This window comes from Sedimenticola sp., assembly GCF_050289425.1.
Taxonomy (GTDB): domain Bacteria; phylum Pseudomonadota; class Gammaproteobacteria; order Chromatiales; family Chromatiaceae; genus Sedimenticola.
This window is the reverse complement of sequence record NZ_JBNKFS010000019.1, coordinates 1-55,946: the sequence shown is the minus strand read 5'-3', so window position 1 is coordinate 55,946 and position 55,946 is coordinate 1. Positions and strand designations below refer to the sequence as shown.

Here is a 55,946-nt window from a genome sequence, read left to right as displayed (position 1 = left end):
TTTCCTGGTTAATCAAAGACTGCGATCAGATAACGATCTGATCGGAGCATAGCATTAACCCTTACTGCGGACCAAGTAGGGGCAGACCCCCGTGTCCGCTCAAAGGTAGTCTGGCAATTGCTCCAAAATAGCCGCCCATTTCTCTGATCGTATTTACGGTGCCTTTTGGGAATCTGTTGTGTCACACGCTCCCTGATAAGGGGGATCGGTGGGTTCTGTGCGGCTGTCGTTCAGGGTTTGTCCGGCGCTGTCTCAGGATAGGCCGGGCCGGTGGGTTTGATTTTATCCAGTAGACGGGAAAAGAACCCCGAAGGCTTATCTTGCTCGCTTGGCGAAGCAGCCGGATTTGGGGTACTAGGGCTGGGTTGTGTTTTCGACCTGTTGTTTTGACTGTCTGTGGACGGGGTGGTGGTGGGTTCATTCTCGGCGGTATCTGACTTGTTTTGCTCCAGTGCCTGACTGGTGCCCTCTGGGTTGTTACCTGTTTTTGGGGTCAGAACCGGATCGTCCCAACTGCCGGTTGCCATATATTCCAGGCGGGTAACCCGGTCGATGGAATCGCCTACCAACTGCTGAGCGAGAAACAGGGCGGCCCCTACGGCAGGCCCGCCAGCGATGGCGCCGGCCAATGGTATGCTGGAAGAGATTTTGGGCGTGATGGTGACCAGTGCGTCGAAATCTTCATCACCCAGGCCGATGCGGCCGGAGAGTTCGATGTTGGCCGACGGTCCCTTCATGCGGAAGTCGTTGGTGAAGGCATCCCCAGTATCCAGTATGAAGTTGCCCGCGATACTGTCATAGGTGAAACCTTTTTTGAAGATATCACTGAAATCGAGCGTCAGGCGACGACGCAGTGCTCCCAGGTTGAACAGGCCAAATAGTCGTCCCACACCCGGATCGACCTTCAGAAAGCGTCCCTTGCCGATCTGCATGCTTAACTGGCCGCTGAGTAGACGCGTGCTAAAATCAATGGGTGATCCTTGCCAGTTCAATCGGCTGTCGATCTCAACCGGTGCACCATCAATATTATTCGACAATTTAAGATCGCTGAGTACGCTGCCCAATTCACGGCTGGAGAGAGAGATGTCCAGTTGCGATTGGGATGACAGCGCTGTGTCGGCTTGCCAATTGCCGGTAGCGGAGAGCTGCAGGCGTTCCGAGTTGAGTGAAAGGGTCTGCAGTGCCAGTGAGTTACCGCGATGCTGGGTGATCAACTGCAGTGTACCGAACGGTTTGCCGTTGATGATGACTTCCTTTGCCTCGGCTTCAAGGGCCGGTATTCGGTTCGGATCGAGCGGTTCATGCGGTTGAGCCGGCGAGCGCTGTGGGTGACTGAACAGGCTGTCGTCCAGACTCAGATCCAGGCGGTTTAAAGTCAGCTTGATCGGCGCTTGCGGTAGCTGTTGCGGAATGGTGATCTCCCCATCAAACCGACTGCTGCTGAAGCGGCCCTGCCAGCTTTGGTTCTGTTGTGCCAGGTCCAGATTGAATGCATCGACCGATGCCTGCTTGAAGCTCAACTGGTCAGCGGTCAGGATCAGGCGCTCCAGGGGTACTGTATCTGTAGCGGTTGTGTGGTTACCCAGCAGTTCCAGCCAGGGGTCCAGACGTAGCTTCTTCAGTTTGGCGCTGACTACGCCGGGCGGGGAAATCTTGACGGGGATGCGAACCGCTCCATCCGCCCAGTCGCTGACCAGGTTCCCTTCCCAGTGGGTGTCTCCCCGATCCAGGTCAAGGCTTACCTGATCGGTTTTTTGTTCACCGATTTCCAGTTGGTCAATCGTCAGTGATACGTGGTTAAGCGGGGGCAGTGTGATGTCGCCGGACTGCGTCTGGAGGCGGTCAACCCAAGGCTTGAGTTGCAGTCTCTTTAGTCGGCCGGTCAGTTCAATGCCCGGCTTTTGCGGAAGTGTGGCCCGCTCTCCACCGAGCACGATGCCCCCCCGAGTCAGCCGCGGTTGTTCGGGGTGGCTGCGATCGACAGCCAGGGCCATATCCAGTTGCTCGTCATAGCGGATATGCAGCTGTTGTACCGGTTTGTTGTCAATCCGGGTCTCCAGCAGCAGGGGGCGTACGGCCTGCGGTTTCTTGCCGAACGGTGCGGGTTGATCGATGCGAACGCCGACCAAGTCCGAATGGGCGCGCAGCGGCACCGGCGCGTTGGGTCCGGCGGCGATATGGGGGATATCCAGATCCAGTGTCCAGCGACTACTGCCAGTGACGAAGGCGGCTTGCTCTAAGGCCGGGAACTGCTTTTGCAACGTGCTCACCGGCACATTGCCGGTGGCGCTGATGCGGGTGGCATGGCTATTGGTTTTTGGGGTTGAGACATCGACCTTGATCGGCAGATCAAACGCTTTCCCGCTGATGCCGGTGGCATAGATATGGTCCTGGTCGAACTGCAGATCACCACGGATATCGTTGAGAGATATCTGCCAGGGTGCCAGGTGCAGGGTGGAGTCCATAAATTGGAGTCGCCCATCCAGTTTGAACGGGGAACCGTCATCAACCGGCAGCTTGAATGCGATCTCCAACTGCGATTCACCCTCGCCCTCAAGGCCTTTGACCAGTGAGGCAAAATCGTGCTTCAGCGGTGATTCTCTCAACAGCCGCAACGTGTCGTTGAACGGCCCCTCCACACTTCCGTTCAGTTCAAGCGGTGAAGTGCGGGCCAGCTCATCAATCCGGGCATGGGCGGCGGTAAGGCGGCTATCCAGAATTTCGCCGCCGCTGACCCAGGTATCGAAGCTGTTGTTCAGGAAGCGTACATCGGCGCGGACCTTATTCAGTGCCGGCCACTCCGGCCAATAATCGAGATGGAGGTCCTCTACATTGAAAAATACTTCAAAGCGTCCGCTCGGTCGTTTTTCGAAGGGAAAATCGGACAGTGGACCTCTCACCAGTACGCTCCCCTCGGTGACATGGCCAGTGCCGATGCTGCGGTCCAGCCAAGCGACCACGTCCTTACTCATAATGCCGGTTGGCAGGTATTTATGTGTGGTGGTGGCGTCGCCATCCCAGAAGTCGCTTTGCAGATCCAGAAACAGCGGTTCCTGATCCGACTTGGGGAGGGTCATGCGCAGGCGGCTTAGTGAATGAATATCGTCATTTTCCGCCAACAGGCGCTCGCTGGCGATAGCCAGGTCACCATTTTGTTGGCGTTGCCAGCTTAGATCGCCCTGCACCCGCTTGAGTATCAGCGGGTCCCGGAATAGGTCGGCGAAGGTTACGGAGACCTCGTCCCCATCAACGGAGAGGGTGCCATGCCGATCATCCATCCAGAAGGCCAGTGGCAGATTATGCACCCCAGGCAAGCCTTGCCAAGGCTTGGAGGTGAAGTCGGTTATTTCGCCGCTGGCTGACCAATTGGTACCGTCTTCGGTTTGGCGCATGTCGATGCGTAGATTGTTCAGGCTGCCATTTGCCTCCACCCGCTTTAACATCTGCTCTATATTGCGGTCCGGAAGCGGGAACAGGGTGCTGATGGCATGGATATCTTCCAGCCTCAGTCGGCTGCTTCCGCCACGCAGACGCCAGTGACCTTGCGGGTCCCGTTGGGCGATGAGGCCAATCTGTGATTGGGGCCAGTTTTGGCCGTTGCGTTGGACTAGCAGGTTGACCAAATCCAGTTGCCAACCGGCCGGTTGTCGTTGTATCCGGAGAGTGCCCGAGGCCCGATCCAGTCCCAAGGTGTTGCTTCCTTGTTCCTGATTCGCTGTCTGCCGGGTGATGGCGACCTGTTCCCACTCCGTGGTCCCTTCCAGATTGATCAAACCATCGTGATCCCACTCGCCCCACAGCTCGATATCCGCCTGGCGGTTGCTAAAGCGGTAGGTGTCTGCCACGCGACGGTTGAGCAAAAAGGCCAGGTCGATGCCACTGCTGCGCATATAGCTGCGGGCGCTCCAGCTATCGACCTGATTCAGTTGTCCGCGCAGGTCGATGGCCAGTTCAAGTTTTCCCGACTGCTCGCCGGGCAGGCTGATACTGCCGTTAAGTTGATGCCGGCTGCCACCGTTGCGCAGATTCAGGTCAACGTCGGTGAGTCTGAGTGGTGGGACGTTGACTGTCTGGTCCTCCCAGATCACCTCGCCCTTTTCCAGGCTGAGATGGGTCGGCAACAGGAACGCTGAGCTTCCGTCGCCTTGATTGAGTTCAGCCAATTCATCCAGATTGCCGATGGTGATGGCACCGTTTGGCCGGCGTATCACCCTGAGCCTGGGGGAGACGAAGGCGACCTTGCGCACCACGGGGTTTAACTGGCGCAAAGAGTCGATCAGCCCGAGGGTGATCCGTACCTCTTTCAAATAGAGTGTGGGTTTATGGCTCCGGGGATCGAATAGCCGCATGTCATAGAGAATCAGCTCGGGACCCAGTCCGCGCCAGTTACCGCGTAGCCGGCCCACTTCAACCGGTTGGCCCAGCAGTTCGCTGGCCCAGTTAGCCACTTCGGTTCGATACTCTTTTGCCAGCGGTGCCAGCAATCGTCCGGAAACGACCAGCAACCCGCCAAGAATGATCAGTAGAATCAGTGATCGCCGGACGGTCCTGACCGAAAAGTGATAGAGACGCTTCAATGCTCAGGTCCTAGATCAACACCACGTCGTAATGTTCCTGGCTATACAGCGACTCTGCCTGCAGCCGTATGGTTTTACCGATAAAGCTGCCCAGCTCCGCCAGGGTGGCGGACTCTTCATCCGTCAGGCGGTCGACCACTTCCTGAGAAGCCAGTACCAACAGCGACTCCACATCGAACTGACGGGCCTCGCGCAGGATTTCGCGGAAGATCTCATAGCAGGTGGTCTCTGCGGTTTTCAGTGAACCGCGACCGCCGCAACAGGGGCAGGGTTCGCAGAGGATATGTTCCAGCGATTCCCGGGTGCGCTTGCGGGTCATCTCCACCAGTCCGAGGCTGGAGACCTCGGTGATGTGGGTTTTGGCATGATCGTGTGCCAGGGATTTCTCCAGCGCCCGCAACACCTGGCGTTTGTGCTCTTCTTCCACCATATCGATAAAGTCGATAATGATAATGCCGCCGAGGTTGCGCAGCCGTAACTGACGACAGATTGCCTGAGCCGCCTCCATGTTGGTCTTGAAAATGGTCTCTTCCTGGTTACGATGCCCGACGAAGGCGCCTGTGTTGACGTCAATGGTGGTCATCGCCTCGGTTTGGTCGATAATCAGGTAGCCGCCGGATTTGAGTACCACTTTCTGTTCCAGGGCCTTCTGGATCTCGTCCTCCACCCCATACAGGTCAAAGATGGGCCGCTCGCCCGGATAGTATTCGATCTTCACGGGACTATCCGGGATTAACTTTTCAGCGAATTGCGTCAGTTTTTTCCAGCTCTCTCGCGAGTCGATACGCAGGCGTTCGACGTCGGCCGTGATCAAGTCGCGCAGTGAGCGCAGGTAGAGCGGAAGGTCTTCGTGGATCATCTGACGCGGTGGCGAAGTTTGCATCCGGTCTTGAATGGCGTGCCAGAGTCGGGTCAGGAAGCGGATATCCGATTTCAGGGTTTCTTCATCCACTCCTTCAGCCGCCGTGCGAATGATGAAGTTGCCGCTGAGTGAGGAGTCGCTAAAGAAGCCGGTGACGATCTCCCGTAGTCGGTTGCGTTCGGTTTCATCCTCGATCTTTTGTGATACGCCAAGGTTGTTCAGCTCCGGCATGAAGACCAGATAGCGCGACGGGATGGAGATATGGGTGGTGAGGCGGGCGCCTTTGGTGCCAAGGGGGTCCTTGACGACTTGGACAATCACTTCCGCGCCCTCGCGCACCAGGGCGTTGATGTTGCTGTCACTGCTGACGGTATCGCCGTTGCTGATGTCCGAGGCATGCAGAAAGGCGGCGCGCTCCAGGCCGATATCGACGAACGCAGCCTGCATGCCGGGCAACACGCGACATACCTTTCCTTTGTAGATATTACCGACCAATCCCCGGCGCTGGGTGCGTTCAATAATGATCTCTTGTACCACGCCGTTTTCAATCACGGCGACCCGGGTTTCGGGAGGGGTAACATTGACCAGTATCTCTTCACTCATGGAAAATCTCTTCATTCATGCAAGGGGGGGATGCCCACCCGCCGTAGCAGATCACCGGTTTCGAACAGGGGCAGCCCCATGACACCGGAGAAACTCCCCTCCAATCTGGTGACGAATAGGGCGCCCTTACCCTGAATAGCATAGCCGCCCGCCTTATCGGCCGGTTCACCGCTCTTCCAGTAGGCGATGGCCTCTTCCTCGCTGATGGCACGAAAATGGACTTGGCTGACACTGAGACGGGTCTCCTCCTTTTGCCCTATCAGGGCGACGCCGGACAATACCTTGTGGCAAGTGTCGGAGAGCTGCATCAACATCTCGATGGCATCTTGCCGATCCCGTGGTTTGCCCAGAATCCGTTGGTTGACCACCACCGCGGTATCGGCGCCCATCACCGGCAGCGGTGTGCGCTGGGAGGTGGCTTGCCGGCCAGCCCGGGCCTTCTCCAGCGCCATGCGGATGACATATTCCGCTGGCGCTTCGTGCGGGCGCGGGGTTTCATCGACGGTGACGCCGATCACAGTGTGGTGGACCCCGATCTGCATCAGGAGTTCACGCCGACGTGGTGAATGAGAGGCAAGGTAGATCGACGGCCGCATGGTTAGCCTGTATTTTCTGCTTCTGGATAAACCGGTTGTAATGCTAACGGTGCACTATTTATTTTTCTCATTCAGGCGAGGATTCTGTAACGACCTGCCTGGAGATCCTTTCGGCCTCAGCCATTAACCCTACACCAGTGTGAAAATGAAAGACAGTAAAGAATGTCCTAGGGATTATCGGGTTGCGAGCGGTGTCGCGTCTGCCGATTAAGTGCCGCCGCCCGAGCGCCCCGCCCCATGTTTCAAGCGCGATGGTAGGGATGGTTGCGTAACAGGCTCCAGGCGCGATAGAGCTGCTCCGCCAGCACCACCCGCACCAGCGGGTGGGGCAGGGTCAGCGGCGACAGGGACCAGCGGCCGTTCGCCTGCGACAGGCAGGCCTCCGCCAGACCCTCCGGACCGCCCACCAACAGGGCGATATCCGGGCCGGCCCCCATCCACTCGCCCAGTTGGTCTGAAAGCTGTTCAGTGTTCCAGCTCCTGCCCTGGACATCGAGTGCAATAATGCGACAACCTTTGGGGATCGCCTTCAGCATCCGCTCGCCCTCTTCCCGGATGGTGCGTTTCACATCGGCGCTTTTGCCCCGGTGGCCCGGTGTGATCTCGATCAAGTTTAGAGCGCACTCGGCAGGCAGGCGCTTGGCGTACTCCCGGTAGCCCTCCTGAACCCAGCGGGGCATCTTGTTGCCAACGGAGATGAGGTGAATGATCATGGGCGGGTGGGTTGTTTCCTGGCGGTGCGGTGATCCCTTGATTAGGTCGTTGTTCCCGGTTGACCGTGAATAGGAATCACCGGTTTGCTGATGGTTCGATACGGCTTCCGTGGTGCCCATCTTAACCCAAACCCCCTGCATGATTCAGTTCCATGTGTCGCCTGTCCGGCAGACTGTGACAACCCAGTCAACACTTATCCGCGAACGGTCTTTGTCACCGATGGCAATGAAAATCTTGAGGAACAGGTGCTCGATGGCCCGACGGACGGGGTCTTGCGCCGGAACAGGTCCAGGGCTGGATGCAGGGCTTATATTGAATTTCTGGGGAGCGCCATGGAATTTGTACTCCCCTTAACCCTGATGGTAACGCCGAAGTCGTGATGCACCCTTCGCTCCAGAATGATTACGTCCCTCAATCCGGATGCGGTGGAGTTTGGAAAAAAGGCCCCGGCAGACGGGGCCTTTCCCAAGTGGGATTTGACTCAGACGGCGCCTACGACAGTGGCCTCCGTTACCTCGATCAGCTTGCCGGACTTGCAGTCGTAGAGATAGCCGTAGATGGGGATCTCGGGCGGCACCAGTGGATGCTTGCGCACGCGGATGACATCTTCTACCACGCTCTTGGCATTGTCCGCGATGGTAAGCCAGTTGATGTAGCCCCCCTCCGGCGAGCCGGGGCCGGTTCCCGTGTCATGCCAGCCGTTGGCATCGACGGTGGCGGTCTCCAGGCTGCTTTTGAGCAGGCCGGTCATGATCTCGTTGGTGAAGGTCTCCATGCCGCAGTCGGTGTGGTGAATGATGAACCACTCCTGCGTGCCCAACAGTTTGTACGAGATCACCAGCGAGCGAATGGCGTCGTCGCTGGCGCGCCCGCCGGCGTTGCGGATCACGTGGGCATCGCCCTCCGCCAGTCCGGCAAATTTGGCCGGGTCCAGGCGCGCATCCATGCAGGTCAGAATGGCAAAACGCCGACCGGGCGGCATGGGAAGGCTCCCTTTGTCACCGAAATCTCCGGCGTAACGGGCGTTGGCGGAAAGCACCTCGTCTTTAACTTGGGACATTGATTTCTCCTCATCATATTGTGGTTATGTAGGCCGGCACAAGGCTGGCCCGTTTCTTGTTGCAATTAAAAGGCCAGCGAGCGACGGCAGAAAAATCAGTGACTTAGCCACTGCGTTCCGTAGGTTGCTGAAACCGGGCTTCAGTTTTATGAAGTGTTTCTTCAAAGAGCTGCTACCTTTTGGGAATATTCGCGAAAACGAGAGTGACCATGTCCGATAGCGCCGCTTTTGCCGACCTCACGCCGGAAGAGTTCCTGCAGACATTCATCAACGAAGCGCGCCGCATTGCGCCCTTTGCCAGTTGCAGCAGCCTGCAATCCTTCATCCAGCAGATCGTCTTCAAGTCCAGTGCCTGTTGGGAGGAGAAGTACCGTGAGGTAGAGCGGCTGACCGGACCACTAACCCCGGATCGGTACGCCGAGCTCATCGTGTCGCTGAAAAACAGCATCGGCGGCGAATTTAAGGTTGTATCCAGTGACCGCGGGCAGGTACAGATCCATGCCGATCGCTGTCCCTTCGGTAGCCTGGTGCATTCGGCCCCCGGACTCTGTCACATGACCTCAAGCATTTTCGGCGGGGTAGCCGCGAGAAATTTCGGTTATGCCAAGGTGGAGCTGCAGCGGCGTATCGCCCTGGGCAGCCAGAGTTGCGATATCTGTATTCACCTTGACCCGGTCAGCGCCGAGACGGTGCTTGGGGATGAGTATTTCAGCGACGGGCATCAGGTCATCGCCGAGGTACGGGCGCCGAATGAGCTGCAGCGGATTATCGAGCAGCGCCTGCATGCGCTCTGGACCCATGACTCGGGAGGACGCGAGCTGGCCCCCGTGTCGGAGCGGCCGCGCCTGGTAGCGGAGAGCCCGTCCATGCGGACCCTGCTGCGGGCGGTCGAGAAGATCGCCGACACCCGCGCCACCGTACTGCTCAGCGGCGAGACGGGCGTGGGCAAGGAGGTACTGGCCAAGTCCATCCATGGTATGTCGTCCCGGCTGCAGAAGCCCTTCGTCGCGGTGAACTGCGGCAGCCTGCCCGCGGATCTGGTGGAAAGCGAACTCTTTGGTCACGAGCAGGGGGCCTTTACCGATGCCAAGTACCAACGCCAGGGGCGCTTCGAGAGGGCCGATGGCGGGACCCTGTTTCTGGACGAAGTGGACTGTTTGTCACCCAAGGCGCAAGTGTCGTTGCTGCGGGCTTTGCAGGAGGGGCGCTTCGAGCGGGTTGGCGGACATCGGACCGTCGCCTGCGATGTAAGGGTGATCGCCGCCAGTAATCGGGATTTGGCGCGGCTGGTCGAGCAGGGTGAGTTCCGCAAGGATCTGTTCTTCAGGTTGAACGTGGTGCCGCTGCACATTCCGCCTCTCCGGGAGCGGCGCGAGGATCTCGCACCGCTGGTAACTATGTATCTGGAACGGTTTTCCGAACGCTATCAGTCACCGGTGAAGGAGGTGTCTCCCGCAGCCATGCGCACGCTGGAGGCGCACCCGTGGCCCGGAAACATCCGTGAGCTGGAGAATGTGCTGGAACGCTCCCTGTTGTTTGCCGGGGACGATGTCATTTGCCATATCCATCTGGATCTTGTGCCTCAGGCGGCGCGCGAGGTTGGCGGTGCTGTCGACCTTCGGGCGTTGAAAAAGAGCGCGGCGGATGAGGTGGAGCGTCGTATCCTGCATGAGCATCTGGAACGCAGCAGCGGTGACGTCCGCGCAGTGGCGGAGGCGCTGGGCATGACGCCCCGGGCGGTATACCAGAAACTTAATTACCATGGATTCGGTAGCGGCCGGGAAGTCAGGCCGGTACAGGAATAGCGCCCGGTCAATCCCCCAACCCGTTGACGCCAAACAGGATCGCCAGGAACCAGAGGATGCGGCGCGGTTGTATGCTGAACCAGCCGACTATCGGCAGCAGGCCAAGCAGGAAGAAGCCGCTGGAGTAGTAGTCACGCGGCAACAACAGCAACGAAATGAGCCAAATGATCAGCCAGAATATAAACAGCAGGCTGAGCAACTGTATCAGTTTTGACAAGTTTTCCCGGGATGACATAGCGGCAATCCATGCGTTGGTCGTCGGGTCCGGGGTTTGGGGACGCGTTAATCAATATTTGTGTGGTGGTCGGTCCCTGCGGCTGCCTGCTGAGGAACCTTGTTCATTATAAAGAACGGGGATCGGTTTGTGTAGCTTATTTTTTCGGGTACAGACGGAGTGCTGCCTGTAATTGATTCCGTACACGCTGGCGCAATGCGTCGGGAGCCAACACCTCGACATCGGGGCCGTATCTGAGGATATCCATAACCAGCTCATCCTCTTTCCCATAAGGAACCTTGAGTTCATAGTGGCCGCTTTCGCTGAAGTGGCCTTGCTGTTGCGGATGCCACATCTCCTTGGCGATCCAGCGAGCGCGTAGCGGCTGAAAACGCAGGTGGGCCGTCTGTTCCGCCTGGCCGGAAAAGATGCCATAGCCAGCTGAAAAATGTTGGTTTAGCTTGGCATCGGCCAACCGTTTGGCCGGCCGGGTCGTGATTCGTGCCGTCTCAATGGCGTCCAGGGCAAATGTGCGTACGCCGTTTCGTAGATGACACCAGGCATCCAAATACCAGTTGTCTCGATAGTAGGTGAGGCGTTGCGCGGAGAGGGTTCTTTCGGTAGTGGTGTCGCTGGCCCGCTGATAGTAGCTGATCTGTAGACGTTTCCCTTGTGCCAGTGCTGTGCTGATGATCTGAAAATGCTCGCCCGCCGGGCGTGAAGCGGCACGCAGGATGCGAATCCGTTGCGACAGGGCTTCGCCGCCCATGTGCTGGGCCTTCAGGAGCAACGCAATGCGGTTCTTCAGCGGTGCCAGTTGTTGTTCCAGCAGTCCGGGCTGAACGTTCTCCAGCAGTTGCTGAACACTCAACAGGGCATGCAGTTCGCTGCTGTTGAACCAGACGCCGGGCAATTCGTACATCCCTTCCTCATCCGGATCGTAATAGTACCCGTTCAGTTCCCGGCTATATTTGATCGGCGCATTGAGATAGAGCCGCATCGCTTCGATGATGCGTTTGGCGGTGGCGCGTGAACACTCCAATTCCTGTTCAATGCGTTGGCGTGATACCGGGTAGCGTGCGGCACTCAGCAGTTTATGCAGATCAAAGATGCGATCAAAGCGGTCCATCGGGCTGGGTCTTGGGGGGTAGGGTTGAGGTCGGTACCGGCGTGTCAGTGCTGATGCGTTTTCTGGACACTGTCTGCCGGGCTGTCCATATCCCACAGCCGCTCCAATTGGTAGAAATCTCTGACCTTGGTTTGCATGATGTGGACCACGATTCCGTTGAGGTCAACCAGCACCCACTCGCCCTCTTTCAATCCTTCGATGCCAAGCGGGTTTTCGCCGGCATCTTTGGCCTTAAAGGCGATGGTCTCTGCGATGGAGGTGACGTGTCGGTTGGAGGTGCCGCTGGCAATGACCATCAGGTCGGTGATGCTGGTCTTGCCTCTGACATCCAGCACTTTAACATCCAGTGCTTTCATGTCGTCGAGTGTGTTTACGATGAGGTCGCGAAGTTTGTCTGTCTGCATATCTCTCTACGCTATGGTTGAAAATAACTACTGCTAATCAATTTTATATTAAAACGGCCAGGGTCACCGGTTTTAGTTCGATTCATAGAGCCGCCGTTGCCGGATCAGCTCGAGAACAGTCTCTGGCAGCAGGTAACGGGGGGACCGGCCTTGTTGCAGCATCTGGCGGATCCGGGTGGCGGAAATCTCGAGCTGGGTAACCGGCAGCGGCAGGATCAGGCCGGACGCCTGTTGGCGGAGTTGTTGCGGATTATGGGTGATGCGTTCGTGGTAGCGGGTCGGTTCCGATTCGCCGGGGCGCTGCATCACGACTAAGTGGGCGAGGTCCAGTATGGTGTCCGGTTGATGCCAAGTGTGGAAGCTGTTAAAGGCATCGCTGCCCAGCAACAGGCAGAGCGTGCGAAGGGGCTGCTCTTGCCGGAGTGATTGTAGGGTATCCAGGGTGTAGGATTTTCCATGCCGCTCCAACTCCCGGGTGTCGATATGAAACAGCGGATTGTCGTCGACGGCGGCATGCAATAGCGCCAGCCGGTCTGCCGGTGAAAGGGCCGGTGCGTTGCGATGCGGCGGATCCCGCAACGGGATGAGTCGGATCTCTTCCAGTTCCAGGGCCTGCTGCACGTCCAATGCGGTGCGTAGATGTCCGTAGTGAACGGGGTCGAAGGTGCCGCCGAGTATGCCAATCATGGTGTGTTTGTTGGCTTCCCCACGGCGGGAAGCCAGCCGTTAGCTGCGAATCTGTCCATCGCCCAGCACGATGAATTTGACCGAGGTGAGTCCCTCCAGTCCCACCGGACCACGGGCGTGGAATTTGTCGGTAGAGATGCCGATTTCCGCCCCCAGGCCGTACTCGAAACCATCGGCAAAGCGGGTGGAGGCGTTGACCATGACCGAGCTGGAATCCACTTCGGTGAGGAAACGGCGGGCCCGGGTATAGTTTTCGGTGATGATAGACTCGGTGTGTCCGGAGCTGTGGGCATTGATATGCTCGATCGCTTCGTCCAAGCCTTTGACAACACGGATCGACAGGATCGGCCCCAGATATTCGGTGTCCCAGTCGGCATCGCTGGCCGGATTACACTCTTCCAGGATCTCTTGGCAACGTTCACAGCCGCGCAGCTCCACCTCATGTTCGGTAAAGGCGGCCGCCAGCATCGGCAGGATATCCTCGGCGATGGCGTCGGCCACCAACAGGGTCTCCATCGTGTTGCAGGTGCCGTAGCGTTGGGTCTTGGCGTTAACCGCGATATCGAAAGCCTTGCCGCTATCAGCCTGGTCGTCGATATAGACATGGCAGATGCCGTCCAGATGTTTGATCACCGGTACCCGGGCATCGTTGGCGATTCGCTCTATCAGGCTCTTGCCGCCGCGTGGGATGATCACGTCAATCGCTTCGGGCATCGTGATCATGGCACCGACCGCGGCCCGGTCGGTGGTGGCGACTACCTGCACGGCGTCACCTGGCAGGCCGGCGCGTTGCAGCCCGCGCTGGATGCTGGCGGCGATCGCCTGGTTGGAGTGGAAAGCCTCGGAGCCGCCGCGCAACACGGTAGCATTACCCGACTTCAGGCACAGGGCGGCGGCGTCTGCTGTCACATTGGGCCGCGACTCGTAGATAATGCCCACCACACCCAGGGGTACCCGCATGCGTCCCACCTGGATGCCGCTGGGGCGGTAGTTCATGTCAAAGATTTCGCCGATCGGATCCGACAGGGCGATGATCTGCTGGATACCCTCGATCATGCTGTCGATACGTGCCGGAGTCAGTTCCAGTCGGTCCAGCAGGGCGCTGTCCAGTCCCTTGGCGGCTCCGGCTTCCATGTCTCGCCGGTTTTCTGCCATGAGGGTTTCGCGGTGTGCTTCAATATCATCGGCAATCGCCTGCAAGGCGGCATTTTTACTGCCGGTAGAGGCGGCGGCGAGGCGCCGTGACGCCGCCCTGGCGCGTTGGCCAAGATCGGTCATGTAGGCGGCGATGTCTATGATTTCGCTGGACATACGGTTCACAATGGTCGGTGTGTGATGGAAACTAGCTGCAGTCTAACAAATTGCACGAGGGTTGGGTGAGCATTTATGTCGCCGGTTATCCGTCCAGCAGCGGAGCCCCAGCCATGCCGGTACAGAGACGTTGCAGCAGCAACCAGGGGTCTTGCCGTTCCTGCCCTTTGATGGCGCGGTCGGTGAGACTGCAGAGTTGCATCAATTGGCGCCACTGGCGGAGATTCAATCTTTGCAATCCCTGGCTCACCAGCGGCTTGCGTTTATCCCAAACTTCGCGAGCGCCGGCGACAACCTGTTGCGGCGAGCGGCCCTGTGCCACCTGTTGGGCGAGGGAGCAGAGGGTGCGTGTTTCCCGCGCCAGTGCCCACAGCACCACCGGCGCGGCGGTGCCTTCCGCTTTCAAACCGTTGAGCATGCGAACGGTACGGCCGACCCGGCCTTCCAGGGCGGCATCCACCAACCCGTAGACATCGTAGCGCGCGCTGTCCGCCACGGACTCCTGCAGGTTTTCCAGCGTAATAACGCCACTGCCGTGCAGCAGTTTAAGTTTGTCGACCTCCTGTGCGGCCGCCAGCAGGTTACCTTCGATGCGCTCGGCTAGCATGGCCACCACTTCGGGGCCGGGGGTGAGACCGGCCTGGCGCAGGCGCTGCTCAATCCAGAGGTGTAGGCGTTGGCCTTCGATCGGCCAAATCTGGATGAATACCCCGCGGGTCTCCAGTGCCTTGAGCCACTTGCTGCTGGCCTGGCCCTTGTCGAGCTTGGGCAGGGTGATCAGTAGCAGGGTGTCTTCAGGGGGGCGCTCGGCATATTCTGCCAGCGCCTTGCCGCCGTCCCGCCCCGGCTTGCCGGAGGGGATACGTAGGTCGATGATCCGTTTTTCGGCAAACAGCGACAGGCTGTTGGCTTCGGCGGTCAACTCATTCCAATCATATTTACTGCCCGCTTCCAGTACATCCCGACCGCTGAATCCCTGGGCCCGGGCGCTGGCGCGGATCGCATCGGCGGTTTCATTCATCTGCAGCGGCTCGTCGCCACTGATCACATAGATCGGTGCCATCCCATTCCGTTGGATGTGGGTTAGTACTTCGTGGGAACGGACTCGCATGGTTTGGCCGGTTACAGCTGTGCCTGCAGGCGACGCATGATCTGGGATGCCAGGTCACGCTGCAGATCGTTGCGCAAGGTACCCTCTTCCTGTTGCTTTCCCAGTACCTGGGTTTCACTGTTCAGGTAAGTGGTGATGGCGCTGACCGACTGTTCCTTGACCAGTTCACGCTTATCGGTGCCTCTCAGGGAGAACTTCGCCCCCTCGTGCAGTTCGTACTCGGCTACATTGCCGTTTCCGTCCACCGATATGACTCGCCGGTCACTGGCGCGGTTGCTGATGGTCAGGATACTGCTGGCCCCTTTGGCATCCTTGGCTACGGGTATATCGCTGAAACTGAGCATTTGAGATAGCTCTCTTCGCAGCAGGTCATATTCACCCAGGCCCTGGATATACACTGGTCCGATATGACTCGGGAGATCCACGCTGCCGCGCAGCTTGAACCCACAGCCCTGCAGCAGGGATAGCGTCCATACGAGTAGCGCTAGGCTGAGAAGTTTTTTGCCGATCATGTTGTTCTCCTGATTCTGCAGACGCGGTCTGCTCTCCTCAATCTTATTTGGCAACGATATTAACCAGTTTATTGGGTACTACGATGATTTTTCGAATCGGAGCATCCCCAATAAACTTGCGTGCGTTGGGGTCGGCCAGGGCCTGCTGTTCGATCGCGGACTGTTCTGCGCCAGCAGGGACTTCGATCTTGGCGCGCACTTTACCGTTCACCTGTACCACATATTGAATGCTGTCCTGGATTAGTGCGCTCTCGTCTGCCTGTGGCCAGGGCGAACTGAGTATCTCTTCGCCAAATTCCAGTTCGCGCCACAGATGATGCGCCATATGGGGCGCAATCGGGCCGAGCAGGCGTAGCACGATGCTGATCCCTTCGCGCAACAGGCGGTCGTCAGCCGGTTCCTCGCCCAGTTTGTACAGGGTGTTGGTGATCTTCATGGCGGCCGACACGACGGTGTTGAACTGCTGCCGGTCGTAGTCAAAACAGGCTTGCTTCAGCGCGGCATGGATTTCACGTCGGGCAGCCTTCTGGTCGTCATTCAGTCCGCTCAGGTCGTCGCCGGCCCCCGTAATTCGCGCCTGCTGATTGTAGGCCAGCGCCCAGAGCCGACGTAGGAAGCGGTTGGCCCCCTCGACGCCTTCGTCGGACCACTCCAGCGACTGGTCCGGCGGTGAAGTGAACATGGTGTAGAGACGTACGGTATCGGCGCCGAAACGGTCAACCAGGGATTGGGGGTCGACACCGTTGTTTTTCGACTTTGACATCTTTTCAATGCCACCGATCTTGACCGGTTGTTCATCTGCCGCCAGTTTGGCGTTGATTACCCGGCCCTTGTCGTCTGTCTCGGTGATCACGTCCGCCGGATTAAACCAGCTTTTTCCGCCATCCTGTTCTTCCCGATAGTAGGTCTCGGCCACCACCATGCCTTGGGTCAGCAGCTTGGTAAAGGGTTCACTGTTGTCGATCAGTCCCACGTCCCGCATCAGTTTGTTGTAGAAGCGGGCGTACAGCAGATGCAGAATGGCGTGTTCGATGCCGCCGATATAGTGGTCCACCGGCAGCCAGTAGCGTGCCCGTTCGTCCAGCATGCGGTCATCGGCGTCCGGGCAGGCATAGCGGGCGAAGTACCAGGACGACTCCATAAAGGTGTCAAAGGTGTCGGTTTCGCGTTCGGCTGCACCGCCGCACTCCGGGCAACTTGTCTGGTACCACTCGGGCATCTTTTTGATCGGCGAACCGCCGGTGGCGTCGAACTCGATATCTTCCGGCAGCACCACCGGCAGTTGCTCTTTGGGGACCGGCACGATGCCGCATTTGTCACAATGGATCATCGGGATCGGTGCGCCCCAGTAGCGCTGGCGAGAAACGCCCCAGTCCCGTAGCCTGTACTGTACCTGTTTCTCGCCCAGTTCCTTTGTATTCAGATCGGCGGCGATGGCATCCACCGCGGCACTGTAATCCAGGCCATCATACTTGCCGGAGTTGACGCAGACGCCGCGCTCCTTGTCGGCATACCACTCCTGCCAGGCGTCGATGGAGAAGGTTTCGCCTTCCACCTGGATCACCGGGCGGATCTCCAGGCCGTAGGTCTGGGCGAAATGGAAGTCGCGTTCGTCATGGGCCGGAACCGCCATGACCGCGCCTTCGCCATAGCCCCACAGCACATAGTTGCCGACCCATACCGGGATCGCTTCGCCGGTGAGGGGGTGGGTGACCGAAATGCCGGTCGGTACGCCTTTTTTCTCCATCGTCGCGAGATCGGCTTCGGCCACGCCGCCCTGGCGGCACGCCTCGATGAAGGCGGCTAATTCCGGGTTGTTGCGGGCCGCGTGTTGGGCCAGCGGATGCTCCGCAGCCACGGCACAGAAGGTGATACCCATGATGGTGTCTACCCGGGTGGTGTAGACCCACAACAGCTCGTCCTGGTCATCCAGGTTGTAGGGGAAGGCAAAGCGTACGCCGTAGCTCTTGCCGATCCAGTTGCGCTGCATGGTACGCACCTGTTCCGGCCAATCCTCCATCTGCTCGAGCTCTTCCAGCAGTTCGTCCGCGTAATCGGTGATCTTGACAAACCATTGGGGGATTTCGCGTCGTTCCACCAGGGCTCCCGAGCGCCAGCCGCGACCGTCGATAACCTGCTCATTGGCCAGTACGGTTTGGTCCACCGGGTCCCAGTTGACGATCGAGTTCTTGCGGTAAACCAGCCCCTTCTTGTACAGCTCGGTAAATAGCCACTGTTCCCACTTGTAGTAGTCCGGTTTGCAGGTGGCCAGCTCGCGGCTCCAGTCGTAGCCGAAGCCCAACTGCTGCAACTGGTTCTTCATATAGTCGATATTGGCATAGGTCCATTTGGCCGGTGCCATCTTGTTTTTGATGGCGGCCCCTTCCGCCGGCAGACCGAAGGCATCCCAGCCCATCGGTTGCAGTACATTTTTCCCCAGCATGCGCTGATAACGGGTGATCACATCGCCGATGGTATAGTTGCGCACGTGCCCCATATGCAGCTTGCCGCTGGGATAGGGGAACATGGAGAGACAGTAGTACTTCTCTTTGGACGGATCTTCGGTGACTTGGAAGCTGCGATTTTCTGTCCAGTGCTGCTGGGCTTCAGCCTCGATGGATGCCGGGGTATAAGTCTCTTTCATTGTCAGGGTGGGGTTGCCAATTAATTTCAGGTTGAAACTAGCAAGGATACCTTACGGCAGGGTAGACATGAAGGTATATCGTTGACTCCCGCCTCCTGAAGAGGCCCCTTTTTATGGAAAAGGACAATTAAAGGTGAATAAACCGCGTCTGCCGCCTTGTGTTCTGTGGAACTTGGTGTACAAAGTAATTAAAGGGATTTGTACAGGGACGAGCGCATAATGCGAAGTACAGGGATGTGCGAGAGCCTGTTCGATTTTACCAATTGCAGTTAGGGATGCGTGATGACCAATAAAGACGAGAAAGATCCTGTTGAACGCATGGTGGATGCCTATGAACGCATGCTGGAGTATGTGGATGATGTCATCGGCAAGGCGGAGAAGAATACACTGCCCACCCTGAAGAAAAGTCTTGAGACGGCCCGTGAAAAGGCGGTTGAGCTGAACGAACTGACCCGTGAGGAGGCGGAGAAAATTGCTGCCTACGTTGAGCGCGACATGAAGGATGCGGCCCATTTTCTGGTCGAGACCGGTGAAGAGTTCAGAGAGTGGTTCCGCTTCGACGTCAAACTGATTGAGGGGCGTCTGATGGAGATGTTTGCGACGGTTGCTGACCGGACCCGGCTGGAACTGGAGCGCTTCGCCAATCAGGCGCGGCAGGCGGCGGTGTATCGTACCGGTGAGATCACCGGCCCCGGCACCCTGGTCTGTGAGGAGTGTGGCAAGGCGTTGCATTTCCACAAGGCGGGGCATATTCCACCCTGTTCCCAGTGTCGGGGTACCACCTACCGGCGCGAATCAGAGGGCGCAAGTTGATTTGTTGTCGAGTGTCAGGTTGGCGGGGCGTCGACCTCGAGAGGCTAGCCATGCCAGGGCAGGTACGTTGATGTAGCATTAAAAAACCCGCCTGCGTCGGCGGGTTTTTTGGTGTCGTGGCAGGTTGCGCGGCAGCGGCGTCAAGGAGCCGGATTATTTAATTTTGGCTTCCTTGTACATTACATGCTTACGGATTTTAGGATCAAACTTCTTGATCTCCATTTTACCAGGCATGTTGCGCTTGTTTTTGGTGGTGGTATAGAAGTGCCCAGTGCCGGCACTGGATACGAGTCTTATTTTATCACGCATGGTCTTGTCTCCTTAGACCTTTTCGCCACGGGCACGTATGTCGGTCAGGACCGCATCGATACCCTTTTTGTCAATGATGCGCATGCCGCTTGCGGAGACGCGCAGACGAACCCAACGATTCTCGCTCTCAACCCAGAAACGGTGCTGATGCAGATTAGGCAAGAAGCGACGACGGGTCTTGTTGTGGGCGTGGGAAACATTGTTCCCTGTCACAGGACGCTTGCCCGTAACCTGACACACTCTGGACATGGTTAAATCCTCGAAAAACCTGTTTTTGCGACCCTGATTTTCAGGGTGCTGTGAAATCTGTGTATACCCCCGTTGGGGTGAAGAGGCGGATTTATAGCAAAAAGGTTTTTCGGTTACAAGTTTTTCTTTGCGAGTTTTTTTACCTGGGAGGATTCTGAGCCATCTTGGGTGATCTTGGAATGCTGTTAATTCAACGTGTTATGTACTGTATTTACCCGATTTCACCCAATTCGGCCATCGAGGTGATTTGATCGCCACCGACAATGATGTGGTCCAGCAGCCGGATATCTATCAACGCCAACGCGGACTGGAGTCGATGGGTGATGGTTTTGTCGGCCTGGCTCGGCTCCGCCACCCCGGAAGGGTGGTTGTGTGCCAGGATCAGGGCGGCCGCGTTGTGGCTGAGGGCACGGCGAATCACCTCCCGGGGATGTACGCTGGCACCGTCGATAGTACCCCGGAACAGCTCCTCATACTCGATCACCCGGTGGCGGTTATCCAGAAACAGGCAGGCAAATACTTCATAGGGGTAGTTGCGCAGACGGGATTGCAGGTAATTACGTGCCTGCTGAGGGCTGGTCAGTACGTCGACCCGGTCGAGTGATTCGCGCAGGTGGCGACGGCTCATCTCCAACACGGCCTGAAGTTGGGCGAATTTGGCATTTCCCAATCCGTGGCTGCGACAAAAGTTCTCCTGATCGGCGGCCAACAGGTTACCCAGTCCCTTGTGCTGGTCGAGTAGTTCCCTGGCCAGGTCTACCGCACTCTTGCCGCGCACCCCGGTACGCAGGAAGATGGCCAGCAGTTCCGCATCGGTCAGGGCGCCTGGACCCCTTTGTAGCAGTTTTTCTCGCGGCCGCTCATCGGCTGGCCAGTCGGTAATTGCCATACGCACCTCCCTGTCGTAGTAGGCAATAAAATCATATCAACATTGCAATGCGGGTTCCAGATGCTCCTTCATTCAGTTAATCTTGACGCTCTAAATACCCACATAAACCAGGTTGAGACCGACACCCTTTATGAATGGACTGGCTGGAAAGCGAATTTTACTTGGGATTACCGGCGGTATCGCCGCCTATAAGGCGATAGAGTTGGTGCGTCTGCTCGGTAAATCGGGTGCCGAAGTACAGGTCGTATTGACCGGTGCGGCCAGTCAGTTCGTGACGCCCATGACTCTGCAAGCCGTATCCGGGCGTCCCGTGCGCCAGGATCAGTTTGACCCGGCCCACGAGGCGGCTATGGGGCATATCGAATTGGCGCGCTGGGCTGATATGGTGCTGGTGGTGCCGGCTAGCGCCGGGTTTATGGCGCGGCTGGCGAGCGGTTTCGCCGATAATCTGCTTGCCACGCTCTGCCTGGCCACTGCGGCGCCGATCGCATTGGCGCCGGCCATGAATCAACAGATGTGGCAAAACGCGGCGACGCAGGACAATGTCATGCGTCTGCAGCAGCGTGGTATCGTCCTCTGGGGTCCGGCATCCGGCGATCAAGCCTGTGGTGAAACCGGGCCAGGCCGTATGCTTGAGCCGGAAGCCTTGCTGTATCGAGTGCAGTCACACTTCTCACCAGGGGCGCTGGACGGTGTTCGGGTTTTACTCACGGCGGGTCCGACCCGCGAACCGCTTGACCCGGTCCGATTTATCGGCAATCGGAGCTCCGGTAAGATGGGATTTTCCCTGGCCACGGCCTTTGTGGCGGCGGGTGCCCGGGTGGAGTTGGTCGCCGGACCGGTGGCGCTGGCCACGCCAGCCGGCGTGGATCGTATCGACGTAGAGACCGCCTGTGAAATGGAGCAGGCGGTGATGGACCGGGTCGGCGGTTGTGATATTTTTGTCGGCTGTGCCGCTGTGGCGGATTACCGTCCCGAGCGCATCGCCAATCAAAAAATTAAAAAACATAACGATGAGATGGAAATCCGGCTGGTCCGTAACCCCGATATACTGGCAAGGGTGGCGGCGCGTCCCGCCGCACCGTTCACGGTCGGTTTTGCGGCCGAGACCCAGGATCCCGAGGGATACGCCGAAAAGAAGCGTATCGCGAAGCGAATCGATATGATTGCGGCCAACTTGGTCGGCGCGCCGGAGGGCGGTTTCGAGCGGGATGAAAACGCCTTGACTCTGCTCTGGGAAGGGGGGCGCGAGCAGTTGCCCATGTCCGACAAAAGGCAGTTGGCAGAGCGGTTGGTCGCGGTGGTCGCAGAGCGTTATCTGGCTGCCCGCCATCCCTCACGATAATCGTAGCTAATTGATAATAATTTATGAAAACAGATATACAACTTAAAATTCTTGATGCGCGTCTGGGGAATGCTTTCCCGTTGCCAGCTTATGCCACCGAGGGATCGGCCGGTATGGATCTACGTGCGATGCTGGAACAACCGCTGGAGATTGCGCCGGGAGAGACACACCTGATTCCCACCGGTATGGCTATCCATGTAGAGGATCCCAAGCTGGCAGCGGTGATCTTGCCTCGTTCAGGGTTGGGCCATAAGCACGGCATTGTGCTGGGCAACCTGGTGGGACTGATCGATTCAGATTATCAGGGACAGTTGTTCGTCTCTTGCTGGAACCGGGGTAGTGAACCTTTTCTGATCGAGGTGGGTGAGCGAATCGCGCAGCTGGTGATTATTCCGGTAGTCAGGGCCGAGTTTGAGATCGTGGAAGAGTTTCAGCAGTCCGATCGGGGCAGTGGTGGTTTTGGCCACTCAGGGAGACACTGATCGCATTCAGGCCGTTTGGAATTGCTTACTGGTGTATCGATGATGTAGTACGGTCGAGCAGTAGTAGACGAATCTGGGGTAGTGCAGTGGTATATACCTGTGGTGGGGGAAGTCAGGGATGTGTTTATGCTAAAACGAAAAAAAAATAGCCCGAAAGGGAGTGACGTTCCAGATAAAAAAACCACGGTGGTAGCCGGTGTGGGCAGTGCCAGCCGCTATTTTAACGTGGCTCTATTATTGTCGTTGGTAATCATTGCGGCCGCCGCCGTTGCCATCCTGTACTTTCAGGTGCAGCGGGATCGAGAGCTCGGTCTGGTGCAGATGCAGCAGGTTGGCGGCGCGCTTGCCGGCCGGATTGCGGAGCGTGAAAAGATCCGCCGTGGCCTGTTGCTCGGTTTGGCAAAAGATGCGGCTGTCCGGGGGGCGTTGCAGAGTGAGGATGTCGCGCAGATAGGTAGTCAGGAGCAGCGTCTACAGCAACTCATGCCCGATGCTTTGCGGGTGCGACTGTTACCGAAAGGCTGGGATCAGCTGGAACCGGATGCCAAACCACCATTCAGCTATGCGTCGCTGGATATCTTGCGTAATGCCGAACGGAGTGGCCAGGCCACACCCGCAGAGGTCCACCTGTTCGGCAAGGCTCAGCAGCACGTTGCCCTGGCAGTCCCTGTAGTAGCGGCTGATGGCGGTCCCGTTGTCGGGGTGTTGCACGTGGCCTATCCTTTCGCTGCTTTAAGGCAGACCCTGGATGGTATGGAGGGCTTGTCTGGCCGAGTTGAACTCCAACAAGTGGTGAAAGGGGCTCCGGTGGTGCTGGCGGCTGTTGGGCCGTCTTCGGCTGAGATGTCTGGAACCCTGGCCATTGCGGGTACTATTTGGCGTGTCGGCTATGTTGCACCTGCCGTGGCATGGGGAGATGGGGCGCAGATTATGCCGTTGGCTGTTCTGTTGGTCGCTGCCTTGTTGATTGCTGTCGTACTGGCGTTCCAGGCGCGGCATTTCAAGCAGGCCTTGCACAGCGATCTGGAATCGATGTTTGGTCTGGTCGAGGCGCTGAAGAGTGGCACGGTGGGACGGATCAACCCTCCCAAGCTGGAAGAGTTTGGTCATGTATTTGGCCTGATTAGGCAAGTCTGGCACCAGGCCAGTAGAAAACCGGCGGCGGAGGAGCCGGCGGTGAGTAAACCTCCGGCCGATTTGGGCATGCCGGAGCTGGAGGTTTTGGACAGTTTGGAGGAGTTGGATACCGGTTCCTATGATGGATCGCTGGATTCGCTGCCGGATTCTATTTTCCGCGCCTATGACATCCGCGGCGTGGTGGGTGAAACCCTGACCGAGCAGATTGTCTATGAACTGGGGCGCGCTATCGGCAGTGAAGCCTACGAGAAGGGCGAGCAGACGATCATTATCGCCCGCGATGGCCGGCACTCCGGCACCGCGTTGAGCAATGCCTTGAGCGAAGGTTTGATGGCCAGCGGGCGGGATGTGTTGGATATCGGCATGGTGCCGACGCCGGTCCTCTATTTTGCCACCCACTTTCTTGGCAGCAAGAGTGGCGTGATGATTACCGGGAGCCATAACCCTCCCGAATATAACGGATTGAAAATTGTCATCAATGGCGCCTCCCTCTCCGGTGACGCCATCACCGGACTCAAGCGTCGCATCGAGCGCCAGGATTTTCTGACGGGAAAGGGAGCGCTGCATAGCCAGGATCTGCTCCCCGACTACATTGAGCGCGTAGTGGGGGATGTGCAGTTGAGTCGTCCGTTGAAGCTGGTGATTGACTGCGGCAATGGGGTGGCCGGCGTGGTGGCGCCTGCTCTGTTTCAGGCACTGGGCTGTGAAGTGACGACGCTCTATTGTTCGGTGGATGGCGATTTCCCCAATCATCACCCGGACCCCGGTAAGCCCGAGAACCTGACAGACCTGATTATGGCGGTGCGCGAACGCAAGGCGGATCTGGGTGTCGCCTTTGATGGTGACGGTGACCGCCTGGGTGTGGTTGACGGTAATGGAAAAATTATCTGGCCGGATCGTCTGCTGATGTTGTTGGCGCGGGATGTGCTCAGTCGCCAGCCGGGCGGCGATGTGATTTACGATGTGAAATCGAGCCGCCACCTGGCCGATGAAATTCTCTCCTGTGGCGGGCGTCCGATCATGTGGAAGACCGGACACTCCCTGATCAAGGCCAAGATGCGGGAAACCGGTGCGCTGCTGGCGGGAGAGATGAGTGGCCACATCTTTATCCAGGAGCGCTGGTACGGATTTGACGATGGGTTATACTCCTGCGCCAGATTGCTGGAGCTGCTCTCCATTGAACCGATGTCGGTTACCCAGGTGTTCGACAGTCTTCCCGAGAGCGTTTCGACCCCGGAACTGAATCTTACCTTCGACAAGGAAGGGGCTAATTTCGCCTTGATGGAGAAGTTGTCCGAGCAGGTGGATTTTGCCGATGCCAAGGTGCTGTACATCGATGGGTTGCGAGTTGAATTCGAGGATGGCTGGGGATTGGTCAGACCCTCCAATACCACGCCGTCGGTGGTTTTCCGCTTCGAGGCGGACAGCGAGGCGGCATTACGGCGTATCCAGCAAGCGTTCCAGCAGTGGTTGTTGCGCGTTGATCCCGGATTGGAACTCCCCTTTTAACCTGGGTTAAGCTTTCTGTCGGCGGTGCGTTATGCCCAAGTGGTATCCGTCGGCAGTCATTGATACGCCGGTTGGGTCGGCATTTTTGATTGAATTGAGAGACGGAATGTAGCATGAGTTTAACCCCTGAATCGGCAAGCAATGTTGCACACGTATTGACCGAAGCGCTGCCTTATATCCAGCGGTTTCGCGGCAAGACCGTGGTGATCAAGTACGGCGGTAATGCCATGACTGAGCCCGACCTCAAGGATGGTTTTGCCCGGGATGTGGTATTGATGAAGTTGGTCGGTATCAATCCGGTGGTGGTGCATGGTGGCGGGCCGCAGATCGGCAATTTGTTGGGTCGGTTAGGCAAGGAGAGTGAATTCGTACAGGGTATGCGCGTCACCGATAGTGAAACCATGGATGTGGTGGAGATGGTGCTGGGCGGCCAAGTCAATAAAGAGATTGTCAATCTGCTGAATCAGCACGGCGGTTCCGCCGTGGGTTTGACCGGCAAAGACGGTGGGCTGATCCACGCCCGCAAATTGATACTTAAACGGACTTCCCCTGAGCTGCAGGCACCGGAGATTATCGACGTGGGGCATGTGGGCGAGGTGGCGAGCATCAACAAGGCCGTGGTGGATATGCTGGTCGGCGGTAATTTTATCCCGGTAATCGCACCCATCGGTGTGGGTGAAGATGGCCACTCCTACAACATCAATGCCGATCTGGTGGCCGGCAAAATGGCGGAAGTGCTGCAGGCGGAAAAGCTGATCCTGCTGACCAATACCCAGGGTTTGCTCGACAAGGAAGGGAACCTGCTAACCGGTCTCACGGCCGGTCGCGTGGATGAGCTGATCGGAGACGGCACCATTTACGGCGGTATGCTGCCGAAAATCCGTTGCGCCCTGGATGCGGTCAATGCCGGGGTGAACTCCTCGGTTATTGTCGATGGCCGGGTTAAGCACGCGGTACTGCTGGAACTGTTCACTGACCAGGGTATCGGCACCCTGATCAAGCGTCGCTGAGACGGCGCGTATGAACCAGAAAGTGTCCCGCAAACAGCAGATCCTGGAATCACTGGCAGCGGAATTGGAGCGTAGCCCGGGCGAACGTATTACCACGGCGGTGTTGGCCCGTTCGGTGGGTGTCTCCGAGGCGGCTCTGTATCGGCACTTCGCCAGCAAGGCGAAGATGTTTGAGGGGCTGATCGGCTTTGCCGAAGAGTCGGTGTTTGCCCGTATCAATCAGATCCTTGAGGGCGAGAAGGAGACGCGCAGCCGTTGTGCCCGCTTACTCTATCTGTTATTGGCGTTCTCCGAGCGCAATCCCGGGATCACCCGGGTATTGCTGGGTGATGCGCTGGTCGGTGAGACCGAGCGGTTACACCAGCGGGTGGAGCAGTTTTTTGCCCGCTTGGAAACCCAGTTACGGCAGGTTTTACGCGAGTCGCGGATGCGGGACGATAGCGTCTGCGTGGATGCCGAAAGTGGTGCGGCCCTGATGTTGTCACTGATTGAGGGGCGCATGCATCAGTTTCTGCGTACCCGCTTCCGCGAGTCACCGGTGAACGGCTGGGAGGCTCAGTGGGCGATATTGGAACGAGCTCTGTTTCGTATAGAGGGATAAGGTCGTCGGTTTGTCAGCGGATCGACTCCGTCAGGTAGTTGCGAAAACCGGTGCGGATTTTTTCCACCTCGTCGGTTTTACAGAGATCGATGCCGCGGGGGGAGGATTTGCACTGCAGGTCCATGAACAGTTCGGCGCCGGGTTTGTCCTTGAAACGGATGCGTGAGGCGGTGAGACTGATGTCCTCATCTTTCAGCGGCGCGGCCGACATAATGATGCTGTCGCTAAGCATCTGCAGTCGGGTGGTGGCGTATTTCCTGACGTACTCCTCCACCTTGCTCCAGGCTATGTCACAGGCTTGATCATCCTGACAGACGACCACGGTGTCCAGCAGTGAGGCCGTCTTCTCCTGATCGAGCGGTGAGCCGGTGTTCTCTTCACGCAGGTTTTTCAGATTGCGAAAACGAGCCAAGTCCTTAGCCGAGCTGTTGCGGATGGCCTCTTTCTCTTGCTCTTTCTGGATGATAGTGGTGTAGCTGTCACGCAACTGTGCGCGTGTATTTTCAATGTCCTTGAGCAGATTCTCCGACAGTCGTTGCCCCTGTCGTTCCATGGAGGCCGCATTCTGTTGCATCTCCGCCAGATGGCCCTTCATGCGGCGGATGTTGCCGCGGATGACGTGGATGTTGGAGTCGATTGCCGCCAGCTTGCCGTTGCGCGCCATAAGCAGATCGTCTTCCGTACGGAATGTCCGTAACAGCACCTGATCTTTTGCGCGCTGTATCTCGATCAATCGCTGTTGCTCCGCCCGCAGTTTTTCAAGCTCCTTCTCCTTGGCGATCTCCTCTTCGGTTTTGGCAGCCTGGATCTTCTCCACTTCGCGTCCGCTTCCACTCAGCTCGGTGCGGGCGTTTCGGACCTGCTCAGCGGGTACCTTGTCGGAGAGGTGGACGTTGCCTTCTTCGTCAACCCAGCGATAGATCTTACCCGCCTCGACCTGGCTGGCGAGGAGTAGGCCGGTGGCCACGATTAGGTTAGATAGTCGCTTTGCTCTGATCATATTGCCTGGGGTTCTGCTATGGGATTGTCGTTTCTGGTTTCCGTGCACTATCAGATAGATTAAGTGTTATGTAAAGTCAATCCGGTCACACGCCATACTGGTCGCGGTAACTCTGGATCTGCTGCAGAGAATCGGCGGCGTCCGGTTTCCCGGCCAGATATTCCACCAGGTTCTCCAGTCGTACGATTGCCGCCACCGGCATCCGGTAGTCATTTTCGACCTCCTGGATGGCGGACCGTTCCCCGGTCCCACGCTCCTGACGGTCCAGGGCGATCACCACCCCGGCCGGTGTTGCTCCTTGGGCGTGGATGATATCCATGGATTCGCGGATGGCGGTGCCGGCGGTGATGACGTCGTCAATAATCATGATACGACCTTGCAATGGATGGCCGACAATGCTGCCTCCCTCTCCATGGTCCTTGGCCTCTTTCCTATTGAAGGCGTAGGGGATGTCGATGCCGTGATGGTCGTAGAGCGCGGCGGCCGTCACGGCTGCCAGGGGAATGCCTTTGTAGGCCGGGCCGTAAAGGACGTCGAAAGCGATGCCGGAATCGACGATCGCCTGGGCGTAAAATTTGCCCAGTCGTGCCAGGCTCGCGCCGCTGTTGAATAAGCCGGCATTAAAGAAGTAGGGGCTGATGCGGCCGGATTTCAAGGTGAACTGGCCGAAGCGTAGCACCCCAACGTTCAGGGCAAAGTCGAGAAAGTCGCGTTGATAGTCTTGCATGATTACTCCCGGAATGGTCGTGCGAATTTTCCGTGCAGCGGCTGCAATATGCAAGGGCTCTTTCCGATATCCGCCTCCGGCTGGGTTATACTTTGCGCTTTGCCGGGAACGGCAGTGGGCCGGACTCGGTCGCCGACAGGGTTGTAGCGATAGTGAATCTCTCCGTAGTGGATATGCTGAAAGTCCTGACCAGTGGCCGTCTGCTGGTGCATGTGCTGTTCGGTTTTGTCTGTGGTTTGCCGCTACTGCTTACCGGTTCTCTGTTGCAGGCTTGGATGAACGATGCGGGGGTAGATTTGTCCACTATCGGACTGTTTGCTTTCGTTGGGTTGCCCTACACCCTTAAGTTTCTCTGGGCGCCGCTGTTTGACCGCTATACGCCTTCATCGCTGGGAAGAAGGCGCGGCTGGTTGTTGCTGATCCAGTTGGTGCTGATCCTTTCGCTGGTGCTGCTGGCCTTTTCCCGGCCTGCGACCAGCCCGCTCTCATTGGCGCTGGCGGCCCTTCTGGTGGCGTTCTTTTCCGCCAGCCAAGATATTGTGGTGGATGCCTATCGGCGGGAGAGCTTGTTGGATGAGGAACAGGGGCTGGGGGCTTCTTTTTATGTCAATGGTTATCGGTTGGGGATGTTGCTCGCCTCCGGTGGCGGACTGATCATGGCGGATTACATCAGTTTTCGCCTGGTCTACCTGATCATGGCCGGGGTCATGTTGGTGGGGTTGGCAACCACGTTGCTTTCTCCCGAGCCGGATGAGCCTCAGGGCCAGCCACGGACCCTTCGCGAAGCGGTGATTGAACCGTTTATCGAATATTTTAGTCGTCGTGATGCCTTGCTGATTCTACTGTTTATCCTGCTTTACAAGATCGGCGATACGATGGCGCAGCACATGACCACACCGTTTTATCTGGATATCGGTTTCAGCAAGAGCGAAATCGGCACGGTGGTCAAGCTGTTTGGGTTCTCCGCAACGATGCTGGGTGGGTTGCTGGGTGGTGTGCTGATCCTGCGCCTGGGCATCTTTCGCGCCCTTTGGAGCTTCGGTATCTTGCAGGGTGTGTCGACCGCTGGATTTGCACTGCTCGCCTTGTGGGGCCATAACCTGAGTGGCCTGGCCGCCGTGATCGCCTTCGAAAACCTGAGTGGGGGAATGGGTACCGCCGCCTATATCGCCTTTATGGCCAGCCTGACCAACCAGCGGTTTACCGCCACCCAGTATGCGCTGCTGACCAGTTTTATGGGTATACCTCGAGTGATGGCGGCGGCACCGACCGGGTTTATGGTTGAATCGATGGGTTGGTTCAGCTTTTTCCTGTTCTGCGCTTTGATAGCATTGCCGGGGTTGATGTTGCTGGCCTGGTTGCAGCGGCGTGAGACGGTGCTGGCATGAAGATTAACGTGAGAGTATCCGACTCCGCGACAGGTTTCCGGGACGCTTTGATCAAAGGTGACGCCCGATGTGCCTGATCGTCGGTGCTGTGGCTTGGGAGCACCCCGAATGGTGTGATCAGTTCTATCCCGATGACCTGCCGCCAGAGTGGCGGCTGACTTACTATGCCAACGAATTTCCACAATTGCTGCTGCCGGCGGCTGTCTGGATGGCTGGGCGTACCGAACAGTTTTGCGATTGGCGTGATGATGTCCCGGATGGTTTTCGCTTCGTGTTGGATGTCACCGGACTGGATATGGATGATGGACGAGCGTTGACGCCGTTACAGCGGGGCGTCTCTGCGTTGGGTGAGCGGTTGGCCGGCGTTGTCTCCTGGTCGGCAGTTTCGTCGCGAGCGGAAGATGCGTTGCGGGTCTTGCTGGGAGAGGCGCGGTTTCTGGCCGCACGGACCGGTCTGACGTCGATGGATCCGGAGGTTCAATTGGCGCGTGATGGCGAGGTGTGGTGTTTGCTTGTGCCCAGCTCTGTGGGGCGTGATCTGAAGCGTCTGCGTTGGGTTTTGGGTGCGCTCATTCAACAATCTACCCCGTTGTCCTGTATCCGGCTGTTTGTCACGGGAGAGCCGCCGGAGGTTCAGGTGATGCGAGAGACGGGGGTTCTCTGGCAACTGCTAGCCGGGTTAGAGCGATAGGGAAACCGATCAGGCTTGACGCTGTCGATTCCAAAAGGTGAGAATGCCCCCTTTGCCTGTATTGGCGGGCAAAAAGTGTCAAGGAGTGGGCAGTTGGAGCGTGGTTCAGATATGGTGGATTCGAGTGACAAGCCGGTACCGCTAGTCAGTATCCGGGGACTGCGGTTTTCCCGCGGTAATCGGGTCATATTCGATGGCGTGGATATCGATATTCCGCGCGGAAAAGTCACCGCTATCATGGGTCCCAGTGGCACGGGAAAGACCACGCTGCTGAAATTGATCGGCGGACAGTTGCGACCGTCTGCCGGGACCATCCATGTGGATGGTCAGGACATTCATCGGCTGGGAAACAGGGATCTCTATCGGTTGCGTATGCGCATGGGTATGCTGTTCCAGAGTGGAGCGCTGCTGACTGATATCAATGTGTTCGACAATGTTGCCTACCCGTTGCGGGAGCACACCAATCTTTCTCCTTCCATGATTCGCAAGCTGGTGTTGCTGAAGCTGGAGGCAGTCGGTCTGCGCGGTGCGCGCGACCTGATGCCAAGTGAGTTGTCTGGGGGTATGGCGCGTCGGGTGGCTTTAGCCCGAGCCATGGTGCTGGATCCGATGATGATTATGTATGACGAGCCTTTTACCGGTCAGGACCCGATATCCATGGGGGTGTTGGTAGAGCTGATTCGCGCTCTCAACGACGCCAGCCGGCTGAGTAGTATTATTGTCTCCCACGATGTGCAGGAGACCGCGGCGATTGCCGACCTTATATATGTTATCTCCAACGGCAAAGTGATCGAGTCGGGAAGACCTGAGGCGATGATCAATTCCGAATCCGCCTGGACACGACAGTTCATGCAGGGACTGGCAGATGGACCTGTGCCGTTCCATTATCCGGCGGCGGAGCTGGAGCAGGACCTGTTGGAGGCGACATGCTAAACAGTTTGGCGCAGTTGGGAAGAGTGGGCATTGGCGTGTTGGAACGGCTCGGTCGCGGGCATCTGCTGCTGTTGGGGATTTTGCGCGGCGTGTCAGATCTGTTGCCCAGGCCCGGTCTGTTGGTGAAACAGATCTATTCCGTCGGGGTGCTGTCTATATTGATCATTAGCGTCTCCGGCCTGTTCGTCGGCATGGTGTTGGGCCTGCAGGGTTACTACATTCTTTCCCAGTTCGGTGCTGAACAAACCCTGGGTGTGATGGTGGCGGCTTCCCTGGTCCGTGAGCTGGGTCCGGTGGTGGCCGCGCTGCTGTTTTCCGGTCGTGCCGGTTCCGCCTTGACCGCTGAGATTGGGCTCATGAAGGCCACCGAACAGCTTTCGGGACTGGAGATGATGGCGGTGGATCCGATAAGGCGCGTGCTGACGCCGCGCTTTTTCGCCGGTTTTATCTCCCTGCCACTACTGGCTGCCCTATTCAGTGCGCTGGGCGTGTTGGGCGGGTATTTTGTCGGTGTCGGTCTGCTGGGTGTGGATGACGGCGCATTCTGGGCGCAGATGCAGGCCAAGATCGACCTGCATGAAGATGTCTTTAATGGCGCCATCAAGAGCGTGGTGTTCGGTTTTGTTTGCACCTGGATCTCCCTATTCCAGGGGTTTGACGCGATCCCGACCTCCGAGGGGGTAAGTCGGGCGACCACCCGAACGGTGGTTCACTCTTCGCTGGCGGTATTGGGACTGGATTTCATTTTAACGGCACTGATGTTCGGGGATTGATTGATGATACATAACAGGACGATTGAGATTCTTGTCGGTGCCTTTATGGCGGCTGGCCTGGTCGCATTCTTCTTTCTCGCCATGCAGGTGAGCAACCTGAGCGCCTCGAACAACGGCGACGGGTATGAAGTGACCGCACGGTTTGACAATATTGGCAGCCTGAAGGTGCGTTCCCCGGTAACCATGGCGGGTGTGAGGATCGGTCGGGTCAGCGAGATAGGCTTCGATAGACAAACCTATGAAGCGGTGGTCACGCTACGTATCGAAACTCAATATAATGTGATCCCCGAAGACAGTTTCGCCAAGATTTTTACAGCCGGGCTGTTGGGCGAGCAGTACATCGGTCTGGATCCGGGCGGTAGTGAGAAGTATCTGCAAAACGGATCGGAGATCTCCCTGACCCAGTCTGCCCTGGTGCTGGAAGAGATCATCGGTCAGTTTCTGTTTAGTAAGGCAGAAGAGGGTGGCAAGAGTGAATAAACAATTTTTCGCTGGTCTGTGGTTGGTACTGCTGTCGCTGTTGGCGACACCGGCCATCTCGGCGGTGGTTCCGGAGGAAGTAGTACGGCAAACATCCGATCAGATGTTGGCGGAGCTGATGACGCGCAAACAGGAGTTACAGGCGTCACCGGGTAAAATCTATGATCTGGTGGAACATATCGTATTGCCCCGGTTTGATTTTCAGCGCATGTCCCAACTGGTGCTGGGTAAGTACTGGCGGCGTGCCAAAGAGGCGGAGAAAGAGGCTTTTGTAAAGGCATTTCGGCAATTGTTGGTGCGTACTTACGCTACGGCACTGCTCAACTACTCGGGCGAAGAGATTGTCTATCTCCCCTCCCGGGAAGACGGAGGCGGCAGTGAGGCAACGGTGAATACTGCGGTTCAGGCGACCGGGGCGCTGCCAATTCCGATCGATTACCGGCTGTACCTCAATGGAGAGGAGTGGAAGGTATTCGATGTCTCCATTGATGGCATCAGTCTGGTGTCCAATTACCGCACCTCATTTGCCTCCCAGATCAGGCGCTACAAGCTGTCCGGGCTGATAGAAAAGCTTGAGCAGCGCAATGAGCAGAGAAACTGAATGACTGCTCCGCAAGCGGTTATTGATGACCGGGGTGTCATGCGACTGTCGGGTGATCTGGTGTTTGCCCATGTAACGACGTTGCTTGGTAAGATTGAAAAGCTGCTCGAGAGTAACAAAGGTTCGGAGTTGGTTATCGATATGTCCCAGGTGGGCGATGTGGACAGTTCCGGTTTGGCCCTATTGCTTGAGGTGATGGAGCATGCCCAGCGCCGAGAGGTGAAGTTGCGGATCCGTTCGCTGTCCGAGGCGTTACTCGGCATCGCCCGGCTGAGCAATGTCGATGCGCTGCTGCCGCTGGAGGGCTGATAGAGCGTTGATCGTTATGCCGGCGTTCTACCCCCTCTGTCTTCCGGTTTGCCGCTTTTTCTCATAGAATACCCGGTTCCTTTGGTTTTCTCTTCTTTCTCGGCGGTGCTACTGGTACCCGGAAAATGGTTCTTTATAGATGGATAAACTGATTATCTCCGGCGGCGCGCCCCTCTCCGGCGATGTGCGTATTGCCGGCGCCAAGAATGCCGCACTGCCTATTCTTGCCGCTACTCTGTTGGCTGACGGGCCGGTTACTATCGGCAACGTGCCCCACCTGCACGATATCACCACCACCATGGAACTGCTTGGTTACATGGGGGTGCAACTGGTGGTGGATGAGCGTCTCTGTATCGAGACCGATACCAGCAGTATCCGGGATTTTCATGCCCCCTATGAACTGGTTAAGACCATGCGTGCCTCGATTCTGGTGCTGGGTCCGTTGCTGGCCCGGTTCGGGCGGGCGGATGTTTCCCTGCCGGGTGGTTGCGCTATCGGCTCCCGTCCAGTGAATCTGCATATCGAGGGATTGCGCGCCATGGGCGCCAAGATCGAGGTGGAAAACGGCTATATCCGCGCCTCCGCCAAGAAATTGAAAGGCGCCCGATTGGTTATGGATGTGGTAACTGTAACCGGTACCGAAAATCTGATGATGGCGGCGGCCCTGGCGGACGGGGAGACGGTAATCGAGAACGCCGCACGTGAGCCGGAGGTGGTGGATCTGGCCAACTGTCTCAATAAAATGGGGGCTAAGATCAGCGGTGCCGGAAGCGATACTATCGTGATAGAAGGGGTTGACCGCCTAGTGGGCACTCACTATGACGTATTGCCCGACCGTATTGAAACCGGTACTTATCTGGTGGCGGCCGCTATCACCGGCGGCAAGATCCGGGTACGGGATACCCAGCCAGCATTGGTCGAGGCCATTACCCATAAGCTGCGTGAAGCGGGCGCTGAGATTGAACAGGGTGAGGATTGGATTACATTGGATATGCAGGGCAGGCGACCGCGCGCGGTGGATATTCATACCGCGCCCTATCCGGCTTTTCCCACCGATATGCAGGCCCAGTTCACGGCCTTGAATTCGGTAGCGGAAGGGGTTGGGACCATTACCGAGACGGTATTTGAAAATCGCTTCATGCATGTGCAAGAGATGCAGCGTATGGGTGCCCACATCAAGTTGGAAGGCAATACAGCCATTATCTCCGGAGTTGAGCGACTCACCGGTGCGCCGGTGATGGCGACCGACCTGCGCGCCTCCGCCAGTCTGGTGCTGGCCGGCTTGGTGGCGGACGGTGAGACTGTGGTTGACCGGATCTATCACATTGATCGGGGTTACGAGAATATCGAGGAGAAGCTGGCGGGGTTAGGTGCCCAGATCCGCCGCGTGCCCAAATAATCGTTAGGTTTTGGGCCACTGACCGGAATGAGTAGATGAAATTTGATGCCCCGATAACTATTGCCCTCTCCAAGGGACGAATTTTCGAGCAGACACTGCCTCTGCTGGCCCATGCCGGCATTGTGCCGACGGATGATCCGGAAACCAGCCGCAAGCTGATCATGGATACCAATCACGCGAACGTAAAATTGGTCATTATCCGCGCCACCGACGTGCCTACTTACGTACAGTGGGGAGCTGCCGATCTGGGGGTGGCCGGAAAAGATGTGTTGCTGGAACATGGCGGAGAAGGGCTGTACGAGCCGCTGGACTTGCAGATCGCCCGCTGTCGGTTGATGGTGGCTGGGGTGGCGGATGCCAGCCTGGAGGGTAATCGCCTGCGTATCGCCACCAAGTATGTGGAGTCCGCCCGGCGCTATTTTGCCGCCCGCGGACAGCAGGTGGAGATTATCAAGCTGTATGGCTCCATGGAGTTGGCGCCGTTGGTGGGCCTGTCTGATCTGATCGTGGATCTGGTAGAGAGCGGCAATACCCTGAAAGCCAACGGTTTGGTGCCGCTGGAGCATATTGCCGATATCAGTTCGCGCTTGGTGGTGAACAAGGCTTCCTGGAAAATGAAACACGCAACCGTCATGCAGTTGTTGGATGCCCTGCAAGAGGCCATCGCCAAAGCGGCTTGAGCCGTGACCCATTTATCTGTTTTATACCTTGAGTCTGGGATTGATCATGTCCGAAATACGCCAACTCTCCACATCCGATAGTGATTTTCAACAACAGCTCGATCAGTTGCTGGCCTGGGAGTCGGTCTCTGATGGGGTGGTAAATCGTACCGTCAACGAGATAATCGCCAATATCCGTCAACGTGGGGATGCGGCGTTGCTGGAGTACACCAATCGATTTGATGGCTGGAATGCCGCCACAGCCGCCGATCTGGAAGTGCCGCTGGCACGTCTGGAACAGGCCTGGAACGGACTCCCCGAGGCGCAGCAGTCCGCTCTCCAGCATGCTGCCGAGCGGGTTCGTATCTATCACGAAAGACAAAAAGGTGAATCCTGGAGCTACCATGAAGCGGATGGCACCTTGCTGGGTCAGAAGGTGACGCCGCTGGAGCGGGTGGGACTCTATGTGCCCGGCGGTAAGGCGGCTTACCCCTCTTCGGTGTTGATGAATGCGCTACCGGCCAAGGTGGCCGGCGTGCAAGAGCTGATCATGGTAGTGCCCACGCCGGGCGGGGAACTGAATGAACTGGTATTGGCTGCGGCGCATATCTGCGGTGTGGATCGGGTCTTTGCTATCGGCGGAGCCCAGGCCGTCGCCGCGTTGGCCTACGGAACCGATTTGGTACCACCGGTGGATAAGGTGGTGGGGCCGGGCAATATCTATGTGGCGACGGCCAAGCGGGCGGTATTTGGCCAGGTTGGCATTGATATGGTGGCGGGCCCATCGGAAATCCTGGTGGTATGTGACGGCCAGACCGATCCCGACTGGGTGGCGATGGATCTATTTTCCCAGGCTGAACACGACGAAGACGCTCAGTCCATTCTGATTGCGCCGGACGCGGAGTTTGTCGCCCGGGTAAAGCAGAGTATCGACCGCCTGTTGCCGACCATGGAGCGTGAGCCGATTATTGCGACGGCGCTGAAAGAGCGTGGGGCGCTGATTGTCTGTCAGGATATGGATGAAGCATGCCGGGTCGCCAACTATATTGCGCCGGAGCATTTGGAGCTGTCGGTGGAAGATCCCTTGACGCTGGTGGAACAGATTCAAAATGCCGGGGCGATTTTTATGGGTCGTTATACCTCCGAGCCGCTCGGTGATTACTGTGCCGGACCGAATCATGTCTTGCCCACTTCCCGAACGGCGCGTTTTTCTTCGCCACTCGGTGTGTACGATTTCCAGAAACGCTCCAGCCTGATCATGGTATCGGAGAGTGGTGCCGACACGCTCGGTCGCACCGCTTCCATATTGGCCCGCGGTGAAGGTCTGACCGCCCATGCCCGTTCTGCCGAATACCGACTCAAATAGCGTAGGGACCTGCCCCTACGAATTACCGAGCTCGGTAGTGTGAGGTGATGAGATGGGCACGTCTTGAGTGCCTGCGCGGTGTTTCCGGTTATTGGCTGGCTTCCATCCGTGGGCGCTCGCTCACTTCAACCTGGATATCAAAAGGTTTCCGGTCACGCCAGCCCTCGACCCGTACATGGTTTCCCGGCGGCACGGCGGCAATCAGGTTGAGGATGTCATGAGAGCTGGTCAACGGCTGGTCGTTGATGCGGGTGATGACATCACCCGGTGCGAGGCCCGCCTTGTCAGCCGGACCGCCCTCCAGTACGCCCGAGATCAGCACGCCGCTTCCGGCTTCCAACCCAAAAGATTCGGCCAGCTCCGGCGTAATATCCTGACCGGCAATGCCGAGCCAGCCGCGAACCACGCGCCCCTGTTTAAGGATCTGCTCCATGACCCCCTTCGCCAACGCAACAGGGATGGCAAAACCGATACCCTGTGAGCCGCCACTCTTGGAGAAGATGGCGGTATTGATGCCCACTAGCTGACCGTGGGCGTTGATCAAGGCGCCGCCGGAATTGCCTGGATTGATGGCAGCGTCGGTTTGGATGAAGTTTTCAAAAGTATTGATGCCCAGCTGATCACGACCGGTGGCACTGACGATGCCCATGGTGACGGTCTGGCCCACGCCGAACGGGTTGCCGATGGCCAATACCACGTCGCCCACTTGCAGTCCCTGGGAGTCGCCAACGGTGATGGTGGGCAAGTCGCTGGCGTCGGTTTTCAACACCGCCAGGTCGGTATCCGGATCGACACCAGTCACCTGGGCCTTTAGGGTACGGCCGTTGGAGAGCACGACGCGGATTTCATCGGCTTCTTCCACCACATGGTTGTTGGTCAAAATATAACCGTCCCGACTGATGATCACGCCGGAGCCGAGACTGGTCTGGAGCTTTTTCCTTGGTCGGGATTGGAATTGATTGCCGAAGAAGCGTCGAAAAAAGGGGTCATCGAACAGCGTATTACCCCGTTGTACCGTCACCTTGGCGGTATAGATATTCACCACCGCGGGGGCGGCCAACTGCACGGCACTGGCGTAAGAGGCCGGTCCCTGACTTGGCAGTGGGTTTGCTGCTGGTGCCAGGCTGGGGGGTGGAGCGGGCGCCAGCGAAGGCGCAGGCGGTGGTGTGGTGAATAGGGTGACGGCCAGGTAGGCGGCAGCCATGCCGGCGAAGGCGGACGTGGCAATATAGGTGAAGGCTCTTTTCATCGTTTAGTCAGGTTACACTAGGCTGGTCAATTACGGGATAGCCTATTATGTCCCATCACAGGAGGGGAGGCGAGGCGCCAATATGGTCGATCTTTTTGAATTGGAGCAGTATTGCAATGCCCTGTTAGGGACGGCGGATTTTGACGATTACTGCCCGAATGGATTGCAGTTGGATGCGGGAAAGCGAGAGATCCGCACAGTGGTGAGCGGTGTCACCGCCAGTCAGGCCCTGATTGAAGCGGCCGTGCAGGCCGAGGCCGATCTGTTGCTGGTGCATCACGGCTACTTTTGGCGTGGTGAAGCGGCACCGTTGACCGGTGTAAGAGGTCGCCGAATACGCACGCTGATCACCGGCGGTATCAATCTGCTGGCCTATCATCTGCCGCTGGATGCCCATCCGGAGCTGGGTAACAATCGCACCCTGGGTGACCTGCTGGGGATTAAGCAGAGCCGCCCGCTGACCCAGAGATTGGTTTGGCAGGGGGCGTTGGATCGAGAGACACCGGCGGATCTGGCGCAGCGTATTGCTGCCGCGTTGGGACGAGAGCCTCTATTGATCGCGGCGGGCGATCGGCCGATCTGTCGCGTTGGCTGGTGTACCGGCGCGGCGCAGGGTGCCATTGTCGAGGCTGCCGCCGCAGGGCTCGATGCCTTTATCAGCGGAGAGATCTCGGAATCGACCACCCATCTGGCCCGCGAGCTGGGCATCCACTATTTCGCCGCCGGTCATCACGCCACGGAACGGCTGGGTGTGCAGGCTCTGGGGTGTCACCTGGCAGAAAAATTCGATCTGAATCACCAGTTTATCGATGATGACAACCCGGTTTGATCGGGCTGCGTAGGGCCTGCATCCCGCCTGTTTACCGGCCTTGCCGCGCAGGCCATTCTTGACCTAGGGCGGCGCATGTTAGAGAATGCGCCGTCTATTTTGGGGTAAATATCAGCATATACTGATTTTCCTGCGCCAATTCTGTTAAGATTCGGCCGGGATTATTAGCGTCCGGCCTACTCCGGGAGTCTTAAACTAATGAGTGTGGATCTAAAAAAGCGGCGGTTTCTTACTGCTGCAACCAGTGTGGTCGGTGCCGTGGGCGCCGTCTTTGTCGCAGTACCTTTTCTGAAGTCTTGGAATCCAAGTGAAAAGGCGAAGGCCGCAGGTGCACCGGTTGAAGCCGACATCAGCAAGCTTGAGCCTGGCCAGATGATGCGCGTCAAGTGGCGTGGCAAACCGGTCTGGGTGGTCCATCGCACGGAGAAGAACCTGAAAGATATGGAGGACCTGACCGACGCGCTGTTGGATCCGGAATCCACCAGCCCGCAGCAGCCGGCATACTGTCAAAACCCTTTCCGTTCACGTAAACCGAAGTACTTGGTGGCCGTGGGTATCTGCACCCATCTGGGTTGCTCGCCCACCTATCGCCCAGAGGTGGCACCCCATGACCTGGGTGAGGATTGGGTCGGCGGTTTCTTCTGCCCCTGTCACGGTTCACGTTTCGATTTGGCAGGACGCGTATTCAGCGGCGTACCTGCTCCCAAGAACCTGGAAATTCCCCCTTATCAGTTCCTGACGGATACCCAGATATTGGTGGGTGATGATGGAGGAGCGGCCTGATGAGCTTAATGACCTGGATTGATGAGCGCTTCCCGGCCACCAAGGTGTGGAATGAGCACCTGGCGGAGTATTACGCGCCGAAAAACTTTAACTTCTGGTACTTCTTCGGTTCGCTGGCCATGTTGGTGCTGGTGAATCAGATCCTGACCGGCGTCTGGCTGGCCATGAGCTACAAACCGGATGCCGCACTGGCCTTTGGGTCGGTCGAATACATCATGCGTGATGTGGACTGGGGTTGGCTGATCCGCTACATGCACTCCACTGGTGCCTCGGCCTTCTTCATCGTCATCTACCTGCATATGTTCCGCGGATTGATCTACGGCTCTTACCGGGCGCCGCGTGAGCTGTTGTGGATCATCGGCATGGTGCTTTATGTCCTGATGATGGCCACCGCCTTCATGGGCTACCTGCTGCCCTGGGGTCAGATGTCTTACTGGGGCGCGCAGGTGATTATCAACCTGTTCTCCGCGGTGCCGGTGATCGGACCGGATCTGGGCGTCTGGATCCGCGGTGACTATGTCATCTCTGATGCGACGCTAAACCGCTTCTTCGCACTGCACTTCCTGCTGCCGTTCCTGTTGGCCGCCGTGGTGTTCGTACATATCGTGGCACTGCATAAAGTGGGTTCCAACAACCCGGACGGTATTGAGATCAAGAAGAACAAGGACGAAAACGGTATTCCGAAAGATGGTATTCCCTTCCATCCCTACTACTCGGTGAAGGATATCGCCGGTGTGGCCGGGTTCCTGTTCCTGTTTGCCGCGGCGATCTTCTTCGCTCCGGAGATGGGCGGCTATTTCCTTGAGCACCCCAACTTCGATCCGGCCAACCCGTTGAAGACGCCGTTGCATATCGCACCGGTTTGGTACTTCACGCCGTTCTACGCCATCCTGCGCGCGGTACCGTCCATGGCCGGTTCCGCTTTCCCGGGTGTGGTGGCGATGGGCGCCGCCATTGTAGTGATGTTCTTCCTGCCTTGGCTGGATCGTAGCCCGGTCAAGTCGGTTCGCTACAAAGGGATGATCGTGAAGGTTGCTATCGCCATCTTCGTCGTGGTGTTCATCCTGCTGGGCTGGCTGGGTACGCAGCCGGCCACCCCTGTCCTGACCTGGTTGGCGCGTGTCTGCACGCTGCTCTACTTTGCCTTCTTCCTGTTGATGCCGTTCTACAGCAAGATGGATAAGACCAAGCCTGTTCCTGAGAGGGTGACCAAATGAAAAAGCTGATTGTTGCACTTTTATTAGCTGTGGCACCCCTGCTGTCTCTGGCATCAGAGGGTGTTCATCTGGATGATGCAGATATCGATGTCTCTGATCAGGCATCTCTGCAACGTGGTGCCAAGTACTTCGTCAACTACTGTCTGAGTTGTCATTCGGCCAAGTTCCAGCGCTACAACCGTTTGGCCCGTGACCTGGGGCTGACCGAGGATGAGGTGAAGGCAAACCTGATGTTCACCACCGACAAGATCGGTGACACGATGAATATCGCCATGAGCCCGGCCAACGCCGAGGCTTGGTTCGGTACGGCGCCGCCTGATCTGAGCCTGATCGCCCGCGCCCGCGGCGTGGACTATATCTACACTTACCTGCGTAGCTTCTATGTGGATCCCGCGCGTCCGTTCGGCGTGAACAACGTGGTATTCAAGGATGTGGGCATGCCTAATGTGCTGTGGGAACTGCAGGGCATCCAGCAGGCTGTATATGAGGAAGTGGATGGCCAGAAGGTGATCGAGAAGCTGGAACCGGTAGAAGGGGCCGCCGGCAAGGGCAAGATGAGCCCGGAAGAGTTCGATGGCGCGATGCGTGATTTGACTGCCTTCCTCAGTTATGTGGCCGAACCGATTCAGCTGGAGCGTAAACGTCTGGGTACCTGGGTACTGCTGTTCCTGGCGGTGTTCTTCGTATTGGCTTACCTGTTGAAGAAAGAGTACTGGAAAGACATCCACTGATTGTCTGTGTATCCGGTAACACGGGGGCGTACAGTTTATTGTATACTGTACGCCCCCGTTGCTTTAGGGCGACGGAAATTTTTTGTTGAAGGGAGTCTGTTGGGCTTGATCGATGGTCGTGGTAGATCAGTGTTAAGTCCGATAGACCCCCCGTCCCTGATATTATCCTGGAGTGGTTTGTATGGCCGTTGTTGCGAACAAGAGATCTGTGATGACCATGTACTCGGATCCGACCAGCCCCTACAGTCATCGTGTGCGTCTGGTGTTGGCTGAAAAGAATATTACCGTCGAGATCAAGGACGTTGATCCGCTGAATATCTCCGAAGACATCATGGATCTGAATCCCTACGGCACGCTGCCGACCTTGGTAGATCGGGATCTGACGTTGTTCGAATCGCGCATCATCATGGAGTATTTGGATGAGCGTTTTCCTCATCCTCCGCTGCTGCCTGTGGATCCGGTCTCCCGTGCCAGTTCGCGGCTCTATATGCACCGCGTGAGTAAAGACTGGTACACGCAGATGGAAGAGATTCTGGGCGGTGGTAAAGGTGCCATCAAGGCACGCAAAGAGTTGCGCGAGAGTCTCATCGCCGCGGCTCCCATCTTTACCCATAAACCCTATTTCATGAGCGATGATTTCTCCCTGGTGGATTGCTCCATTGCACCGCTGCTTTGGCGTCTGCCGCTGCTCGGTATCGAGCTGCCGCCCCAAGGTAAGCCGGTGCTGGATTACGCTGCCCGCCTGTTCGAACGTGAATCGTTCCAGGAGAGTCTCTCCGAGGCCGAACGGGAGATGCGGGACTGATCACTCCCTGGCCGTTATGCTGACTTCCAATCGTCCCTATCTGATTCGCGCGCTGTATGAGTGGCTGGTGGATAACAACCTCACGCCTCATCTGCTGGTGGATGCGGAAAAAAAGGACGTGATTGTGCCGCAGCAGTTTGTCGAGGAGGGGCGGATCGTACTCAATGTAACGCCGACCGCCGTGCGCGGCTTGCTGCTCGGCAACGACTTCATTACCTTCAATGCCCGCTTCGGCGGTACTCCGATGGATGTAGTGGTGCCGCCGGATGCGGTACTGGGCATCTATGCCCGGGAGAACGGCCGCGGCATGTTGTTCCCGGAAGAGGTGTTATCCGATGACGATGATACGCCGCCGGATGACGATCCCAAGCCGCCCCGTGACCGGCCCACCCTGAAGGTGGTCAAATAAGCGGTCATTACAGGTCAGGCGGTTTCGGTCGAAACGGCACCACCTTGTCATCCTGGCTGGGCAGTCCCAGGCTAAACTCCTCCAACTGAATGCCTACCAGTATCACGTGGCCATCGCGCCGTCCGACGCCCTCCTCGCTATAATCGAACTGGAACAGGCGTCGGATACGGATTCCACGCTGGGTCCAGCGCAGGCTGATGCGTCGCAGTGCCACCGTTTGATCGAGGAACTGCAGATTGCGCTGTTCGCAGGCGGCCTGGCAGATGCCGGTGGCGATTTCGCGCGCGCGGGCACTATCCAGCCAAAACCAGATCAGCAAGCCAAGTAGCAGCAGAGGGACAAGTGTAGACATAGTGGATATGGTACAGAATAAATGGGCCGGTGAAGAGTTCAGTCAAGAGGTGTAGTGATGAGTCGGATCACGATCACGCAAGGGGACATTACCCAGCTTAAGGTGGATGCCATTGTCAACGCGGCCAATCCCAGCCTGCTGGGCGGTGGTGGGGTGGATGGGGCCATCCATCGGGCGGCCGGTCCCGAGTTGTTGGCCTATTGTCGCACATTGGGCGGTTGCCCCACCGGCGAGGCGCGAATCACGCCGGGCTTTAAGCTGCCGGCCGACTGGGTGATCCATACCGTCGGACCGATCTGGCGCGGTGGCGATGCGGATGAGGCGGAACAGTTGCGCGCCTGTTATCGCAACAGCCTGGCGTTGGCGCGGGAGAAAGGGTTAACACGGGTGGCTTTCCCGGCTATCAGCACCGGCGTATACGGTTATCCGAAACGTCAGGCAGCGGCGATTGCCCTGGAAGAGATGGGTGCGGCCGAGGGATTCGAAGAGCTGATTGCGTGCTGTTTCAGTGCAGCCGATGCCGAACTCTATCGTTCGCTGTCGAACGGGAACGGTTAACCGGTCGGCTCTCCCATCATCAATCTGATCATAGGTAGTGATTGAACATGACTTGGTTGGACGAATTCTCCCTGCCCCTGATACTGCTCGCCTGTCTGTTGCTCGGGCTGGCTCCCTTCACGCCGGAACCCCACGTCTGGCAGAAACTGAAGATGTTGGTTGACGGTACGCTGGTACGCCCGCTGGATATATTCGATCTGCTGTTGCACGGGGCACCCTTCGTGGTGCTGCTGTTGAAGCTGCGGCGCATGCGCGACATTGGCTAGTCCTAGTATTGACCGAAAATTCCAGTCGTACCCCGTCTGGAGGAGCTGCTCTATGTTGACGGGTAATGGATCATGGCTAATCAGAGGGGGAGGACAATCGTTCCAGGCGAAGTCGCTGACGCGGGTCAAACAGACGGCGGGAACCGATCCATACCGCCACGATGGCGCCGAGTCCGGTGCCCACGGCAATCAGCAGCAGGATCATGATCTGATATTTGGCGGCCTCCAAAGGCGCGCTGCCGGAGAGGATCTGACCGGTCATCATGCCCGGCAGGCTGACCACGCCGGCCGCCGCCATCGCATTGATGATCGGAATCAGGCCTGAGCGCAAGGCGTTGCGTCGGATCTCCCCAATGGCTTGGTCCCAGCGCTCGCCGAGCATCAGCCTGGCCTCGATGACGCCGCGCTGTTGCCACGCCTCACGGGTCAGGTTGTCCAGCGCAATCGCCATGCCGGACATGGTGTTGCCCAACAGCATACCCAGTAACGGAATCAGGTACTGCGGGGTGTACCAGGGATCGACCCGGACCACCCAATGCAGCGCCAGCAGGGTGATGCTGAAGGATGAGACAAACATCGAGAGGGTGCCGATGCCGATACCCCAGAGGCCGCGAAAGCGGCGTTGCTGCCGGGCCATTACTTCATATCCGGCCACCGTCAACATAAACAGGGCCAGAAGCAGAATGGGCAGGGGGGCGCTCTGGCCGAACAGCGTTTTCAGTACCAGGCCGAGCAGCAGCAGTTGCAAAATACTGCGCAGGGCGGCGATCAGCAGTTGCCGTTCAACTCCCAGTCGCAAGCGCCAGGACAGCACCGCTAGCAGTACCACCAGCAGAGCCGGGATCGCGAGGTCGAGGGCGCTGAGGTGGATCAGTTCCATTAAACGGACTCCGCCTCGATACGCTGTCCGCGAATCGTCAGGTGGCGGGTGCCGACCCGATGGCGCTGCTGCGGATCGTGGCTGACCCAGAGCACGGCGGCTCCTTGTTGGGTGGCATAGTGCGCCACCACCTGCTCTACCCGGGCACTGTTTTCCGGATCCAGATTGGCGGTGGGCTCATCGAGCAGCAGTACCGCCGGTTGCCGGTCCAGCAGGCGGGCCAGGGCCAGACGTTGGCGTTCACCGCTGGAGAGGCGGCTGGGCGACCACTGCAGGCAATCAGCAGACAGCCCCAGTTGTTCCAGCAGCGAGGATGTCGGTGCAGTGAAATGCGCCGCCACCCGGTCATACCACCAGTGACTCTCTGCCGGCAGCAGTCCCACCTGGCGACGCCAGTCGGGTGGCGGGGTGGCGTCGATCGGTTGGTGATCGAGCAGGATATCCCCCGTGTGGGGATCCAGGTCGGCGATGGCGCGCAGCAACCGGGTTTTGCCACTGCCGGAACTACCGGTCAGGGTGATGCACTCGCCGGCGTCAATCGTCAGGTCGATAGGCTCCAGACCGGCCCCCTGAAACTGTTTCAGCATCAGGCGCGCCATTCGGTTCAGTCCTGGCGCCGGATAAAGATCAGATCCCACACCCCATGTCCCAGCCGGTGACCGCGCTGCTCGAATTTGGTCAAGGGGCGGTAGTCGGGTCGGGGCGTGTAGCAGCCTTTACCGGCGCTGTTTTCAAACGCCGCTTCGGCGGCGGAAAGGATCTCCATCATCTGCAAGGCGTAATCCTCCCAGTCGGTGGCAGCATGAAAAAAGCCGCCCGGGCGGATCACCCGTCCAAGCTCATTGACGAAAGCCGGATTGAGGATACGCCGCTTGTGGTGCCGCTTTTTGTGCCAGGGATCGGGGAAGAACAGGAATAACCCCTGCAGAGAGCCCGACGGAATCGCGTTTTTCAGCACCTCAATCGCGTCATGGCGCAGGATGCGCACATTGCGTAGTGACTGCTTTTCGATCTCAAGCAGCAGGTGGCCCACCCCCGGGCCGTGGACTTCAATGCCGAGATAGTTATGCTCGGGATTGGCCTCGGCCATACTGGCGAGCGAGGCCCCGTTGCCAAAACCAATCTCCAGAAACACGGGGTTATCGTTACCGAACAACGTCGGGAAATCGATAGGCTGGCCGTCGTATTCCAACCCAAAGTGTGGCCAAAGGGTATCGAATGCCCGCTGCTGGCCAACAGTGAGACGTCCCTGGCGCAGCACAAAACTACGGATCGGGCGATGCGGTTTTTCCTGTTCTGACATAATGCTTGGGTTATTTGTTAAAGAGTCGCGATGGTTGGGGCTTGGTTGACCAGCGCCATAACGGTATAAAGATAATTTCCGCGGGATTCTACACGAAACCGAATCGTCTCGTGATTTGATTCAATGTGAAGAATAATAACAGCATTTAGGGGGTACTTTGCATCAGTGGACTGAGGATCTGATATCGGTTGATCTGGCCGGGACCCTGGATGGCCTGTTTTTGCAGCGGATGAAACGGACCCCGGAGCGGACGGCTTATCGCAGCTATGAGCGCAAAACCGGTCAGTGGTGCGACTACAGTTGGCGCGAGATGGGGGAGCGGATAGCCGGCTGGCGGGCCATCCTCGCCGAGACGGGGTTGCGTCCCGGCGATCGGGTGGCGCTATCCCTGCGCAATTCGCCGGAATGGGTGGCCTTCGATCAAGCCAGTCTGGGTATGGGGCTGGTGGTGGTGCCGCTCTATACCGATGACCGGCCGGATAACATTGCCTACATCTTGCAGGATGCGGCGATCAAGCTGTTGCTGGTGCAGGATGGCAATCGCTGGCGCCGCCTGGCGCCGGCGATCCCGGTAGAGAGCCCCCTGCAACACGTCCTGATCCAGGATGCCTCCGATGAGGATCACGCCCTGATGGCGGCTGATGGACGGCTTCGGCGCGTGGAGGATCTGCTGCCGACCCACGTGGAGCTACCGAAACCCCGTCAGGGTGATCCCCACGCGCTGGCTTCCATCGTCTATACCTCGGGTACCACAGGGCGTCCCAAAGGGGTGATGCTAAGCCATCACAACATGCTCTCTATCGCCCATGCCTCGATTACCGTTATCGATTGTTATCAGGAGGATCAATTCCTCTCCTTTCTGCCGCTCTCCCATACCTTGGAGCGGACTGCCGGTTACTACCTGCCGATCATGACCGGCTCGACCGTCGCCTATTCCCGTTCAATCGGTCAGTTGGCCGAGGATCTGACGCGGGTTCAGCCGACCATCCTGATTGCGGTACCGCGTATATTTGAACGGGTGTATGGGCGTATCACCGATCAGATGCGTCGCCAAGCGTTCTTGTCCCGGTGGCTGTTTCGTTCGGCGGTGCGGATCGGTTGGCGCCGTTTTGAACGTACCCAGCGCCGCAGTGGCTGGCATCCGTCGTTACTGTTCTGGCCCTTGCTGGATCGATTGGTTGCGACGAAGGTCACGGGGCGGCTGGGTGGACGACTGCGCATTGCCGTCAGTGGCGGTGCGCCGCTATCGCCGGAGATTGCCCAGCTGTTTATCGGACTGGGGATTCCCCTGTTGCAGGGTTATGGTTTGACCGAGACCAGCCCGGTCGTCAGCGTTAACCCGGTGGAAGATAATGACCCGGCCAGCGTCGGCGTACCGCTACGCGGTGTTGAGGTCCGTACCGGTGAGGATGATGAACTGCTGGTTCGCGGGCCAGGTGTTATGCTCGGCTACTGGAATAACCATGCCGCTACGGCCAAGATGATCGATGCGGACGGGTGGTTGCATACCGGCGATCAAGCCCGGATCGAAAACCGCCACATCTACATCACCGGGCGTATCAAGGATATTCTGGTTCTCTCCAATGGGGAGAAGGTTCCCCCGGGGGATATGGAACTGGCGATTGCCCTCGATCCGTTGATCTCCCAGGTGTTGGTGTTGGGGGAAGGTCAGCCTTACCTCACCGCATTGGTGGTGCTGGAGGCGGAGCATTGGCCGGCGTTGGCGCAGGATTGCGGTCTTGATCCGATGGCACGGGAGGGCCTGCAGCATCCCCGGGTGGTTGCTGCGGTAACGCAGCGTATCAAGGCTTCACTAAATCAGTTTCCCGGTTATGCCAAGGTGCGGCGGGTGATGCTGCAACTGGAGCCGTGGACCGTGGATAATGGGTTGCTCACGCCCACGCTTAAAGTGAAACGTGCCCAGGTGCTGACACGTTTCCGCAAGGAGATAGAAGCTATGTACCGGGATGGCCCGGCCCCGGGTAAGCGGTGAGTATAGCGAAGGATGCGCGACAGGTGCTTGCACCCGACCCCTGGCAGCGCATAGAATCTGCTGCGCGTAGCGGGTGTAGTTCAATGGTAGAACGGCAGCTTCCCAAGCTGCATACGAGGGTTCGATTCCCTTCACCCGCTCCAACTTCCTTCCCCGTTTCTCGATTGTAATCCCGCTATGAAGCGACTCTACGAGTGCCAGGACCGACTGCAGGCTCAAATGCTGCGCGATGCGCTCGCCTCGCATCACATCCATACCGTCATTCTTGGTGATTACCTGAGTGGTGCCGCCGGTGAATTGTCGGCCATTCAGTTTCCGACGCTCTGGGTGGTTGAGGATGACGATTTTACACTCGCCCGCCAACTGGTCGCGCGCTATCTGACAGAACTCGAGGTGGAGCGCGCCGATTGGCGCTGCCCCCATTGTGGTGAGCAGATCGATGCACCGTTCGATATCTGCTGGAATTGCTCGACGCCCCGTCCTGAAGGTTAAAAACTGTTTCAGTTGGCACTTTTTGCCCGGCTGTGCGGTGGCACTGGGGTGGATTATGGTTCATGCTTAGTAGGACTTTGAGCCCTGCGATCGATCACGGGTCGGGACTCGGTCGGAGATAAGAACTCGACGTATAACACGGAGCTTGTGATGGGTAAGTTATTTAAGATACTGGGCGGTCTGGTATTGGTGGTTCTGCTGCTGGTCGTGGCAGCGGTCATCATCCTGCCGATGGTGGTTGATCCGAATGATTACAAAGATGAGATTGTCAGCCAAGTCAAAGCGCAGACGGGACGGGATCTGAAAATAGCGGGTGACCTCAAGCTCTCGGTCTTTCCGTGGCTGGGAGTTGAGATCGGCGGTCTCGAGCTGAGCAACGCCAAGGGTTTTGGGGACAAGCCGTTTGCCGTGGTCAAGAGTGCGGCGGTCCGGGTCAAGCTGATGCCGCTGCTGAGCCGTCAGTTGGAAGTGGATACGGTGGGTCTGGACGGGCTGGCGCTGAACCTGGCCAAAGCAAAAAGCGGCGCCACCAACTGGGATGACTTGGTCAAGGGAGGCGCTCCGGATGAAGGTGATCAACCACAGGCGGGCGAAGGTGAAGGGCTGAAAGGTTTTGTGATCGGTGGCGTGGATATCAGCGATGCCCGGATCAGCTGGGACGATCAACAGGCCGGTCAGCAGTTTAAGGTGGAGCAGTTCTTCCTCAAAAGCGGCGCCATTCGTCCGGGCAGCCCGGTTGCTTTGGAGCTGGGTGCGCAACTGCAAAGTAAAGAGCCGGAACTGAGCGCGCAAGTCAAACTGGATGCCAGCGTTGCACTCGATCAATCCGCCGGGATGCTCAATATTACGGGATTGAATCTACAACTGGACGCCACCAGTCCATTACTGAAAAAAGGGACCGCCAGCGCCAGTTTGGCAGCCGACGTCGTGCTGGCTCTGGATGGGCAGTCACTCTCGGTGAATAACTTAAAATTGAACGCCGATGCCCTACAACTGAGCGGAAACCTTAAGGGGAGCAACCTGGCCGCCAAGCCGGCATTCAGCGGCAAGCTGACGCTAGCCGAACTGAACCTGCGCGAATGGCTGGTCGGACAGGGCATTGCCTTGCCGGAGATGGCTGATCCACAGGTGCTGACCCGGTTCTCCGCCGATATGCAGTTGGCGGCTCAGGATAATGCCACACAGATAAAGCCGCTGGCCATCCTGCTGGACGATACCCGGATTAACGGCGGCGCCAGCCTCAAGGGGAGCGCTATCGGCTTTGATCTGGACGTGGACAGTATCAATCTGGACCGCTACCTGCCGCCGGTGAAAGAGGAGGCCGAGGCGCCGGCCAAGGAGAACGGCGGCGCTACTTCCCAGGCAAGTGGAAGTGGTGATGAACCCCTGCTGCCGATAGAGCAACTGCGGTCGCTCAATCTCAACGGTACGTTGAAGATTGGTCAAATGATCATCAAGAAACTGACCGCCAAACAGATTGTGGTCACGGTCAAGGCGCGTCAGGGAAAGATCAATCTGGAGCAGAAAATAGGAGCTTTCTACCAGGGCAGTCTGAATGGTCTGGTCAACTTGAATGTGGCCGGTAAGACACCGCTGCTACGGATAGAGAAGCAAGCCAAGGATATTCAGGCCGGCCCGATGCTGAAAGATTTGATCGCCAAGGACAAGTTTGATGGCAAAGGTAATTTTCAGGCGAAACTCCAAACCAGCGGCAATAGCATTAACGCCTTCAAACGCGGACTGAATGGCGATCTCAATTTCCGATTTGAGAATGGCTCGGTAAAGGGGGTCAATCTGGCGCAGATGCTGCGTGAGGGGAAGGCCAAGCTGAAAGGTGAAACGGTGCCGGAGAGCAGTGCCCCAGCCCAGACGGATTTTTCTGAGCTGAGTGGCAGCGCGGTGATTAAACAAGGCGTGCTGAATAACCAGGACTTGCTGGCTAAATCCCCTTTTCTTCGTGTCACCGGTGCCGGTACGGTCAATTTGGTGAATGAGACGCTGGACTATTTGGTCAAACCGGTGATCGTCAGCACCGCCGCCGGGCAGGGCGGCGAGGGGCTGGATGAGCTGAAAGGCATACCGGTGCCGGTGAAGTTGACCGGTCCCTATGCCTCGCCAAAGTACGCCATCGATTGGGCGCAAGTGGTGACCGGCACGCAAAAGGCCAAGCTCGAAGAGAAGAAGGCCGAGGTTAAGCAGCAGCTTGATGAAAAGAAGGAAGAGGCCAAGCAAAAGTTGGAAAACAAGCTGAAAGATAAGCTAAAAGGGTTTTTTAACTGATTTTTAATGCAGATGTGTGACGTTTAACGCTGAATTCATTTGAGAACAGGGCAACGATCCCATATTATGTCGCGAGGGATACTGCTGGGTCAGCGCCTGGCGGGAACTGCGTGGTAAAAAACAAGACAATACTTTAGGAGATGACGATGACCAAGAGCACCCTTACGAAGCTAGCCGCCATGGCGCTTACTCTGGGTTTGGTGACGGGCTGTGCCAGCACCGATCAAATAAAACAAATGCAGGCCGATATTGCTAATCTGAAAGACAGCACCAGTGCTGCCATGTCAGCTGCCAAAGACGCTAAGCTGACCGCGGATACCGCAGACCGCAAGGCATCTGCTGCAATGAATGCGGCGAATGCCGCACAAGCTGCTGCTGATGAGTGTGCAGAGAAGTGTGACCGCGTTGCACAGAAAGCGATGATGAAATAATCCAGCGGCTTGTTGGAATAAAAAAAGGCCCGGTGTCTTAAAGACTACCGGGCTTTTTTTGTCCAGGGATGTGCGGGATTGGCTTTGGAAGGGGATGGATTTATGCCGCAGAAGCGGCGTTGGGTTCACCGAGTGGATGCCGGACGATTTTCAGCGTTTCTCGGAATCGGAAAGCACCAGTCCTGAAGCGGGTGTCGTTGTGGCGGGTTGCCGCAATAACGGTGCGGTCGTTACCGGTACCGGTATGCCTCGTTGGCCCATGGCCGCCTGCTTCATGGCGTCCCAGTCCGGCTTTTGATCGCTCTCACCCAGTGCCTGGATGATCGCCCGGACCATGGGAGTAAAATTGATCCCCTTCTCGGCACGTTGCTCACTCAACGGTGGGTGGGCTTCCACATAGAGCCTTCCATCTTGCCAGCCGGCTTTGTAGGGTTCGTTGATGATCCGCACCGGCGTATGGGTCGAGACCTGATCAAACAGGGTGGCGATATCCTCGGGATAGAGCCGAATGCAGCCGTGACTGACCCGCATGCCAACCCCGTAGGGTTTATTGGTCCCATGTATCAGGTAGCCTTGCAGACTCAGGTAGATGGCGTGGTTGCCGAGCGGGTTGTCCGGCCCCGCTTTGATTACCTTCGGTAGCGGCTCCCCCTTGGCCGCATACTCCTGGCGAATCGATTCCGGGGGATACCAAGAGGGTTGGGTCCTTTTGCCGGTGATGCGGGCGATCCCTGTCGGGGTACTCCAGCCCTCGCGGCCGATGCCCAAGGGGTAGGTCACCACCCGGTTTTCTCCCGGCGGATAGTAATAGAGGCGCAATTCGGCCAGATTGATCACGATACCTTCGCGCGGTCCCGGCGGCAGGATAAAGCGCGTCGGCAGGGTAATGGATGTCCCTTCGCCGGGCAACCAGGGGTCTACCTGAGGATTGCTTTCGGACATTTCCGTATAGCCAAGCCCATTCGCCCGGGCAATATCGGAAAAGGTATCTTCATAGCGGGTCTGCATCTGGCGGAGTTCGCCGACGATATCGTTCCCTGCCTTTGGCAGCGGAAAACTGAGTGCATGGCCCTGACTGGGCAGCGCAACAATCAGGGCACAGACAAATCCGTATAGAATGGATTTCACGGTCGTTTATCGGGTTGTTAACAGTGCGCGTATTGTGACATAAAGCGTCACGGCCGTCTGCGAAGCCGTAGACAGGTACCGGCCGATCGTCAAGGGGAGATCATGCAGCGGGACCCAAAATCGTTTTCAAAACAGGTGGTGACCTGGTACCAACGCCATGGCCGCAAAGATTTGCCGTGGCAGCAAGCCCCCACTCCCTACCGGGTCTGGGTCTCAGAAATCATGTTGCAGCAGACTCAGGTCTCCACGGTTATTCCCTATTACGAACGTTTTATGCAGCGTTTCCCCGCGTTGAGCCGGCTGGCCGAGGCACCGCTGGATGAGGTGCTGCACCACTGGTCCGGATTGGGTTATTACGCGCGGGCGCGCAACCTGCACCGTGCGGCCCAGGTAATTCAATTTGAGCAAGGGGGCCGTTTTCCCAGTACATTGGAATCACTCATGCTTCTTCCGGGGGTTGGCCGCTCAACAGCCGGTGCCATTTTGTCCTTGGCGTTGGAGCAACCATTCCCGATTCTGGACGGCAACGTAAAGCGGGTCCTGGCGCGCTGTTTTGCCGTGTCCGGCTGGCCCGGCAAGCGCGAGGTGCAGAACCAACTCTGGGCGTTGTCCGAGCGGCTTACCCCTGTTCAACAAACACGTGACTATAACCAGGCCATGATGGATCTGGGGGCAACGGTCTGCCGACGATCAAAGCCGCTGTGCGACGGCTGCCCGCTGATCAAGCAGTGTCGTGCTCGGGCTGAGGAGGCGGTTGCCGATTACCCCGCATCCAAACCACGCGCTAAATTACCCAGCCGGAAAGTGGTGATGCTGTTGGTCCATGACGGCCAGAAGCGGGTATTGCTGGAAAATCGGCCGCAAGAGGGGCTGTGGGGTGGTCTCTGGGGGTTGCCGGAATATGAAGATCGGCAGGCGGCCGAGGCAGGCTTATCCGGTTGGTTTGGCGATGCGTATCAGACAATGGAGTGGTGGCCGGAGCGACGCCATAGCTTCAGTCACTTTCACCTGCTGATTACCCCACTGGCGGTCAAAATAGCGTCGCCGCAAGAATGGGTCATGGATGGGAGCAGTAGAGTTTGGTATAACACTGATACACCAGATCGACTGGGCTTGGCTGCACCGGTATCGCGTCTGATTAAAGAACTAAAACAGCGTTTAGAGGAGAGGGCGATGAGCCGTATGGTGGACTGCGTAAAATTGCAAAAGATGGCTGAAGGCTTGGATCGGCCACCCTACCCGGGAGAACTGGGTCAGCGGGTGTTTGATCATATCTCCAAAGAGGCGTGGCAGTTGTGGCTTCAGCAGCAGACCATCCTGATCAACGAGAACCGCCTCTCTTTGGCTGACCCCAAGTCGCGCGTGTTCCTGGAAGAGCAGATGGAGAAGTTCCTGTTCGAAGGCGGCGGCACCCAGGTCAATTTTACCCCCTGACCTTACCGACCCATGCGGGAGCGCTCTGGCGGACCCGCACGGCAACAGATGGGTTTACCGGCGAATGCGCCCGCAGTGAGCGGTCCAGCCACAATTCCCACTTGACTCGGACGGCGTGTATCGGTTTAATACGCCCTCGCCAAGGCTAGGTAGCTCAGTTGGTAGAGCAGCGGATTGAAAATCCGCGTGTCGGCAGTTCGATTCTGTCCCTGGCCACCAACCATAAAATGTCGTTCTCAGCCATCCATGGCCCTCACGGCATAAGTCCTTCCACGGACAAAAACGGCCCGCATTTTTGCGGGCCGTTTTGTTTTTAAGTGTCCAGTCGATCCAGTGGGCTGCTAACCCCGTGACCGCCCTTGCCGAGAACATGCGTATAAATCATCGTTGTCGTTACATCGGAATGGCCGAGCAATTCCTGAACGGTTCGGATGTCAGAACCAGACTCCAGCAGATGGGTGGCGAACGAGTGGCGCAGGGTATGGCTGGTTACGCGCTTGGTTATGCCCGATTTACGGGCGCTGTCACGCACGGCGCGTTGTATCACACTAGGATGGATATGGTGCCTGCGCCGGGTGCCGGAGCGCGGGTCCTTGCCGATACGGCTGGCCGGGAACAGGTACTGCCAGCGCAACTCCCTGGCAGCGTTTGGGTACTTGCGGGCCAATGCGTCCGGCATGAACACGCCGCCAAAGCCGGCTTGCAGGTCACCTTCATGCTTCAGGCCGACCCAGGCGATCTGTTTTTTCAGTGGCTCGATCAGGGAGGTGGGCATGGGGACCACGCGGTCCTTTTTCCCCTTGGCTTCGTGAACGGTGATTTTCCTGTAATCAAAATCCAGGTCGAGCACCCGCAAGCGTGCGCACTCCATTACCCGCATTCCGGTACCGTACATCAGTCGGGTCATCAATCCGGTCTGTCCCTGCAAGGGCTGCAAAATCCCCGCAACTTCTGTTCTGCTCAGGACGGTGGGAACCCGTTGATGCGGCTTTGGTCGCTTGAAGTGGCCAATATCACCCAGCGGTCGTTCCAGCGTGCGTGCAAAGAAGAACACCAGCGCATTGAGGGCCTGGGCCTGGGTGGCGCCGGTAACCTTGCGCTTCACCGCCAAATGTTCTAAAAAGGAAGCCACTTCAGGTTCTGCGCAAGCGGATGGACCCCGGTCATTATGAAATCGAAGGAAGCGATTGATCCACCCAAGGTAGCTCTTCTCCGTGTTGATCGAGAGGTCGGCAATCCGGACCGCGGCGACAAAACGGGTGTAATCGGCCGGAAACCGCTGGCCAAGAAGATTGCCGGGCCGCTCTGCCCCCGCGGATTTCGATTCATAGGCGCGGGCCACGGTGGGATGCGTGTTGTCCAGCGGTTGGCACGCATCCGACCAGTAGGTCCAGTCAAATTCAGCCGCCCAATCCGCTCCAAGCATGTGGCGAAAGAGCAGACGCAGCGCATCCACCTTTTGCCGATATTGCCAAAGCGGAAGCGTGGCGTTATTGCTCAGCCGCGTCAGCCAGAGCGTTACGGATTCAGGTCGATGCTCTCGCAACTTGATATGCGGGTGATCGTCAATAAACCGCTGAACGTGCTTTCGGTACCAGGGCTGGCTGCGGTCCGGTATGCCGAAGCGTTTAAGTACAGAAACGTAATTGTGCCAAAACTTTCCAACGAGGGCGTTATTGGTGCCATCCTCACTAAAATCAGACATTGCGACTCCTTGCTCTATGTCCGTCGAATAGAGAACATATATAGAACATTATCTCGCAATATTCAACTAACCGAGCGTGCCTGCTGCAATACTCACTTATGTCAGCAAGGAAGACGCATAATCAGCTTACATGGACCCACCTCTGTATTGTAAAGGACTTTTTATGACGGAAAACAGGTCACGACTGCACACTTACATACGG

Annotated in this window: 55 protein-coding genes and 2 tRNA genes; 32 read left to right on the top strand and 25 right to left on the bottom strand. The window is 57.6% G+C overall.

The features are described 5' to 3' along the window. Positions 1-230 precede the first annotated feature (230 nt). The 5 genes from ACQY5R_RS13605 to ACQY5R_RS13585 all read right to left on the bottom strand — a co-directional run bounded on the left by ACQY5R_RS13605 (position 231) and on the right by ACQY5R_RS13585 (position 8,412). A complete protein-coding gene (locus ACQY5R_RS13605) occupies positions 231-4,577 on the bottom strand; it encodes a YhdP family protein (protein WP_428609397.1) in 4,347 nt (1,448 codons plus the stop codon). A 10-nt stretch (positions 4,578-4,587) separates the two neighbouring features. After that, on the bottom strand, positions 4,588-6,042 hold the full coding sequence (rng, locus tag ACQY5R_RS13600) for a ribonuclease G (RefSeq protein WP_428609396.1): 1,455 nt from the start codon (positions 6,040-6,042) through the stop codon (positions 4,588-4,590). Positions 6,043-6,053: 11 nt separating this feature from the next. Beyond that, a complete protein-coding gene (locus ACQY5R_RS13595) occupies positions 6,054-6,638 on the bottom strand; it encodes a Maf family protein (RefSeq protein WP_428609394.1) in 585 nt (194 codons plus the stop codon). A 242-nt stretch (positions 6,639-6,880) separates the two neighbouring features. Continuing rightward, complete coding sequence (rlmH, locus tag ACQY5R_RS13590; RefSeq protein ID WP_428609392.1) at positions 6,881-7,351, bottom strand: 23S rRNA (pseudouridine(1915)-N(3))-methyltransferase RlmH; 471 nt, start codon at positions 7,349-7,351, stop codon at positions 6,881-6,883. Between the two features lie 482 nt (positions 7,352-7,833). Beyond that, entirely contained in the window at positions 7,834-8,412 is a 579-nt protein-coding gene (locus tag ACQY5R_RS13585) for a beta-class carbonic anhydrase (protein ID WP_428609391.1), read from the bottom strand. Between the two features lie 209 nt (positions 8,413-8,621). On the opposite strand from ACQY5R_RS13585, the gene ACQY5R_RS13580 reads away from it, so the two are divergent. Continuing rightward, complete coding sequence (locus tag ACQY5R_RS13580; protein WP_428609389.1) at positions 8,622-10,217, top strand: sigma 54-interacting transcriptional regulator; 1,596 nt, start codon at positions 8,622-8,624, stop codon at positions 10,215-10,217. A 7-nt stretch (positions 10,218-10,224) separates the two neighbouring features. Here the strand turns inward: ACQY5R_RS13580 and ACQY5R_RS13575 are convergent, their stop codons facing one another. From ACQY5R_RS13575 to leuS, 8 genes are all read right to left on the bottom strand, one after another. Continuing rightward, a complete protein-coding gene (locus ACQY5R_RS13575) occupies positions 10,225-10,452 on the bottom strand; it encodes a hypothetical protein (RefSeq protein ID WP_428609387.1) in 228 nt (75 codons plus the stop codon). A gap of 136 nt (positions 10,453-10,588) precedes the next feature. Further along, positions 10,589-11,560: a helix-turn-helix transcriptional regulator gene (locus ACQY5R_RS13570; protein WP_428609385.1), complete on the bottom strand. Its 972-nt coding sequence runs from the start codon at positions 11,558-11,560 to the stop codon at positions 10,589-10,591. 44 nt (positions 11,561-11,604) lie between these two features. After that, the gene (rsfS, locus tag ACQY5R_RS13565; protein WP_428609384.1) at positions 11,605-11,964 is read right to left on the bottom strand and encodes a ribosome silencing factor; all 360 of its coding nucleotides are present in this window, start codon (positions 11,962-11,964) and stop codon (positions 11,605-11,607) included. Positions 11,965-12,036: 72 nt separating this feature from the next. Then, positions 12,037-12,651 carry a nicotinate-nucleotide adenylyltransferase gene (gene nadD / locus ACQY5R_RS13560; RefSeq protein ID WP_428609382.1) on the bottom strand — a complete coding sequence of 205 codons (615 nt, stop codon included), beginning with the start codon at positions 12,649-12,651 and terminating at the stop codon, positions 12,037-12,039. A gap of 39 nt (positions 12,652-12,690) precedes the next feature. Beyond that, on the bottom strand, positions 12,691-13,962 hold the full coding sequence (locus ACQY5R_RS13555; RefSeq protein WP_428609381.1) for a glutamate-5-semialdehyde dehydrogenase: 1,272 nt from the start codon (positions 13,960-13,962) through the stop codon (positions 12,691-12,693). 85 nt (positions 13,963-14,047) lie between these two features. Continuing rightward, positions 14,048-15,025 (bottom strand): DNA polymerase III subunit delta, encoded by a 978-nt coding sequence (gene holA / locus ACQY5R_RS13550; RefSeq protein WP_428609380.1) that lies wholly within the window; start codon positions 15,023-15,025, stop codon positions 14,048-14,050. 59 nt (positions 15,026-15,084) lie between these two features. After that, complete coding sequence (lptE, locus tag ACQY5R_RS13545) at positions 15,085-15,585, bottom strand: LPS assembly lipoprotein LptE (RefSeq protein WP_428609378.1); 501 nt, start codon at positions 15,583-15,585, stop codon at positions 15,085-15,087. A gap of 43 nt (positions 15,586-15,628) precedes the next feature. Further along, entirely contained in the window at positions 15,629-18,229 is a 2,601-nt protein-coding gene (gene leuS, locus ACQY5R_RS13540) for a leucine--tRNA ligase (protein ID WP_428609377.1), read from the bottom strand. A 282-nt stretch (positions 18,230-18,511) separates the two neighbouring features. On the opposite strand from leuS, the gene ACQY5R_RS13535 reads away from it, so the two are divergent. Continuing rightward, positions 18,512-19,042: a zinc ribbon-containing protein gene (locus tag ACQY5R_RS13535; protein ID WP_428609375.1), complete on the top strand. Its 531-nt coding sequence runs from the start codon at positions 18,512-18,514 to the stop codon at positions 19,040-19,042. 153 nt (positions 19,043-19,195) lie between these two features. Here ACQY5R_RS13535 and rpmG read toward each other — a convergent pair whose 3' ends face one another. The 3 genes from rpmG to radC all read right to left on the bottom strand — a co-directional run bounded on the left by rpmG (position 19,196) and on the right by radC (position 20,489). After that, positions 19,196-19,351, bottom strand: coding sequence for a 50S ribosomal protein L33 (gene rpmG, locus ACQY5R_RS13530; RefSeq protein WP_029133651.1), 156 nt, complete (start codon positions 19,349-19,351; stop codon positions 19,196-19,198). A gap of 12 nt (positions 19,352-19,363) precedes the next feature. Next, positions 19,364-19,600: a 50S ribosomal protein L28 gene (gene rpmB, locus ACQY5R_RS13525; protein WP_428609374.1), complete on the bottom strand. Its 237-nt coding sequence runs from the start codon at positions 19,598-19,600 to the stop codon at positions 19,364-19,366. 211 nt (positions 19,601-19,811) lie between these two features. After that, positions 19,812-20,489, bottom strand: coding sequence for a RadC family protein (gene radC, locus ACQY5R_RS13520; RefSeq protein WP_428609372.1), 678 nt, complete (start codon positions 20,487-20,489; stop codon positions 19,812-19,814). Positions 20,490-20,619: 130 nt separating this feature from the next. On the opposite strand from radC, the gene coaBC reads away from it, so the two are divergent. The 5 genes from coaBC (at position 20,620) to slmA (ending at position 26,573) form a co-directional block, all read left to right on the top strand. Beyond that, positions 20,620-21,834: a bifunctional phosphopantothenoylcysteine decarboxylase/phosphopantothenate--cysteine ligase CoaBC gene (gene coaBC, locus ACQY5R_RS13515; protein WP_428609370.1), complete on the top strand. Its 1,215-nt coding sequence runs from the start codon at positions 20,620-20,622 to the stop codon at positions 21,832-21,834. A gap of 23 nt (positions 21,835-21,857) precedes the next feature. Beyond that, entirely contained in the window at positions 21,858-22,316 is a 459-nt protein-coding gene (dut, locus tag ACQY5R_RS13510) for a dUTP diphosphatase (RefSeq protein WP_428609369.1), read from the top strand. Between the two features lie 126 nt (positions 22,317-22,442). Next, positions 22,443-24,962 (top strand): phosphomannomutase/phosphoglucomutase, encoded by a 2,520-nt coding sequence (locus tag ACQY5R_RS13505; protein WP_428609367.1) that lies wholly within the window; start codon positions 22,443-22,445, stop codon positions 24,960-24,962. A 113-nt stretch (positions 24,963-25,075) separates the two neighbouring features. Then, complete coding sequence (argB, locus tag ACQY5R_RS13500; RefSeq protein ID WP_428609365.1) at positions 25,076-25,972, top strand: acetylglutamate kinase; 897 nt, start codon at positions 25,076-25,078, stop codon at positions 25,970-25,972. A 10-nt stretch (positions 25,973-25,982) separates the two neighbouring features. Continuing rightward, positions 25,983-26,573 carry a nucleoid occlusion factor SlmA gene (slmA, locus tag ACQY5R_RS13495; protein WP_428609363.1) on the top strand — a complete coding sequence of 197 codons (591 nt, stop codon included), beginning with the start codon at positions 25,983-25,985 and terminating at the stop codon, positions 26,571-26,573. Between the two features lie 13 nt (positions 26,574-26,586). Here the strand turns inward: slmA and ACQY5R_RS13490 are convergent, their stop codons facing one another. Together ACQY5R_RS13490 and pyrE are read right to left on the bottom strand one after the other, a co-directional pair. Beyond that, a complete protein-coding gene (locus ACQY5R_RS13490; RefSeq protein ID WP_428609362.1) occupies positions 26,587-27,573 on the bottom strand; it encodes a DUF4124 domain-containing protein in 987 nt (328 codons plus the stop codon). An 85-nt stretch (positions 27,574-27,658) separates the two neighbouring features. Beyond that, complete coding sequence (gene pyrE, locus ACQY5R_RS13485) at positions 27,659-28,300, bottom strand: orotate phosphoribosyltransferase (RefSeq protein WP_428609361.1); 642 nt, start codon at positions 28,298-28,300, stop codon at positions 27,659-27,661. Between the two features lie 32 nt (positions 28,301-28,332). On the opposite strand from pyrE, the gene ACQY5R_RS13480 reads away from it, so the two are divergent. From ACQY5R_RS13480 to hisD, 10 genes are all read left to right on the top strand, one after another. After that, positions 28,333-29,688, top strand: coding sequence for an AmpG family muropeptide MFS transporter (locus ACQY5R_RS13480; protein ID WP_428609359.1), 1,356 nt, complete (start codon positions 28,333-28,335; stop codon positions 29,686-29,688). A gap of 67 nt (positions 29,689-29,755) precedes the next feature. Continuing rightward, positions 29,756-30,379, top strand: coding sequence for a hypothetical protein (locus ACQY5R_RS13475; RefSeq protein ID WP_428609357.1), 624 nt, complete (start codon positions 29,756-29,758; stop codon positions 30,377-30,379). Between the two features lie 111 nt (positions 30,380-30,490). Further along, the gene (locus ACQY5R_RS13470; protein WP_428609429.1) at positions 30,491-31,312 is read left to right on the top strand and encodes an ABC transporter ATP-binding protein; all 822 of its coding nucleotides are present in this window, start codon (positions 30,491-30,493) and stop codon (positions 31,310-31,312) included. After that, complete coding sequence (mlaE, locus tag ACQY5R_RS13465; RefSeq protein WP_428609356.1) at positions 31,306-32,085, top strand: lipid asymmetry maintenance ABC transporter permease subunit MlaE; 780 nt, start codon at positions 31,306-31,308, stop codon at positions 32,083-32,085. Before ACQY5R_RS13470 ends, mlaE begins: the two co-directional genes overlap by 7 nt. Positions 32,086-32,088: 3 nt before the next feature. Continuing rightward, on the top strand, positions 32,089-32,565 hold the full coding sequence (gene mlaD, locus ACQY5R_RS13460; protein WP_428609355.1) for an outer membrane lipid asymmetry maintenance protein MlaD: 477 nt from the start codon (positions 32,089-32,091) through the stop codon (positions 32,563-32,565). Further along, positions 32,558-33,166 (top strand): MlaC/ttg2D family ABC transporter substrate-binding protein, encoded by a 609-nt coding sequence (locus ACQY5R_RS13455; RefSeq protein ID WP_428609354.1) that lies wholly within the window; start codon positions 32,558-32,560, stop codon positions 33,164-33,166. The genes mlaD and ACQY5R_RS13455 overlap by 8 nt, the downstream gene beginning before the upstream one ends. Next, positions 33,167-33,475 (top strand): STAS domain-containing protein, encoded by a 309-nt coding sequence (locus ACQY5R_RS13450; RefSeq protein ID WP_428609352.1) that lies wholly within the window; start codon positions 33,167-33,169, stop codon positions 33,473-33,475. A gap of 139 nt (positions 33,476-33,614) precedes the next feature. Continuing rightward, complete coding sequence (gene murA / locus ACQY5R_RS13445; RefSeq protein WP_428609350.1) at positions 33,615-34,874, top strand: UDP-N-acetylglucosamine 1-carboxyvinyltransferase; 1,260 nt, start codon at positions 33,615-33,617, stop codon at positions 34,872-34,874. Between the two features lie 35 nt (positions 34,875-34,909). After that, positions 34,910-35,554 (top strand): ATP phosphoribosyltransferase, encoded by a 645-nt coding sequence (gene hisG / locus ACQY5R_RS13440; protein ID WP_428609348.1) that lies wholly within the window; start codon positions 34,910-34,912, stop codon positions 35,552-35,554. 46 nt (positions 35,555-35,600) lie between these two features. Beyond that, positions 35,601-36,899: a histidinol dehydrogenase gene (gene hisD, locus ACQY5R_RS13435; RefSeq protein ID WP_428609347.1), complete on the top strand. Its 1,299-nt coding sequence runs from the start codon at positions 35,601-35,603 to the stop codon at positions 36,897-36,899. 88 nt (positions 36,900-36,987) lie between these two features. Here hisD and ACQY5R_RS13430 read toward each other — a convergent pair whose 3' ends face one another. Next, positions 36,988-38,148, bottom strand: coding sequence for a S1C family serine protease (locus tag ACQY5R_RS13430; RefSeq protein WP_428609345.1), 1,161 nt, complete (start codon positions 38,146-38,148; stop codon positions 36,988-36,990). Between the two features lie 82 nt (positions 38,149-38,230). On the opposite strand from ACQY5R_RS13430, the gene ACQY5R_RS13425 reads away from it, so the two are divergent. The 6 genes from ACQY5R_RS13425 (at position 38,231) to ACQY5R_RS13400 (ending at position 42,922) form a co-directional block, all read left to right on the top strand. Then, positions 38,231-38,977: a Nif3-like dinuclear metal center hexameric protein gene (locus ACQY5R_RS13425; protein WP_428609344.1), complete on the top strand. Its 747-nt coding sequence runs from the start codon at positions 38,231-38,233 to the stop codon at positions 38,975-38,977. Positions 38,978-39,175: 198 nt separating this feature from the next. After that, entirely contained in the window at positions 39,176-39,760 is a 585-nt protein-coding gene (gene petA, locus ACQY5R_RS13420) for a ubiquinol-cytochrome c reductase iron-sulfur subunit (protein ID WP_428609343.1), read from the top strand. After that, positions 39,760-40,977 (top strand): cytochrome b, encoded by a 1,218-nt coding sequence (locus ACQY5R_RS13415; RefSeq protein WP_428609342.1) that lies wholly within the window; start codon positions 39,760-39,762, stop codon positions 40,975-40,977. The genes petA and ACQY5R_RS13415 overlap by 1 nt, the downstream gene beginning before the upstream one ends. Continuing rightward, positions 40,974-41,708, top strand: coding sequence for a cytochrome c1 (locus tag ACQY5R_RS13410; protein ID WP_428609341.1), 735 nt, complete (start codon positions 40,974-40,976; stop codon positions 41,706-41,708). Before ACQY5R_RS13415 ends, ACQY5R_RS13410 begins: the two co-directional genes overlap by 4 nt. Positions 41,709-41,889: 181 nt before the next feature. Beyond that, the gene (gene sspA, locus ACQY5R_RS13405) at positions 41,890-42,513 is read left to right on the top strand and encodes a stringent starvation protein SspA (RefSeq protein ID WP_428609339.1); all 624 of its coding nucleotides are present in this window, start codon (positions 41,890-41,892) and stop codon (positions 42,511-42,513) included. A 19-nt stretch (positions 42,514-42,532) separates the two neighbouring features. Beyond that, the gene (locus ACQY5R_RS13400) at positions 42,533-42,922 is read left to right on the top strand and encodes a ClpXP protease specificity-enhancing factor (protein ID WP_428609428.1); all 390 of its coding nucleotides are present in this window, start codon (positions 42,533-42,535) and stop codon (positions 42,920-42,922) included. Positions 42,923-42,929: 7 nt separating this feature from the next. Here the strand turns inward: ACQY5R_RS13400 and ACQY5R_RS13395 are convergent, their stop codons facing one another. After that, a complete protein-coding gene (locus tag ACQY5R_RS13395) occupies positions 42,930-43,274 on the bottom strand; it encodes a DUF3301 domain-containing protein (RefSeq protein ID WP_428609338.1) in 345 nt (114 codons plus the stop codon). A 57-nt stretch (positions 43,275-43,331) separates the two neighbouring features. Here ACQY5R_RS13395 and ACQY5R_RS13390 point away from each other — a divergent pair, with 57 nt between their 5' ends. Together ACQY5R_RS13390 and ACQY5R_RS13385 are read left to right on the top strand one after the other, a co-directional pair. After that, positions 43,332-43,832: an O-acetyl-ADP-ribose deacetylase gene (locus tag ACQY5R_RS13390; RefSeq protein ID WP_428609336.1), complete on the top strand. Its 501-nt coding sequence runs from the start codon at positions 43,332-43,334 to the stop codon at positions 43,830-43,832. 47 nt (positions 43,833-43,879) lie between these two features. After that, positions 43,880-44,098 carry an RND transporter gene (locus ACQY5R_RS13385; protein ID WP_428609334.1) on the top strand — a complete coding sequence of 73 codons (219 nt, stop codon included), beginning with the start codon at positions 43,880-43,882 and terminating at the stop codon, positions 44,096-44,098. A gap of 76 nt (positions 44,099-44,174) precedes the next feature. On the opposite strand, the gene ACQY5R_RS13380 is transcribed toward ACQY5R_RS13385, so the two are convergent. The 3 genes from ACQY5R_RS13380 to trmB are packed head-to-tail and all read right to left on the bottom strand — an operon-like array spanning position 44,175 to position 46,281. After that, positions 44,175-44,978, bottom strand: coding sequence for an ABC transporter permease (locus ACQY5R_RS13380; protein WP_428609333.1), 804 nt, complete (start codon positions 44,976-44,978; stop codon positions 44,175-44,177). Further along, on the bottom strand, positions 44,978-45,577 hold the full coding sequence (locus tag ACQY5R_RS13375; protein WP_428609332.1) for an ABC transporter ATP-binding protein: 600 nt from the start codon (positions 45,575-45,577) through the stop codon (positions 44,978-44,980). The genes ACQY5R_RS13380 and ACQY5R_RS13375 overlap by 1 nt, the downstream gene beginning before the upstream one ends. A gap of 5 nt (positions 45,578-45,582) precedes the next feature. Next, complete coding sequence (gene trmB, locus ACQY5R_RS13370) at positions 45,583-46,281, bottom strand: tRNA (guanosine(46)-N7)-methyltransferase TrmB (protein ID WP_428609330.1); 699 nt, start codon at positions 46,279-46,281, stop codon at positions 45,583-45,585. A 157-nt stretch (positions 46,282-46,438) separates the two neighbouring features. On the opposite strand from trmB, the gene ACQY5R_RS13365 reads away from it, so the two are divergent. The 5 genes from ACQY5R_RS13365 to ACQY5R_RS13345 all read left to right on the top strand — a co-directional run bounded on the left by ACQY5R_RS13365 (position 46,439) and on the right by ACQY5R_RS13345 (position 51,477). Next, positions 46,439-48,274, top strand: coding sequence for an AMP-dependent synthetase/ligase (locus ACQY5R_RS13365; protein WP_428609328.1), 1,836 nt, complete (start codon positions 46,439-46,441; stop codon positions 48,272-48,274). Between the two features lie 69 nt (positions 48,275-48,343). Then, positions 48,344-48,417: transfer RNA gene (locus ACQY5R_RS13360), tRNA-Gly, on the top strand. 34 nt (positions 48,418-48,451) lie between these two features. Next, positions 48,452-48,766, top strand: a complete 315-nt coding sequence (locus ACQY5R_RS13355; protein ID WP_428609327.1) for a DUF2007 domain-containing protein — start codon at positions 48,452-48,454, stop codon at positions 48,764-48,766. A 150-nt stretch (positions 48,767-48,916) separates the two neighbouring features. Beyond that, positions 48,917-51,046 (top strand): AsmA family protein, encoded by a 2,130-nt coding sequence (locus tag ACQY5R_RS13350; protein ID WP_428609326.1) that lies wholly within the window; start codon positions 48,917-48,919, stop codon positions 51,044-51,046. Between the two features lie 146 nt (positions 51,047-51,192). Beyond that, positions 51,193-51,477: an Lpp/OprI family alanine-zipper lipoprotein gene (locus tag ACQY5R_RS13345; protein WP_428609324.1), complete on the top strand. Its 285-nt coding sequence runs from the start codon at positions 51,193-51,195 to the stop codon at positions 51,475-51,477. Positions 51,478-51,627: 150 nt separating this feature from the next. On the opposite strand, the gene ACQY5R_RS13340 is transcribed toward ACQY5R_RS13345, so the two are convergent. After that, the gene (locus tag ACQY5R_RS13340; RefSeq protein ID WP_428609323.1) at positions 51,628-52,605 is read right to left on the bottom strand and encodes a L,D-transpeptidase family protein; all 978 of its coding nucleotides are present in this window, start codon (positions 52,603-52,605) and stop codon (positions 51,628-51,630) included. A 102-nt stretch (positions 52,606-52,707) separates the two neighbouring features. Between ACQY5R_RS13340 and mutY the strand changes: the two genes are divergently transcribed. Then, positions 52,708-54,039, top strand: coding sequence for an A/G-specific adenine glycosylase (gene mutY / locus ACQY5R_RS13335; protein WP_428609322.1), 1,332 nt, complete (start codon positions 52,708-52,710; stop codon positions 54,037-54,039). Positions 54,040-54,182: 143 nt separating this feature from the next. Further along, positions 54,183-54,258 (top strand) — tRNA-Phe (locus ACQY5R_RS13330). 94 nt (positions 54,259-54,352) lie between these two features. Here ACQY5R_RS13330 and ACQY5R_RS13325 read toward each other — a convergent pair. Beyond that, complete coding sequence (locus tag ACQY5R_RS13325; protein WP_428609321.1) at positions 54,353-55,744, bottom strand: integron integrase; 1,392 nt, start codon at positions 55,742-55,744, stop codon at positions 54,353-54,355. Between the last annotated feature and the right edge of the window lie 202 nt (positions 55,745-55,946).

Excerpts from the sequence above, each read along its gene's own strand:
- rng (WP_428609396.1), bottom strand. The coding sequence starts at position 6,042 with ATGAGTGAAGAGATACTGGTCAATGTTACCCCTCCCGAAACCCGGGTC.
- ACQY5R_RS13595 (WP_428609394.1), bottom strand. The coding sequence starts at position 6,638 with ATGCGGCCGTCGATCTACCTTGCCTCTCATTCACCACGTCGGCGTGAA.
- rlmH (WP_428609392.1), bottom strand. The coding sequence starts at position 7,351 with ATGATCATTCACCTCATCTCCGTTGGCAACAAGATGCCCCGCTGGGTT.
- ACQY5R_RS13585 (WP_428609391.1), bottom strand. The coding sequence starts at position 8,412 with ATGTCCCAAGTTAAAGACGAGGTGCTTTCCGCCAACGCCCGTTACGCC.
- ACQY5R_RS13580 (WP_428609389.1), top strand. The coding sequence starts at position 8,622 with ATGTCCGATAGCGCCGCTTTTGCCGACCTCACGCCGGAAGAGTTCCTG.
- ACQY5R_RS13575 (WP_428609387.1), bottom strand. The coding sequence starts at position 10,452 with ATGTCATCCCGGGAAAACTTGTCAAAACTGATACAGTTGCTCAGCCTG.
- ACQY5R_RS13570 (WP_428609385.1), bottom strand. The coding sequence starts at position 11,560 with ATGGACCGCTTTGATCGCATCTTTGATCTGCATAAACTGCTGAGTGCC.
- rsfS (WP_428609384.1), bottom strand. The coding sequence starts at position 11,964 with ATGCAGACAGACAAACTTCGCGACCTCATCGTAAACACACTCGACGAC.
- nadD (WP_428609382.1), bottom strand. The coding sequence starts at position 12,651 with ATGATTGGCATACTCGGCGGCACCTTCGACCCCGTTCACTACGGACAT.
- ACQY5R_RS13555 (WP_428609381.1), bottom strand. The coding sequence starts at position 13,962 with ATGTCCAGCGAAATCATAGACATCGCCGCCTACATGACCGATCTTGGC.
- holA (WP_428609380.1), bottom strand. The coding sequence starts at position 15,025 with ATGGCACCGATCTATGTGATCAGTGGCGACGAGCCGCTGCAGATGAAT.
- lptE (WP_428609378.1), bottom strand. The coding sequence starts at position 15,585 with ATGATCGGCAAAAAACTTCTCAGCCTAGCGCTACTCGTATGGACGCTA.
- leuS (WP_428609377.1), bottom strand. The coding sequence starts at position 18,229 with ATGAAAGAGACTTATACCCCGGCATCCATCGAGGCTGAAGCCCAGCAG.
- ACQY5R_RS13535 (WP_428609375.1), top strand. The coding sequence starts at position 18,512 with ATGACCAATAAAGACGAGAAAGATCCTGTTGAACGCATGGTGGATGCC.
- rpmG (WP_029133651.1), bottom strand. The coding sequence starts at position 19,351 with ATGCGTGATAAAATAAGACTCGTATCCAGTGCCGGCACTGGGCACTTC.
- rpmB (WP_428609374.1), bottom strand. The coding sequence starts at position 19,600 with ATGTCCAGAGTGTGTCAGGTTACGGGCAAGCGTCCTGTGACAGGGAAC.
- radC (WP_428609372.1), bottom strand. The coding sequence starts at position 20,489 with ATGGCAATTACCGACTGGCCAGCCGATGAGCGGCCGCGAGAAAAACTG.
- coaBC (WP_428609370.1), top strand. The coding sequence starts at position 20,620 with ATGAATGGACTGGCTGGAAAGCGAATTTTACTTGGGATTACCGGCGGT.
- dut (WP_428609369.1), top strand. The coding sequence starts at position 21,858 with ATGAAAACAGATATACAACTTAAAATTCTTGATGCGCGTCTGGGGAAT.
- ACQY5R_RS13505 (WP_428609367.1), top strand. The coding sequence starts at position 22,443 with ATGCTAAAACGAAAAAAAAATAGCCCGAAAGGGAGTGACGTTCCAGAT.
- argB (WP_428609365.1), top strand. The coding sequence starts at position 25,076 with ATGAGTTTAACCCCTGAATCGGCAAGCAATGTTGCACACGTATTGACC.
- slmA (WP_428609363.1), top strand. The coding sequence starts at position 25,983 with ATGAACCAGAAAGTGTCCCGCAAACAGCAGATCCTGGAATCACTGGCA.
- ACQY5R_RS13490 (WP_428609362.1), bottom strand. The coding sequence starts at position 27,573 with ATGATCAGAGCAAAGCGACTATCTAACCTAATCGTGGCCACCGGCCTA.
- pyrE (WP_428609361.1), bottom strand. The coding sequence starts at position 28,300 with ATGCAAGACTATCAACGCGACTTTCTCGACTTTGCCCTGAACGTTGGG.
- ACQY5R_RS13475 (WP_428609357.1), top strand. The coding sequence starts at position 29,756 with ATGTGCCTGATCGTCGGTGCTGTGGCTTGGGAGCACCCCGAATGGTGT.
- ACQY5R_RS13470 (WP_428609429.1), top strand. The coding sequence starts at position 30,491 with ATGGTGGATTCGAGTGACAAGCCGGTACCGCTAGTCAGTATCCGGGGA.
- mlaE (WP_428609356.1), top strand. The coding sequence starts at position 31,306 with ATGCTAAACAGTTTGGCGCAGTTGGGAAGAGTGGGCATTGGCGTGTTG.
- mlaD (WP_428609355.1), top strand. The coding sequence starts at position 32,089 with ATGATACATAACAGGACGATTGAGATTCTTGTCGGTGCCTTTATGGCG.
- ACQY5R_RS13450 (WP_428609352.1), top strand. The coding sequence starts at position 33,167 with ATGACTGCTCCGCAAGCGGTTATTGATGACCGGGGTGTCATGCGACTG.
- murA (WP_428609350.1), top strand. The coding sequence starts at position 33,615 with ATGGATAAACTGATTATCTCCGGCGGCGCGCCCCTCTCCGGCGATGTG.
- hisG (WP_428609348.1), top strand. The coding sequence starts at position 34,910 with ATGAAATTTGATGCCCCGATAACTATTGCCCTCTCCAAGGGACGAATT.
- hisD (WP_428609347.1), top strand. The coding sequence starts at position 35,601 with ATGTCCGAAATACGCCAACTCTCCACATCCGATAGTGATTTTCAACAA.
- ACQY5R_RS13430 (WP_428609345.1), bottom strand. The coding sequence starts at position 38,148 with ATGAAAAGAGCCTTCACCTATATTGCCACGTCCGCCTTCGCCGGCATG.
- ACQY5R_RS13425 (WP_428609344.1), top strand. The coding sequence starts at position 38,231 with ATGGTCGATCTTTTTGAATTGGAGCAGTATTGCAATGCCCTGTTAGGG.
- petA (WP_428609343.1), top strand. The coding sequence starts at position 39,176 with ATGAGTGTGGATCTAAAAAAGCGGCGGTTTCTTACTGCTGCAACCAGT.
- ACQY5R_RS13415 (WP_428609342.1), top strand. The coding sequence starts at position 39,760 with ATGAGCTTAATGACCTGGATTGATGAGCGCTTCCCGGCCACCAAGGTG.
- ACQY5R_RS13410 (WP_428609341.1), top strand. The coding sequence starts at position 40,974 with ATGAAAAAGCTGATTGTTGCACTTTTATTAGCTGTGGCACCCCTGCTG.
- sspA (WP_428609339.1), top strand. The coding sequence starts at position 41,890 with ATGGCCGTTGTTGCGAACAAGAGATCTGTGATGACCATGTACTCGGAT.
- ACQY5R_RS13395 (WP_428609338.1), bottom strand. The coding sequence starts at position 43,274 with ATGTCTACACTTGTCCCTCTGCTGCTACTTGGCTTGCTGATCTGGTTT.
- ACQY5R_RS13390 (WP_428609336.1), top strand. The coding sequence starts at position 43,332 with ATGAGTCGGATCACGATCACGCAAGGGGACATTACCCAGCTTAAGGTG.
- ACQY5R_RS13385 (WP_428609334.1), top strand. The coding sequence starts at position 43,880 with ATGACTTGGTTGGACGAATTCTCCCTGCCCCTGATACTGCTCGCCTGT.
- ACQY5R_RS13380 (WP_428609333.1), bottom strand. The coding sequence starts at position 44,978 with ATGGAACTGATCCACCTCAGCGCCCTCGACCTCGCGATCCCGGCTCTG.
- ACQY5R_RS13375 (WP_428609332.1), bottom strand. The coding sequence starts at position 45,577 with ATGGCGCGCCTGATGCTGAAACAGTTTCAGGGGGCCGGTCTGGAGCCT.
- trmB (WP_428609330.1), bottom strand. The coding sequence starts at position 46,281 with ATGTCAGAACAGGAAAAACCGCATCGCCCGATCCGTAGTTTTGTGCTG.
- ACQY5R_RS13355 (WP_428609327.1), top strand. The coding sequence starts at position 48,452 with ATGAAGCGACTCTACGAGTGCCAGGACCGACTGCAGGCTCAAATGCTG.
- ACQY5R_RS13350 (WP_428609326.1), top strand. The coding sequence starts at position 48,917 with ATGGGTAAGTTATTTAAGATACTGGGCGGTCTGGTATTGGTGGTTCTG.
- ACQY5R_RS13345 (WP_428609324.1), top strand. The coding sequence starts at position 51,193 with ATGACCAAGAGCACCCTTACGAAGCTAGCCGCCATGGCGCTTACTCTG.
- mutY (WP_428609322.1), top strand. The coding sequence starts at position 52,708 with ATGCAGCGGGACCCAAAATCGTTTTCAAAACAGGTGGTGACCTGGTAC.
- ACQY5R_RS13325 (WP_428609321.1), bottom strand. The coding sequence starts at position 55,744 with ATGTCTGATTTTAGTGAGGATGGCACCAATAACGCCCTCGTTGGAAAG.